At 62.0% G+C, this 57671-nt stretch carries 49 protein-coding genes and 3 tRNA genes (2 of these 52 cut by a window edge); 37 read left to right on the plus strand and 15 right to left on the minus strand.

Annotation, left to right across the window (positions count from 1 at the left end):
- Nucleotides 1-1124 carry the 5' portion of a cytochrome P450 gene (locus EKH55_RS04735; RefSeq protein WP_069460705.1) on the minus strand. Its footprint begins 115 nt before the window's first position, so only the first 1124 of its 1239 coding nucleotides appear in the window; the start codon lies at nt 1122-1124; its stop codon lies beyond the left edge, outside the window.
- A gap of 168 nt (nt 1125-1292) precedes the next feature.
- Between EKH55_RS04735 and EKH55_RS04740 the strand changes: the two genes are divergently transcribed.
- The 7 genes from EKH55_RS04740 (at nt 1293) to EKH55_RS04770 (ending at nt 12289) form a co-directional block, all read left to right on the plus strand.
- Nucleotides 1293-2147: an endonuclease/exonuclease/phosphatase family protein gene (locus EKH55_RS04740; RefSeq protein ID WP_069460706.1), complete on the plus strand. Its 855-nt coding sequence runs from the start codon at nt 1293-1295 to the stop codon at nt 2145-2147.
- Between the two features lie 132 nt (nt 2148-2279).
- On the plus strand, nt 2280-3839 hold the full coding sequence (locus tag EKH55_RS04745; protein ID WP_069460707.1) for a phospholipase D family protein: 1560 nt from the start codon (nt 2280-2282) through the stop codon (nt 3837-3839).
- A 312-nt stretch (nt 3840-4151) separates the two neighbouring features.
- The gene (gene clpP, locus EKH55_RS04750) at nt 4152-4784 is read left to right on the plus strand and encodes an ATP-dependent Clp endopeptidase proteolytic subunit ClpP (protein WP_069460708.1); all 633 of its coding nucleotides are present in this window, start codon (nt 4152-4154) and stop codon (nt 4782-4784) included.
- Between the two features lie 380 nt (nt 4785-5164).
- On the plus strand, nt 5165-6442 hold the full coding sequence (gene clpX / locus EKH55_RS04755) for an ATP-dependent Clp protease ATP-binding subunit ClpX (RefSeq protein WP_018239383.1): 1278 nt from the start codon (nt 5165-5167) through the stop codon (nt 6440-6442).
- 438 nt (nt 6443-6880) lie between these two features.
- Nucleotides 6881-9301: an endopeptidase La gene (gene lon, locus EKH55_RS04760; RefSeq protein WP_069460709.1), complete on the plus strand. Its 2421-nt coding sequence runs from the start codon at nt 6881-6883 to the stop codon at nt 9299-9301.
- Nucleotides 9302-9521: 220 nt separating this feature from the next.
- Nucleotides 9522-9794 (plus strand): DNA-binding protein HupB, encoded by a 273-nt coding sequence (gene hupB, locus EKH55_RS04765; protein WP_069460710.1) that lies wholly within the window; start codon nt 9522-9524, stop codon nt 9792-9794.
- 299 nt (nt 9795-10093) lie between these two features.
- The gene (locus EKH55_RS04770; RefSeq protein WP_069460711.1) at nt 10094-12289 is read left to right on the plus strand and encodes an esterase-like activity of phytase family protein; all 2196 of its coding nucleotides are present in this window, start codon (nt 10094-10096) and stop codon (nt 12287-12289) included.
- Between the two features lie 107 nt (nt 12290-12396).
- Here the strand turns inward: EKH55_RS04770 and EKH55_RS04775 are convergent, their stop codons facing one another.
- Together EKH55_RS04775 and EKH55_RS04780 are read right to left on the minus strand one after the other, a co-directional pair.
- Nucleotides 12397-12870, minus strand: a complete 474-nt coding sequence (locus EKH55_RS04775; protein ID WP_069460858.1) for a MarR family winged helix-turn-helix transcriptional regulator — start codon at nt 12868-12870, stop codon at nt 12397-12399.
- Between the two features lie 180 nt (nt 12871-13050).
- Nucleotides 13051-14874 (minus strand): HAMP domain-containing methyl-accepting chemotaxis protein, encoded by a 1824-nt coding sequence (locus EKH55_RS04780; protein ID WP_192803748.1) that lies wholly within the window; start codon nt 14872-14874, stop codon nt 13051-13053.
- A 248-nt stretch (nt 14875-15122) separates the two neighbouring features.
- On the opposite strand from EKH55_RS04780, the gene EKH55_RS04785 reads away from it, so the two are divergent.
- The 3 genes from EKH55_RS04785 (at nt 15123) to EKH55_RS04795 (ending at nt 20404) form a co-directional block, all read left to right on the plus strand.
- Nucleotides 15123-16409 (plus strand): metallophosphoesterase family protein, encoded by a 1287-nt coding sequence (locus tag EKH55_RS04785; RefSeq protein ID WP_069460713.1) that lies wholly within the window; start codon nt 15123-15125, stop codon nt 16407-16409.
- Nucleotides 16409-19870: an ATP-binding protein gene (locus tag EKH55_RS04790; protein ID WP_151611095.1), complete on the plus strand. Its 3462-nt coding sequence runs from the start codon at nt 16409-16411 to the stop codon at nt 19868-19870. The genes EKH55_RS04785 and EKH55_RS04790 overlap by 1 nt, the downstream gene beginning before the upstream one ends.
- Before the next feature lie 135 nt (nt 19871-20005).
- Nucleotides 20006-20404 carry a (R)-mandelonitrile lyase gene (locus EKH55_RS04795; RefSeq protein WP_069460715.1) on the plus strand — a complete coding sequence of 133 codons (399 nt, stop codon included), beginning with the start codon at nt 20006-20008 and terminating at the stop codon, nt 20402-20404.
- A 66-nt stretch (nt 20405-20470) separates the two neighbouring features.
- On the opposite strand, the gene EKH55_RS04800 is transcribed toward EKH55_RS04795, so the two are convergent.
- The 10 genes from EKH55_RS04800 to EKH55_RS29325 form a co-directional block, all read right to left on the minus strand.
- Nucleotides 20471-21139, minus strand: a complete 669-nt coding sequence (locus tag EKH55_RS04800) for a L,D-transpeptidase (RefSeq protein ID WP_069460716.1) — start codon at nt 21137-21139, stop codon at nt 20471-20473.
- Between the two features lie 28 nt (nt 21140-21167).
- Nucleotides 21168-22205 (minus strand): EscU/YscU/HrcU family type III secretion system export apparatus switch protein, encoded by a 1038-nt coding sequence (locus EKH55_RS04805; protein ID WP_151611096.1) that lies wholly within the window; start codon nt 22203-22205, stop codon nt 21168-21170.
- Nucleotides 22202-23053 (minus strand): tetratricopeptide repeat protein, encoded by an 852-nt coding sequence (locus EKH55_RS04810; protein ID WP_151611097.1) that lies wholly within the window; start codon nt 23051-23053, stop codon nt 22202-22204. Before EKH55_RS04810 ends, EKH55_RS04805 begins: the two co-directional genes overlap by 4 nt.
- Complete coding sequence (locus EKH55_RS04815; protein ID WP_225190719.1) at nt 23050-23460, minus strand: hypothetical protein; 411 nt, start codon at nt 23458-23460, stop codon at nt 23050-23052. Before EKH55_RS04815 ends, EKH55_RS04810 begins: the two co-directional genes overlap by 4 nt.
- Nucleotides 23461-23482: 22 nt before the next feature.
- Nucleotides 23483-24826 (minus strand): type II and III secretion system protein family protein, encoded by a 1344-nt coding sequence (locus EKH55_RS04820; RefSeq protein WP_151611098.1) that lies wholly within the window; start codon nt 24824-24826, stop codon nt 23483-23485.
- A 79-nt stretch (nt 24827-24905) separates the two neighbouring features.
- A complete protein-coding gene (gene sctV, locus EKH55_RS04825) occupies nt 24906-27053 on the minus strand; it encodes a type III secretion system export apparatus subunit SctV (RefSeq protein ID WP_151611099.1) in 2148 nt (715 codons plus the stop codon).
- Nucleotides 27050-27274 carry a hypothetical protein gene (locus tag EKH55_RS04830; RefSeq protein ID WP_225190716.1) on the minus strand — a complete coding sequence of 75 codons (225 nt, stop codon included), beginning with the start codon at nt 27272-27274 and terminating at the stop codon, nt 27050-27052. Before EKH55_RS04830 ends, sctV begins: the two co-directional genes overlap by 4 nt.
- Before the next feature lie 107 nt (nt 27275-27381).
- Nucleotides 27382-27759 carry a hypothetical protein gene (locus EKH55_RS04835; protein ID WP_069460723.1) on the minus strand — a complete coding sequence of 126 codons (378 nt, stop codon included), beginning with the start codon at nt 27757-27759 and terminating at the stop codon, nt 27382-27384.
- A gap of 23 nt (nt 27760-27782) precedes the next feature.
- On the minus strand, nt 27783-28691 hold the full coding sequence (locus EKH55_RS04840; protein WP_069460724.1) for a SctD/MshK family protein: 909 nt from the start codon (nt 28689-28691) through the stop codon (nt 27783-27785).
- A 126-nt stretch (nt 28692-28817) separates the two neighbouring features.
- On the minus strand, nt 28818-28979 hold the full coding sequence (locus tag EKH55_RS29325; protein WP_165614753.1) for a hypothetical protein: 162 nt from the start codon (nt 28977-28979) through the stop codon (nt 28818-28820).
- A gap of 402 nt (nt 28980-29381) precedes the next feature.
- On the opposite strand from EKH55_RS29325, the gene EKH55_RS04845 reads away from it, so the two are divergent.
- The 13 genes from EKH55_RS04845 (at nt 29382) to EKH55_RS29670 (ending at nt 41978) form a co-directional block, all read left to right on the plus strand.
- Complete coding sequence (locus EKH55_RS04845) at nt 29382-30002, plus strand: type III secretion protein (RefSeq protein WP_246231777.1); 621 nt, start codon at nt 29382-29384, stop codon at nt 30000-30002.
- Complete coding sequence (locus EKH55_RS04850; RefSeq protein ID WP_069460726.1) at nt 29999-30184, plus strand: hypothetical protein; 186 nt, start codon at nt 29999-30001, stop codon at nt 30182-30184. Before EKH55_RS04845 ends, EKH55_RS04850 begins: the two co-directional genes overlap by 4 nt.
- Before the next feature lie 22 nt (nt 30185-30206).
- Nucleotides 30207-30638 (plus strand): hypothetical protein, encoded by a 432-nt coding sequence (locus EKH55_RS04855; protein WP_069460727.1) that lies wholly within the window; start codon nt 30207-30209, stop codon nt 30636-30638.
- Complete coding sequence (gene sctJ / locus EKH55_RS04860; protein WP_151611102.1) at nt 30635-31435, plus strand: type III secretion system inner membrane ring lipoprotein SctJ; 801 nt, start codon at nt 30635-30637, stop codon at nt 31433-31435. The genes EKH55_RS04855 and sctJ overlap by 4 nt, the downstream gene beginning before the upstream one ends.
- Complete coding sequence (locus tag EKH55_RS04865; RefSeq protein WP_069460729.1) at nt 31432-32130, plus strand: SctK family type III secretion system sorting platform protein; 699 nt, start codon at nt 31432-31434, stop codon at nt 32128-32130. Before sctJ ends, EKH55_RS04865 begins: the two co-directional genes overlap by 4 nt.
- The gene (gene sctL / locus EKH55_RS04870; protein WP_069460730.1) at nt 32111-32716 is read left to right on the plus strand and encodes a type III secretion system stator protein SctL; all 606 of its coding nucleotides are present in this window, start codon (nt 32111-32113) and stop codon (nt 32714-32716) included. Before EKH55_RS04865 ends, sctL begins: the two co-directional genes overlap by 20 nt.
- Nucleotides 32713-34059 carry a FliI/YscN family ATPase gene (locus EKH55_RS04875; RefSeq protein WP_069460731.1) on the plus strand — a complete coding sequence of 449 codons (1347 nt, stop codon included), beginning with the start codon at nt 32713-32715 and terminating at the stop codon, nt 34057-34059. The genes sctL and EKH55_RS04875 overlap by 4 nt, the downstream gene beginning before the upstream one ends.
- A complete protein-coding gene (locus EKH55_RS04880; RefSeq protein WP_069460732.1) occupies nt 34056-34544 on the plus strand; it encodes a YscO family type III secretion system apparatus protein in 489 nt (162 codons plus the stop codon). Before EKH55_RS04875 ends, EKH55_RS04880 begins: the two co-directional genes overlap by 4 nt.
- A 4-nt stretch (nt 34545-34548) precedes the next feature.
- Nucleotides 34549-35601 carry a type III secretion system cytoplasmic ring protein SctQ gene (gene sctQ, locus EKH55_RS04885; RefSeq protein WP_069460733.1) on the plus strand — a complete coding sequence of 351 codons (1053 nt, stop codon included), beginning with the start codon at nt 34549-34551 and terminating at the stop codon, nt 35599-35601.
- Nucleotides 35594-36244, plus strand: coding sequence for a type III secretion system export apparatus subunit SctR (gene sctR, locus EKH55_RS04890; protein WP_083265429.1), 651 nt, complete (start codon nt 35594-35596; stop codon nt 36242-36244). Before sctQ ends, sctR begins: the two co-directional genes overlap by 8 nt.
- 5 nt (nt 36245-36249) lie before the next feature.
- The gene (locus tag EKH55_RS04895; RefSeq protein ID WP_069460735.1) at nt 36250-36519 is read left to right on the plus strand and encodes an EscS/YscS/HrcS family type III secretion system export apparatus protein; all 270 of its coding nucleotides are present in this window, start codon (nt 36250-36252) and stop codon (nt 36517-36519) included.
- Between the two features lie 34 nt (nt 36520-36553).
- A complete protein-coding gene (gene sctT, locus EKH55_RS04900) occupies nt 36554-37348 on the plus strand; it encodes a type III secretion system export apparatus subunit SctT (RefSeq protein WP_069460736.1) in 795 nt (264 codons plus the stop codon).
- 190 nt (nt 37349-37538) lie between these two features.
- A complete protein-coding gene (locus EKH55_RS29670) occupies nt 37539-41978 on the plus strand; it encodes a LysM peptidoglycan-binding domain-containing protein (RefSeq protein ID WP_246231780.1) in 4440 nt (1479 codons plus the stop codon).
- A gap of 251 nt (nt 41979-42229) precedes the next feature.
- On the opposite strand, the gene EKH55_RS04910 is transcribed toward EKH55_RS29670, so the two are convergent.
- Both EKH55_RS04910 and EKH55_RS04915 read right to left on the minus strand, forming a co-directional pair.
- A complete protein-coding gene (locus EKH55_RS04910; protein WP_246231782.1) occupies nt 42230-45601 on the minus strand; it encodes a hypothetical protein in 3372 nt (1123 codons plus the stop codon).
- 719 nt (nt 45602-46320) lie between these two features.
- Nucleotides 46321-46396, minus strand: a tRNA-Val gene (locus EKH55_RS04915).
- Between the two features lie 634 nt (nt 46397-47030).
- On the opposite strand from EKH55_RS04915, the gene EKH55_RS04920 reads away from it, so the two are divergent.
- From EKH55_RS04920 to EKH55_RS04985, 14 genes are all read left to right on the plus strand, one after another.
- Nucleotides 47031-47107, plus strand: a tRNA-Asp gene (locus EKH55_RS04920).
- 70 nt (nt 47108-47177) lie between these two features.
- Nucleotides 47178-47254 (plus strand) — tRNA-Asp (locus tag EKH55_RS04925).
- A gap of 299 nt (nt 47255-47553) precedes the next feature.
- A complete protein-coding gene (locus EKH55_RS04930) occupies nt 47554-47919 on the plus strand; it encodes an NADH-quinone oxidoreductase subunit A (RefSeq protein WP_069460740.1) in 366 nt (121 codons plus the stop codon).
- Complete coding sequence (locus EKH55_RS04935) at nt 47910-48488, plus strand: NuoB/complex I 20 kDa subunit family protein (protein WP_003531828.1); 579 nt, start codon at nt 47910-47912, stop codon at nt 48486-48488. The genes EKH55_RS04930 and EKH55_RS04935 overlap by 10 nt, the downstream gene beginning before the upstream one ends.
- Nucleotides 48489-48508: 20 nt before the next feature.
- Nucleotides 48509-49114, plus strand: a complete 606-nt coding sequence (locus tag EKH55_RS04940) for an NADH-quinone oxidoreductase subunit C (protein WP_069460741.1) — start codon at nt 48509-48511, stop codon at nt 49112-49114.
- 55 nt (nt 49115-49169) lie between these two features.
- On the plus strand, nt 49170-50360 hold the full coding sequence (locus EKH55_RS04945) for an NADH-quinone oxidoreductase subunit D (protein ID WP_069460742.1): 1191 nt from the start codon (nt 49170-49172) through the stop codon (nt 50358-50360).
- A complete protein-coding gene (locus tag EKH55_RS04950) occupies nt 50360-50611 on the plus strand; it encodes a hypothetical protein (protein WP_069460743.1) in 252 nt (83 codons plus the stop codon). Before EKH55_RS04945 ends, EKH55_RS04950 begins: the two co-directional genes overlap by 1 nt.
- A 16-nt stretch (nt 50612-50627) precedes the next feature.
- Nucleotides 50628-51449, plus strand: coding sequence for an NADH-quinone oxidoreductase subunit NuoE (gene nuoE / locus EKH55_RS04955; RefSeq protein ID WP_069460744.1), 822 nt, complete (start codon nt 50628-50630; stop codon nt 51447-51449).
- 12 nt (nt 51450-51461) lie between these two features.
- On the plus strand, nt 51462-52766 hold the full coding sequence (nuoF, locus tag EKH55_RS04960; protein ID WP_069460745.1) for an NADH-quinone oxidoreductase subunit NuoF: 1305 nt from the start codon (nt 51462-51464) through the stop codon (nt 52764-52766).
- A 5-nt stretch (nt 52767-52771) separates the two neighbouring features.
- A complete protein-coding gene (locus tag EKH55_RS04965; RefSeq protein ID WP_151611104.1) occupies nt 52772-53482 on the plus strand; it encodes an NADH:ubiquinone oxidoreductase in 711 nt (236 codons plus the stop codon).
- 115 nt (nt 53483-53597) lie between these two features.
- Nucleotides 53598-55679: an NADH-quinone oxidoreductase subunit NuoG gene (gene nuoG / locus EKH55_RS04970; protein ID WP_151611946.1), complete on the plus strand. Its 2082-nt coding sequence runs from the start codon at nt 53598-53600 to the stop codon at nt 55677-55679.
- 20 nt (nt 55680-55699) lie between these two features.
- Nucleotides 55700-56743 carry an NADH-quinone oxidoreductase subunit NuoH gene (gene nuoH / locus EKH55_RS04975; protein WP_069460748.1) on the plus strand — a complete coding sequence of 348 codons (1044 nt, stop codon included), beginning with the start codon at nt 55700-55702 and terminating at the stop codon, nt 56741-56743.
- 63 nt (nt 56744-56806) lie between these two features.
- A complete protein-coding gene (gene nuoI / locus EKH55_RS04980; protein WP_069460749.1) occupies nt 56807-57298 on the plus strand; it encodes an NADH-quinone oxidoreductase subunit NuoI in 492 nt (163 codons plus the stop codon).
- 145 nt (nt 57299-57443) lie between these two features.
- On the plus strand, nt 57444-57671 hold the beginning of the coding sequence (locus EKH55_RS04985; RefSeq protein WP_069460859.1) for an NADH-quinone oxidoreductase subunit J. Its footprint extends 387 nt past the window's final position; 228 of the gene's 615 nt are visible here — the first part of the coding sequence; it begins with the start codon at nt 57444-57446; its stop codon lies beyond the right edge, outside the window.

A 57671-nucleotide genomic window follows, 5' to 3' on the forward strand; every position in this document is an offset into this window, starting at 1 on the left:
TTGAGTTCCAGCCGGGCGAGCGGCGCACCGATGCAGAAGTGCAGGCCCGCGCCGAAGGAGACGTTGGCGCCTTCATCGCGGTCGGGCTTGAACGTGTCGGGTGCGGAGAATTTGCGCGGGTCGACGTTCGCAGCGCCGAGCATCAGCCCGATCCTGTCGCCCTTCTTCAGCGCAATGCCGTCCTCGAGCTCGATGTCGCAGAGCGCATAACGCTGAAAGATGTGCAGGGGGGCTGCGAAACGCAGGCACTCCTCGACGGTGCGCTGCGTCGTTTCCTCACTAACGAAAAGCTCGGTGGCGGAAAGGCCGGACTTGAGGATGGTGCGCACGGCGTTGCCGATCTGGTGCACCGTCGCCTCGTGGCCTGCATTCAGAAGCAGGACGGTCGTCGAGACCAATTCGGCCTCGGAGAGTCGCTCGCCGTCCTTCTCGGAGGTGATCATATGGGTGAGCAGATCGTCCGCCGGCGCTGCACGTTTCCCGGCGATGATGCCCTTGAGGTATTCGGCGAATTCCGCGGAAGCACGGTTGGCGTCAAGCTCCGTCTCGACGCTCGGATTGAACACATACATCTTTACCATCCGGTGCGACCAGTCGAGCAGCCGAGGGGCCGCCTCGAAGGGGATCCCGAGCATTCGTGCGATGATGGTGACTGGGATCGTTTCCGCATAGGTCTTCAGCAGTTCGACCTCGCCATCCTTTTCGAATGTGTCGATGACCGCATGCGAGAGCGCTTCGATCTCCGGTCTCAGCTGCTCGATCTGACGGGAAACGAAGGCGCGGTTGACCAGCGTTCGCAGTCGGGTATGCGCCGGCGGTTCCAATTCGAGCAGCGAATGCGCCTCCAGCGCATCGAAATCCTTGAGATGCGGCTTCGGCTCGGCAAGGCCGAGTTCCTCGCGCGTCGCGACATGAAGGATCTGGCGGCCGAAGCGGCGGTCGCGCAGCAGCGCGTTCACCTGCTCGTAGCCCGCAAAGCACCACTGCCGCGGCTCCTCCCAGAAAAAGGCGGGGCATTCCGCATGGAGCGCGGCATAGGCGGGAAGCGGATTGCGGTAGAAATCGGGATCGCGAACGTCGAGGCGAACGCGCCGGGCGGCGCCGTCTATGGAGATTGGTGTCATGATTTCGTCTCTTGATGCATGTCATAGATCTCTATTGCGCCGGACGACGTTGCCGCAAGAGCAATCGGCGAGCAGCGTTGGTAGAAGCGAGGCGGGCACAAAGTCGACTTTTTTGGGTGGCACTGACCAACTTATTTGCGCATGATGCGGCAGCAAGCAAGGAACGCCATGGCGAGATCGCAAGGTACACTGTCCGCGGGGATCATGGCAGCGATCCGCAAGCGGCGGCCGACCGTCGTCAATCGCGACGCGGCGGTGAGCCGCGGCGACATCGTAATTGCATCCTACAACATCCATAAATGCGTCGGCATCGACGGCCGCTTCGATCCGACGCGGACCGCCCAGGTCATCGCCGAACTTGGAGCGGATATCGTGGCCCTGCAGGAGGCCGATCAGAGATTCGGCGAACGCGCCGGCCTACTCGATCTCGATCACCTGCGTCGGGAAGCACATCTCGTTTCGGTGCCGATCTCTCCATTTTCTGAAAAAGGCCATGGCTGGCATGGCAATGTCCTTTTGCTCAGGGAAGGGGCCGTTTCCGCTGTGCGGCAGCTGAACCTCCCCGGCGTCGAGCCGCGCGGCGCGCTCGTCGTCGATCTTGACCTCCAGGTCGGACCGTTGAGGGTGATCGCCGCCCATCTCGGCCTGCTCCGCCACTCCCGTGCGCGACAGGCCGAAACGATCATGCAGGTCGCCGCCGACGGCGGCGATCGGCCGACCCTCCTGATCGGCGATCTCAACGAGTGGCGGATGGGCAAGCGCTCGTCCTTACGATTCCTGCACCCCCTCTTCGACCCCTCCCACGGGACCGTCGCAAGCTTTCCGTCGCGTTTCCCGCTCTTTCCGCTCGACCGGGTCCTCGGCAACCCCCACCAACTCGTGACCTCCGTGGCGGTGCACGACACGCCGCTTGCGCGGGTGGCCTCCGATCACCTGCCGGTCAAGGCATCCATCGACCTGAAGGCCGCCATCAAGGACGAGGACGGACGCCACGCGGGGCTCCTCGGCGTGGAGCCCGTGTAAAGAATGCCACCACGTCTGTGCGCAGATCGGAGAGGGTTCAGGGGTAAACTCGCGGGATGGAGTCCCATGGTGGCACTTGCATGTCTCCTTCGATCAAGGTCGATTAATGGAGACATGTGGTAGGCGGCAGGCATGTTGTCGTGGATTGCGCTCTTCCTCACCGTCCTTTTCGCGCTGCTCGCGGCGGCGACAGTCTACGTGTACGGTGTGTTCGGCCGTCGCCCCCATGCGCTGCCTTCCTTTGCCCTGCCGATTGCCGGCGAGGAGACGGAAATCGACAGGGGCGTTGCCTCGCTCATGTCCGACGGCTTGCCTCAAAGCGCGATAGCCCTGGTGTCTGACAATATCGAAGCCTTTGTCGTACGGGCCCATTCGGCCCGCCGGGCCGGGCGCAGCCTCGACCTGCAATATTATTACTGGAAGGACGATCTGACCGGTCTCCTGCTGACGCGCGAGATCATCGAGGCGGCGGATCGTGGTGTGCGCGTTCGCCTGCTGCTCGACGATATCAATGCCGGGATCCATGACCGCCTCTGCATCTCGCTCGACGCTCACCCGAATGTCGAGGTACGCCTCTTCAATCCGAGCCGCGCAAGGGTTGACCGCTTCCGTCGCGGCTTCGAAATGGCGGTTCGTGCATTCAGCGCGACGCGGCGGATGCATAACAAGCTGTGGCTAGCGGATGGGCGCCTGGCGATTTCCGGCGGCCGAAACATCGGCGACGCCTATTTCGACGCGGCGGAACTCTCCAATTTCCGCGATCTGGATGTCTGGATGACGGGGGCAGTGGTCGACCAGGTGACGGAAATGTTCGACCAATACTGGAACAGCTCTTCCGTTCTGCCGATCGCAGCGCTGAGAACGCCGCGCAAAGCTTATCTGCCGGCGCTCCGCGAGACGCTCGAAGCGCTGGCGCGCACCGCTGGCGCCCGCTTCTACCTGGAAAAGGTCGACAATGCGGAGGCCGGTCCGGGTCTCTATTGCGGCAGTCGAACTCTCCACCGCTGCGAAGGCGTTCGCGTGGCCTTCGATCCGCCGGAAAAGGCGCTGATGCAGAAGCGGCAGAATTGGCTCCTGCGGGAGCTCTTTCCGCTGATAAAGGCGGCCGAGCGCGACCTGCGCATCATATCGCCCTACTTCATTCCGGGTGCTGAGGGTACGCGCGAACTGACTGCGCTCGCGGCGAAGGGCGTGAAGGTGGCGGTCCTGACCAATTCGCTTGCGGCGACCGATGTAGCGGCCGTTCATGGCGGATACATGAAATACCGCATTGGCGTGCTTCGCGGCGGCGCCGATATTTACGAACTCAAGGCGTCCGGCGATTTTCTCGACCATCACCGCATGTCGCTGTTCGGCGCGCGCAATGCGAGCCTCCACACCAAGGCGTTTCTCGTCGACGGCTTGACGGGCTATGTGGGCTCGATGAATTTCGACCCGCGATCCGCGTCCCTCAACACGGAGATGGGGGTCATCTTCTCGGACCGGGCGCTTGCCGCCGAACTAGAAACGATCTTCGACGAAGAGACATCGCCGGAGCGCAGCTACAGGCTGCTTCTGGAAGGCGGACGGCCCGTTTGGCGCGACCGCACGAATGGTGTGGCTCGGCTGCTCAGGCACGAGCCCGAGGCATCCCTGTTCCGCCGGCTCATCGCGGGCGCGATCCGTTATCTGCCGTTGGAATCACAGCTTTGAGGTGCGCCATGCTCTGGCCGTTGATCGCCCCTGCTGCCGGTCGAATTTACGGGTCGTTTACCGCACAATCGCGAATGCCTGTGCGCAAGGCGCCAATGGATGCGCGTGCCGAGGCAGCCGTTGGAAAAATGTTCTATCGGCAGGGGCGCGCGGCCAATGAAAAGCTTTGGGCCCGGCAGCCGCGACCTTTAAGCTTATCGAGCGCTCGCGACTTGAAGTGAAGGGCATTGACACTCTATGTAAGGGGCCGAGGCTTATCCGATGATTCCCGGTCCGCGAAGGGATTGCGGGCCCGACTGATGAAGGTTCGATATGAGAAATCCAGTTGATACGGCCATGGCGCTGGTGCCGATGGTTGTCGAGCAGACCAACCGCGGCGAACGGTCGTATGACATCTATTCGCGGCTGCTCAAGGAGCGCATCATTTTCCTGACGGGCCCGGTCGAAGATCACATGGCGACGCTTGTCTGCGCGCAGTTACTTTTCCTCGAGGCGGAAAACCCGAAGAAGGAGATCGCGCTCTACATCAATTCACCCGGGGGCGTCGTGACGGCCGGCATGGCCATTTATGACACTATGCAGTTCATCAAGCCGGCGGTTTCTACACTCTGCATCGGTCAGGCGGCGTCGATGGGTTCGCTGCTCTTGGCCGCTGGCCACAAGGACATGCGCTTCGCGACGCCGAACTCGCGCATCATGGTTCACCAGCCGTCGGGCGGCTTTCAGGGGCAGGCCTCCGACATCGAGCGGCATGCGCGCGACATCCTCAAGATGAAGCGCAGACTGAACGAAGTTTATGTCAGGCATTGCGGTCGTACCTATGAAGAGGTGGAACAGACTCTTGACCGCGATCATTTCATGAGTGCCGACGAGGCTTTAGACTGGGGTTTGATCGACAAGGTGATCACGTCTCGAGAAGCCGCCGAAGGCGGCGAAACGGCTTGAAGTCGAAATTTTGGTCCGCACAGATGCGATTGTGACGCATTTGTAACGGCGAAGGGCTTTATCGGTAGGGTAAAGCCGCTAATATGAGCCGAAATGCTGTGCTGCTTCATGTCCCTCGACCCGATTAAAGGGCGAAAGACATGCGGCAATCGAAGGTGCTACATCGGCCTTTGCGTGTTTGATAAGACGCGCGAGCGCTGCAGGTTTCTAGGTGCAGCGTTATGAGTGGGGAGACTCGTTGCAGCCGAAGGTCGGGCAGTTTGCCTGAACGGTGTGTACTCCCCGGGGACGTCGTGCGGGCGATGAGGGCTCGCGCAAGGCGATTTGAGTAGTCCGTGATATCTTTCCGAAGGTGTCCGGCGTGCTGGAAGGAAGTGAAAATGAGCAAGGTCAGCGGTAGCAACGGCGGTGACTCGAAAAATACCCTCTATTGTTCGTTTTGCGGCAAGAGCCAGCATGAAGTTCGCAAACTGATTGCCGGACCCACCGTATTCATCTGCGATGAATGCGTGGAACTCTGCATGGACATCATCCGCGAAGAGAACAAGACCTCGATGGTCAAGTCTCGCGATGGCGTGCCGACCCCCCAGGAGATCATCAAGGTCCTCGACGAGTATGTCATCGGCCAGCAGCAGGCCAAGCGGATCCTGTCGGTTGCCGTGCACAACCATTACAAGCGCCTTGCGCATGCTGCCAAGAGCAGCGACGTCGAGTTGGCAAAGTCGAACATCATGCTCGTCGGGCCGACCGGTTGCGGCAAGACCTATCTGGCGCAGACGCTGGCCCGGATCATCGACGTTCCCTTCACCATGGCCGACGCCACGACCCTGACCGAAGCCGGCTATGTCGGCGAGGACGTCGAGAACATCATCCTGAAGCTGCTCCAGGCTGCCGACTACAATGTCGAGCGCGCGCAGCGCGGCATCGTCTACATCGACGAGGTCGACAAGATCTCTCGCAAGTCTGACAACCCGTCGATCACCCGCGACGTCTCGGGCGAGGGCGTGCAGCAGGCGTTGCTCAAGATCATGGAAGGCACCGTTGCCTCGGTGCCGCCGCAGGGCGGCCGCAAGCACCCGCAGCAGGAATTCCTGCAGGTGGATACGACCAACATCCTCTTCATCTGCGGCGGTGCCTTTGCTGGTCTCGACAAGATCATTTCCGCCCGCGGTGAAAAGACCTCGATCGGCTTCGGGGCCACCGTTCGTGCGCCGGAAGACCGCCGCGTGGGCGAGGTCCTGCGTGACCTGGAGCCGGAAGATCTGGTCAAGTTCGGCCTCATTCCGGAATTCATCGGCCGTCTGCCGGTGCTGGCGACGCTTGAGGACCTCGACGAGGACGCTCTGATCCAGATCCTGTCGGAGCCGAAGAACGCGCTCGTGAAGCAGTACCAGCGGCTGTTCGAGATGGAAGACGTCGAACTGACCTTCCACGAGGACGCGCTCAGGGAAATCGCCCGGCGGGCGATCGTCCGCAAGACCGGCGCCCGCGGCCTGCGTTCAATCATGGAGAAGATCCTGCTCGACACCATGTTCGAGTTGCCGACGCTCGAGGGCGTTCGCGAGGTCGTCATTTCGGACGAGGTCGTCAAGGGCACGGCGCGGCCGCTCTACATCTATTCGGACCGCTCCGAGGAAAAGACCAACGTCTCGGCTTGACGGCGTTGCTCCCGTCACTGAAAAGCCCGCATGTGCGGGCTTCTTCACGAGATTCATGACCGAGCGCCAGGTTGGCCGAACCGGGGCCGAGATCACCCCGCGCCGAGGCCCATTTCTGATTTTTGGCGTGTTTTCTCCCCATTTTTGAACAATTTCGGGCGCAAAATCATTGTCGTCAAGCGAAACGATTATTGCTAAACCTCCACGACGACGCGATGATGTGACGATTCAATGAAGCCGGTTGCAGTGCACCGGTCCCCGTGTCGTAAGGTCCGCAACAGCATTTCAGCGTAGGGCGGAATTCTCATGGAAGCGAGATTGCACCTGGGCTTGAAAAGGCATCTTCCGCACTCCACTTTCACGTGGACAATGTGATGGCCGGGAGTGCTGCCAAGGCTCCCGGGAACGGGCCCGAAATCGGGACGGAAAGGAAATGACATGACGAACAAAACGTCTCCGGCGACTGAAAGCGCGACCTATCCGGTTCTGCCGCTGCGTGACATCGTGGTATTCCCGCACATGATCGTGCCGCTCTTCGTCGGTCGCGAAAAATCGATCCGCGCGCTCGAAGAAGTCATGGGTACCGACAAGCAGATCATGCTGGCGACCCAGATCAACGCGACGGACGACGACCCGGAACCTTCCGCGATCTACAAGGTGGGAACGGTCGCCAATGTCCTGCAACTGTTGAAACTACCCGACGGTACCGTGAAGGTCCTCGTCGAAGGGCGCGCGCGCGCTGAGATCGATCGCTATACGGAGCGCGACGATTTCTACGAAGCGGTGGCGCATGTGCTCCACGAACCGGAAGAAGATCCGGTCGAGATCGAGGCGCTGAGCCGCTCGGTCGTGTCGGAATTCGAAAGCTACGTGAAGCTGAACAAGAAGATTTCTCCGGAAGTCGTCGGCGTCGCAAGCCAGATCGACGACTACTCGAAGCTCGCCGACACGGTGGCCTCGCACCTCTCGATCAAGATTGTCGAGAAGCAGGAGATGCTGGAGACGACCAGCGTCAAGATGCGGCTCGAAAAGGCACTCGGCTTCATGGAAGGCGAGATCTCCGTGCTGCAGGTCGAGAAGCGCATCCGCTCGCGCGTCAAGCGCCAGATGGAGAAAACGCAGCGCGAATACTATCTCAACGAGCAGATGAAGGCGATCCAGAAGGAACTGGGCGACAGTGAGGACGGCCGCGACGAAATGGCCGAAATCGAAGAGCGCATCTCCAAGACCAAGCTTTCCAAGGAAGCGCGCGAGAAGGCTGACGCGGAGTTGAAGAAACTGCGCCAGATGAGCCCGATGTCCGCGGAAGCGACGGTCGTGCGAAACTATCTGGACTGGCTCTTGGGCCTGCCCTGGGGCAAGAAGTCCAAGATCAAGACCGACCTCAATCACGCCGAGAAGGTGCTAGACACCGATCATTTCGGTCTCGACAAGGTCAAGGAGCGCATCGTCGAATATCTGGCTGTGCAGGCCCGTTCCGCGAAGATCAAGGGCCCTATCCTGTGCCTTGTCGGCCCTCCGGGCGTCGGTAAGACCTCGCTTGCCAAGTCGATCGCCAAGGCCACCGGCCGCGAATATATCCGCATGGCCCTCGGCGGGGTGCGCGACGAAGCCGAAATTCGCGGTCACCGTCGGACTTATATTGGCTCCATGCCCGGCAAGGTCGTGCAGTCGATGAAGAAGGCCAAGAAGTCGAACCCGCTGTTCCTGCTCGACGAGATCGACAAGATGGGCCAGGACTTCCGCGGTGATCCGTCTTCGGCGCTGCTGGAAGTGCTCGATCCGGAACAGAACTCGACCTTCATGGATCACTATCTCGAGGTCGAATACGACCTGTCGAACGTGATGTTCATCACCACGGCGAACACGCTGAACATTCCGCCGCCGTTGATGGACCGCATGGAAGTCATCCGCATCGCCGGCTACACCGAAGAGGAAAAGCTGGAGATCGCCAAGCGGCACCTGCTGCCGAAGGCGATCCGCGATCACGCGCTGCAGCCTAACGAGTTCTCCGTCACGGATGGCGCACTGATGGCGGTTATCCAGACCTATACGCGGGAGGCGGGTGTCCGCAACTTTGAGCGCGAGCTGATGAAGCTTGCGCGCAAGGCGGTGACCGAGATCCTCAAGGGCAGGACCAATAAGGTCGAGGTGACGGCGGCAAACGTCCACGACTATCTTGGCGTGCCGCGCTATCGCCACGGCGAGGCCGAGCGCGACGATCAGGTCGGCGTGGTCACCGGTCTCGCCTGGACCGAGGTCGGCGGCGAGCTTTTGACGATCGAAGGCGTGATGATGCCGGGCAAGGGCCGCATGACGGTCACCGGCAACTTGCGTGAGGTCATGAAGGAATCGATTTCGGCGGCGGCATCCTATGTCCGCTCGCGCGCGATCGATTTCGGCATCGAGCCGCCGCTCTTCGACAAACGCGACATCCACGTCCATGTGCCGGAAGGCGCGACGCCGAAGGATGGTCCGTCGGCAGGTGTCGCTATGGCGACGGCAATCGTCTCGGTCATGACCGGCATCCCGATCTCCAAGGATGTGGCGATGACCGGCGAGATCACGCTGCGTGGTCGCGTCCTGCCAATCGGGGGCCTCAAGGAGAAGCTGTTGGCGGCTCTGCGCGGCGGCATCAAGAAGGTGTTGATCCCTGAAGAGAACGCCAAGGACCTCGCCGAGATCCCGGACAACGTGAAGAACAGCCTTGAAATCATCCCGGTGTCGCGGATGGGAGAGGTGCTTGAACACGCTCTGACCGGGCGCCCTGAGCCGATCGAATGGGATGCGTCGAACGAGGCAGCTTCGATTACTCCGGTCGATTCGCAAGACGAGGCGGGGGCGTCGATCGCCCACTGAAGACGTCGAAGCGGCACGGGAGTGTGTCCCGGGTGGCGCAGTTTGACCAAAAAATCAAAAAAGACCGGCATTTCGCCGGTCTTTTTTGTTGTAAAGCAGCCTGCAAGCCTTGCAATCCAAGGGATTAGGCGCAATTGGGAATGGCAAGACGTGGGTGATGCACATGCCGCCCCGGCTTAAGAACACAGTCGTTTCGAACCAGTATGAAAGGGGTGGAAACATGAACAAAAATGAGCTCGTGTCTGCTGTCGCCGAGAAGGCCGGTCTTTCCAAGGCCGATGCGTCTTCTGCAGTTGATGCAGTTTTTGAGACCATCCAGCGCGAACTGAAGAACGGCGGCGACATCCGCCTCGTCGGCTTCGGCAACTTCTCCGTGACTCGCCGCGAAGCCTCCAAGGGCCGCAACCCGTCCACAGGTGCGGAAGTTGACATCCCGGCTCGCAACGTGCCGAAGTTCACGGCCGGCAAGGGCCTCAAGGACGCTGTCAACTAATCGGGCGGTTCGGGTTCCGACGGAACCCGGCGACCGCCGGTGGGCATTCACGCTTGGTGGCTGCCGATTGCGGGCCCAGACAGGTTCATGTTCCCTTGCCGTTTGCGCCGCTTTGCGAAGCGCGTGCAGGCAGATCGATTTGAGGCCCGGCCCAGCCGGGCCTCTTTTCAACTTCCTCCGCTGTCATCGGACTGTAACAGCGCGGTTGCAATAACCTCCCATCCGGGGCGTCAGGCAACCGGCCGATTCCGGATGCCACAGCGGCGCGAATGCTCGAGCGCCGCGATAAGGAGGGACACATGAAAGCATTTTCCATCACCGCAGCATTGGCCGCAGCCCTTGCCGCATCCACGACATCCGCCGTTCAGGCCGAACAGGTCTTCAATCGCATCGCATCCTTTCCCGTTGCCGACAATCTCCCCGAGGGTGCCGAGCGGAAGGCGCCCACCTCGGCGGAAATCATCACGGCGAGCGAGGACGGCAACACCCTCATCTATTCCGACAGCCCCGGCAAGCGCATCGGCTTCATCGACATTGCCGATGCCAAGGCGCCGAAGGCCGGCGGCATCGTCGCCTTCGATGGTGAGCCGACATCCGTCGCGACAGCCGGCGCAAAAGTGCTCGTCGCCGTCAACACGCGCGAAAGCTTCACCAATCCCTCCGGCCTGCTTGCCGTGGTCGATGTCGCCACGAAGAAGGTGGATGCCACCTGCGATCTCGGCGGCCAGCCGGACTCGGTGGCGGTCAACAAGGACGGGACGCTCGCCGCGGTCGCGATCGAGAATGAGCGCGACGAGGAATTCAATGATGGCCAGATGCCGCAGATGCCGGCGGGCGATCTCGTGATCCTGTCGCTGAAGGACGGGGTTGCGGACTGCGCGACGATCAAACACGTGGCGCTGATCGGCCTCGCGGAGATTGCCGGTGATGATCCGGAACCGGAATTCGTCGCCTTCAACAGCAAGGACGAGATTGCGCTGACGCTGCAGGAGAACAATCATATCGTCATCCTCGACGGCAAGTCCGGCACGGTGAAGACGCATTTCTCCGCCGGAGCCGTCGATCTCAAGAACATCGACACCAAGCGTGACGGCGCAATCTCATTCACGGGTGAGCAGGCCGGCCGCAAGCGCGAGCCGGATGCGGTGAAGTGGCTCGACGACGAGCGGATCGTGGTGGCCAATGAGGGTGACTACGAGGGCGGCGCCCGCGGCTTCACGATCTTCGACACAACGGGCAAGGTGCTCTTTGAATCTGGCCCGAGCTTCGAATATGCGATCGCCTCGATCGGCCACTATCCGGAGAAGCGCTCGTCGGCCAAGGGTGTCGAACCGGAAGGCCTCGAAGCGGCGCATTTCGGCGACGACGACCTCTTCTTCGTGCTTTCGGAACGCGCTTCGATCGCCGGTGTCTACAAGGATACCGGGGCTGAGCCTGAACTTCTCCAACTTCTGCCGTCCGGCATCTCGCCCGAGGGCGTCATTGCCATACCGGGCCGCAATCTGCTGGCGACCGCCAACGAGCTCGACCTCATCGAGGATGGCGGCGCCCGGGCGCATGTCATGATTTACGAGCGCGGGGAAGGCGAAGCCGCCTATCCGCAGATACGCTCCGCGGAAAGGGACGGCCTGCCGATCGGCTTCAGTGCGCTCTCGGGCCTTGCCCCCGCCGCGGACAAGCCGGGCTTCCTGTACGCGGTCAATGATTCCTTCTACTCGTCGCAGCCGACGATCTTCACGATCGACGCCACGCAGAAGCCGGCGGTGATCACCGAAGCACGACCGATCACCCGGGACGGCGCACCCGCCCAGAAGCTCGATATCGAAGCCATCGCCAACGATGGAGAGGGCGGCTTCTGGCTTGCCTCCGAAGGCAATTCAGACAAGCATTACAGCCATGCGATTCTCCATGTGAACAAGAAGGGCGAGATCAAGCAGGAGATCGCGCTTCCGGAGGAACTGCGTGCCAATGAGATTCGCTTCGGCTTCGAAGGGATTGCGGCCCTCGGCAAAAGTGACGACCAGACGCTCTGGATGGCGGTCCAGCGCGAGTGGAAGGATGACGAAGAAGGCTTCGTCAAGCTCGTCTCCTATAAGCCGGCAACCAAGGAGTGGGGTGCCGTGCGCTACCCGCTCAACAAGTCCGAGGAAGGCTGGGTCGGTCTCTCGGAAATCGCCCTCCATGGCGAATACGCCTATGTCATCGAGCGCGACAATCTGATCGGCGAAGCGGCGAAGATCAAGAAGCTCTACCGTGTTCCCCTCGCCGACTTGAAGCCTGCGGCACTCGGCGGCGAATTGCCGGTGGTGAGGAAGGAAGAGGTGCGCGATCTCATTCCGGACTTGAAGGCGCTGAATGGCTATGTGGTCGACAAGGTCGAGGGTTTCGCGATCGATGCGGCCGGCAACGGCTATGTCGTGACGGACAATGATGGCGTCGACGACTCCTCGGGCGAAACCCTGTTCTTCTCCATCGGTGCCATCGACGCGATGTAAGCGTCAGCTCGGGAGAAACGAAAGAGGCCGGGACATGACGTCCCGGCCTCTTCCGATTCGTGAACGCACCTATGGCGCCATGCTCGGATTAAGCGAACATGCCGCGTTCACCGCGCGGCGGCGATCTCCTGATCCTCCGCCGCTTCCTTGCGCTTGCGGATCTCGTCGGTCTTCACGACGAGCTTGCTGACGATCTCGAAGAGTTGGTCGAGTTGATCGTCGTCGAGTGCTGAGAAGATTTCCTCAAGCAACTGCTTGCGCGGATGCTCCGCCGCCTCGAGCACGGCCCGGCCCGTATCGGTGATGGAAACGATCTTGGCGCGGCGGTCTTCCGGGTCGGGCTTGCGCATCACCAGCCGGTCGCGCTCCAGGCCGTCGATCGCCTCGGTGACGGTGCGCGGCGCGAAATTCAGGGCGCAGGCGATGTCGGTCGATCGGCAGGGCCCGAGTTTGCTCAGGAAGAACAGGAACTTGCTTCGGGCAAGCGAGACGCCTTCCTCCGTCATCGACTCGTTCACCAGACGATGAATGCGATGATAGAGCTCGAACAGCTTGTCGGAAACTTCGAATGTGTTCTTCATGACCATCATGGTTGTATGTTGAGGGGCCATGTCAAATGGCAGCAACCCTATTGATAGTGACAATCGCCATGCTTGTCGACAAAAACCCGGTAATTCTTAAGGAGAACACCGGCAGTTGCAAAAGCAACGGCCCCGCCTGCGGGGCCGTTGCCGATATGGGAGGTAAGCCGCTGCGGTCTGCTATGCGGCGGGACGCGACCCGTAGCCATGACCTGCGATTTCGGCCAGTGTGAAGCGGCCGATCAGGTCGTGCAGGCGGCTGGCCTCCTGCGCCAACGTTGCGCTCGCGGCATTGGCCTCTTCGACCATTGCGGCGTTCTGTTGCGTAACCTGGTCCATCTGATTGACGGCGGTGTTTACCTCCGAAAGCCCGGCGGACTGCTCCCGGGCCGAAACGGCGATGGCATCCATATGTTCGTTGATGGTTACGATGAAGCCTTCTATGGTGCGCAAGGCCTCGCCCGTTTCGCGCACGAGCCGGACGCCGCTTTCGACTTCGCTCGCCGAATTGCGGATCAGTTCCTTGATCTCCTTGGCGGCATTGGCCGAACGCTGTGCGAGCTCGCGCACCTCCTGCGCGACCACCGCGAAACCCTTGCCGGCTTCGCCGGCACGCGCGGCTTCGACGCCGGCATTGAGCGCCAGGAGGTTCGTCTGGAAGGCGATCTCGTCGATGACGCCGATGATATTCGAGATCTGGCTGGAGGAATGCTCAATGCGGCCCATGGCATCGATTGCTCCGGAAACGATCGCGCCGGACTTGTGAGCGCTCTCGTTCGCCTGGGCGGCGATCGTCCGGGCTTCGTTGGTGCGCTTGGAGGAGTTCGCGACGTTGACGGTGATCTCGTCGAGTGCGGCGGCCGTTTCTTCGAGCGACGCCGCCTGCTGTTCCGTGCGCCGCGAGAGGTCATCGGCGCTGTGGCTGACTTCACGCGCGCCGCCGTCGATGCTGCTTGAGCTGACTGAAACGGCCGCGAGCGTCTCGGCGAGCTGGGCGACCGCCTGGTTCAGGTCGTGCCTGAGCTGCTCGAAATCGGGCGCAAAGGGCTCGGTGAGCTGGAAGGCCAGATCGCCGGAGGCAAGCCGCTGCAAGCCGTTCGCAAGGCCGGCCGTGGCTTCTCGGAGGCGCTGCTGTGCCGCTGCCTCGGCGTCGCGGGTCGTCCTTTCGCGTTCGGCCTCGGCCTCGGCGCGCTGGATGCGGGCCTCTTCCTCGAGCTTCCGATTGGTGATCGCCGCCTGGCGGAAGACCTCGACAGCGCGCGCCATCTCGCCGATCTCGTCCTTGCGGGTGCCGTAGGGAATGCTGCTTGCCGCATCCCCCTCGGCAAGCTTCGCCATAGAGCGGGTGATGATCTGGATCGGGCGGGCGACGCCACGAACGGCATAGGCGATCGACCCGAGAACGATCGCTGCTGCAAGGCTGATAACGATGGAGTCGATCGTCATGATCAGCTTGTGGGTTGCGACGCTGGCGGCGACGGCAGCTTCGGCCCCGGCAAGGTTCTGATCGAGCAACTCGCTGATTGCCACATCCACCTTCTCGCCTTCCACCCGCATGTCGACCTTGAAGATATGCTGGGCCTTCATGTTCTGGAGGTCGTTCGACTGTTTCACCATTCCGTCGGCGACTACGAGATAGGCCTTGTAGGCCGCGTGCACCTTGTCGAGCGCGGCCCTGTCGGCATCCGACGTCACCAAGGCGGCATAGTCGCCGGCGAGCTTCTCGAAGCCGCTGACGGCCTCACCGATCGCTTTTTCTGCGCCCTTCTTTTCGAAGGGCGTGAGCGAGATCAGGTGCCGGGCAAAGACGGTTCGCGTGTCTGAGAGCTGTGTCTTGAGCGCACGCGCCAGCGAAACGCGCGGTAGCCAGCTCTTGGCGATTTCGCCGTTTCGCTCGTTCATCATGCGAACGCCGTTGATGGAGGCGGCGGCGAGTGTGGCGACGATCACCGCTACAAGGACAAACAGGGCGATCAGCGTATGCGATATCTTCAGTCGGGACATGTCTCACTCCGGAACGATCCGCGGACGGTGCAATGTGTCTTCCGCCGCTTGATCGTCATGACGGAGCGGAAGCCGAAGCAGGAATCATTCCGGTGCTGCCGATGCGGGCTGCGCATCCCGACGAAAGTACCGAGCAACGCGTTACGAAACCGCTAATTGGTCGCAACACGGGCATATGTTGTGCGTTTGGTGGCGGTCGCGTCCGGCTGCCATTGACGAGCGATGGGCGCCGAAGCCATGGTCCGGCCATGCCCTTCCGATTTGTTCACACCGCCGACCTCCATCTTGATTCGCCCTTGCGCAGTCTGGCTCTCCGCAATGCCGAGCTCGCCAATCTCGTGCGAAACGCAACGCGCAATGCGCTGACCCGGATCGTCGATCTCTGCCTCGCGGAGGCCGTGGACGCGCTGTTGATCGCGGGGGATCTTTACGATGGCACCCAGACCTCGATGAACACGGCGCTTTTTCTTGCCGGGGAACTTCGCCGTCTCGATGAGGCGGGCATCCGCACCTTCGTCATCAGGGGCAATCACGACGCGCAATCGCAAGTGACGCGCGAGCTCACCCTGCCGGCCTCGGCCCACATCTTTTCCGGACGCAGCAAGCCGGTGCTCGCCAAGACCCTCGAAGACGGCAGACCCGTGCACATCCACGGCATGAGCTTTGCCGATCCGCACGCAGCGGAGAGCCTGCTGCCGTACTTCCAGGCTCCGGTGGCCGGTGCCATCAACATAGGCATGCTGCACACCAGTCTTGCCGGCTCTGCGGGACATGATCCCTACGCCCCCTGCAGCCTCGCCGATCTTGAGCGGCATGGTTTCGATTACTGGGCCCTCGGCCATATCCACCAGCGGCAGGTGCACGGCCGGAACCCTTGCATCGTCATGCCCGGAATGCCGCAGGGCCGCGACATCAACGAGGCGGGCGTGAAGGGTGTCACGCTCGTCACGATTGATGAGGATGGCGACCCGTTCCTCGACGAACGGCCGATAGGCACGGCTGTTTTCGAGCGTCTCCGCGTCGACCTGACGGGCGTTGCCGACTGGCGCGCTATGCTGGCCGAAGCAGGGCGACAACTGTCGCTGCTGCGAAACGAAGTGCCGGCGGACAACCTTATCGTTCGGGTAGGCCTCAGCGGAACGACGCCGCTCGCCTGGCGCCTGCGGCGCGATGCCGATCTTGTGGAGGCGGAGATCGCCAATCTCGCCGCGGCGCTCGGCGGCTGCTGGATCGAGAAAATCGAAATCCTGTGCCGCGAAGGCCGAAACGATGAAGGCCGCGTCGGAGCGGATCCGGTGGGCGAGCTTGCGGCACTGGTCGAGGGCGACGTTCTGCCCGCCTTCAGCTTTCGTTCCGAAATGAAGTCCGTTGCCGAGGAGCTTCTGCAGCACCTGCCGGCCGAGTTGCGCTCCCTCCTGGCGGCGGACGAACAGAGACTCGAGGAACTGGTGCGCGATGCCGCGTTTGCGGGAAGTGCCGATGTTCTCTCGCACCTTCACGGACGTAGTGCAGGTGCGGGCGAGGGCATCGACTGATGCGGCTTAATCAGCTGCACCTCGTCCGGTACGGCAAGTTTACCGAGCGGAGCCTGGACCTCGGCGGCGCAAAGCCCGGCGAACCGGATTTTCACCTCGTATACGGACCGAACGAGGCGGGCAAATCCACGCTCTTTTCCGGCTTCCTCGATCTTCTCTTCGGCATCGACCGCAAGAGCCCCTACGGTTTCCTGCACCCGTACCAGACGATGCGGATCGGCGGTCTCGTCGAGGCCGGCGGCCGCAGCCACCATGCCTATCGGGTCAAGCGCAACGCCAACAGTCTTGTCGGCCCGGACGAACAGCCTCTGCCGGACAACATCTTTTCCGCCGCGCTCGGTGCGGTCGACCGCGAGACCTATCGCATGATGTTCTCGCTCGACGACGAGAGCATCGAAGAGGGCGGCGAAGCCATCCTGAAGAGCGAGGGCGAACTGGGGGCGCTTCTGTTTTCCGCAAGCTCCGGCTTGCCGGACAGCACCGCGGCGCTCTCGAATCTCAAAGGAGAGGCCGATGCTTTCTTCCGCCCCCAGGGGCGCAAGCATGGTCTGGCTGAGCTGAAGGCGGAGCTCGATGCGCTCAAGGCGGAGCGCAAAGCGATCGATGTGAATGCCCGCGACTATACCGCGCTACGCAAGGCGCTCGCAAAAGCGCGAGACCGGCACGAGGCAGCGGCGGAGACGCGCGCCGAACTGCGCGTCATCCGGGACCAGCTCCGTGCCAAACGCGACGCCCTGCCGCTTCTTGCGCGGCTTCGCACGGCTCGCGACGAGCTCGCATGCCGGGAGCCGTTGCCGGTGCCGCCGGCGGATTGGTGGCACGAGGTGCCGAAGCTGCGCAAACGCGAGGCCGAACTCGCCGCCAGGCTGCAGCAGTTGAACGAGGACCTGGAACGCCGTCGGCAGGAGCTCGAGGCGGTGCCGCGCGACGACCAGGCGCTTGCACTCTCGGAGCGGTTCGAGGCCCTTCGCGAGGCGGCGCTCGAGGCACGCTACCTGACAGCGGCCCGCGACATGCCCTCCCGTCGCGATGAACTGGCACGGACCGTTGCGGAAATCGACGCATGCCTGATCCGTCTTGGAGAGGCGGGCAATAGCGAGCCCGCATCGCTCCTGCTGCCGGCCGCGCACGCGGCGCGGCTCCAGGAACTGGTCCACCGCCACGCCAGCCTTTCGGAAAGGCTGACGGCAACGGGTAAAGAGGCTGAGAGTGCGAGGGTCGATCGGCAGGAAGCGGAGCGCGAGCTCGCCGACGTGAAGGGTAGTGCCGCGGATCCGGCCCCGCTTGCCGATCGCTTGCATGTCCTACGCCAGACCGACTGCCATCTGCGCCGGCAGACGGCGGCACTGGAAGCGGCACGGCTGGAGACGGCACTTGAAGACGTGTTGGACGCCCTGCGGCCTTTCGCCGGCAGCGCCGACGATTTGTCGGCCCTGACGATTCCGGCGCCCGGCGTGATCGAAGCATGGCGGGCGCAAGACGCGGCCCTGTCCGAGCGCCGGCTCCGGCTCGATGACAGGATCGCGGACGAGACCGAGCGGCAGGCCGGAGATGAGGCGCGCCTCGCCGCGCTCGGCGCCGATGGCGCCGTCGTCGACGATGCGGCGGCGGGCGAGCTGCGGAGACGGCGCGATCTTGCCTGGCAGGCCCACCGCAACGGTCTCGACGCTGCGACCGCCTTGGCTTTCGAGACCGCGTTGAAGGCAGACGACGCGGCCTGCGCGCTCCGCCTGGCGCAGGCGGAGCGGGTGGCCGCAATGCGTGGACTGACGCTTGCGATCGCTGAACGGCGTGCCCGCCTGCAAGCGTTGGAAACACAGAAAGAAGCGGTGACCGCGGAGCGGCAATGCCTGAGCGCAGCCGTGGCGTCTGCCGCAGAGGGGTGCGGCTTACCTAACGGCACCATGCTGCCGCAACTGGAGGCCTGGCTCTCGGCGCGCGCGACGGCCCTGGAGCTGCGCGCGGATTTGCGGTCCGCCCGGCAGGCGCATGACGGCGCCACCGAACAGGAGAATGCGGCGCTGTGTGGTTTGGGAACCGAACTGAAACGCTTCGGCGTGGCCGAAAACCTGCCCGAGCGGTTCGACGAGCTGCTTGCCTTCGCGGAACGGCTCCTCTCCGAGGCCCAGGCGGCCTCGGCCGCGCGCGGCGCTGCCATTGCCCGCTTCCGGCGGGCGTCCGAAGCCCTGGAAAGCCGGGAGGCCGCTTTCGCCGCGGCCCAAGCGGCGATCGGCGACTGGCAGCAAGAGTGGGCCGATGCACTGGCGGAGACCTGGCTAGCCCGGAGGCGCAAACGTCCGCTGCCGCACGAGATCGGTCCGGTGCTCGCCGCGCTCCAGGACTTCGACAAGCTTATGCAGAAGAAGGGTGAGCTCGATCATCGCATAGCCAGCATGCGCCGGGACCAAACCGCATTCGCCGAGGCGGTCGCGGATATCGCCGATGCCTTGGGGCATGTCGCCGACGGCGATGTGCTGGCACGTTTTGCCGGCGTCCGCGATCGGATCTCCGCGGCAAAGCGGGGGGAGGACCGGCGCCTTACGGCCTGCGGCGACATTGCCCGCCTGGAGGAGAGCCTCAGCGCGTTGCGCGACGAGGAGCGGCTCGATTACGCGACCAGAAAGGTGGTTCTCGACTTCTTCGGCTGTCCGTCGCTCGACGTGGCCGCCTTTTGCCTGGAGGCTGTGCGCGAGCAGGAGCGGCTCCGGCAAAGATGCGCCGAGCTGGAGGACGACCTGATGACGCGTCTCGCCGCACCCGCGGTTGGCGAAGCCGAGGCTCTGCTTGCGGCGCTCGACCGGGCCGAACTCGGTGTCGAACTGGCACGTCTGGACGAGGCGATCGATGCGGCTGACCGTGACGTCAGCGAGTTACATGCGGAGGTGCGCAGCAAGGAGCGGGCGCTGGCCGAGGTGGAGGGTGGCGACAGGGCTGCCGAATTGGAGCAGCGGCAGCGGACCCTTCTTCTGGAAATCGAGAGCAAGGCGATCGGCTATCTGCGGCTGCGGGCAGGCGTGGCGGCCGCCGAGCACGCCCTCCGGCTGTTCCGCGAGCGCCACCGCAGCGCCATGATGCAGCGCGCCTCGCGCACTTTCGCGCATATTAGCGGCGGCGAGTATTCCGGCCTCTCGACGCAAGCCGACAGGGGGCAGGAGTTTCTCATTGCCAATCCGTCTGACGGCGGATCGAAGCTCGCAGCCGACCTCTCGAAAGGCACCCGTTTCCAGCTCTACCTGGCGCTCCGCATCGCCGGCTACCACGAGGTCGCGGCGGCCCGCGAGACGCTGCCCTTCATCGCCGACGATATCATGGAGACCTTCGATGACAACCGCGCCGGCCGCGCCTTCGAATTGATGGCGGAGATGGCGCGGGTCGGCCAGGTGATCTACCTGACACACCACGAACATCTTTGCGACATTGCCCGCAAAGCCTGCCCGACGGTCGAGATTCATCGGCTGTGAGGGCAGGGCGGAGGCCGCAGCTTGGATGTGCCCGACCACCCCGCCCAAAAAGGGAGTTCCAAGTGCGGACGATTGGTCATAGCGTGCGGGAACGCAGGACGAAAATGCGCCATTGCACCCAGGAGGGAATTCCGGATGGAGATCTATGAATGTGGATCAAGGCCCTCGCTGCACGGCCCGGCCGAGTATTTTCGAGGAGCCGTGCGTCAGGACCCGGGGATCGAGGCGCCGGCACCCGCACGGGTCCGCATGGTAACGGTGACCTTCGAGCCCGGCGCGCGCACAGCATGGCACACGCATCCGCTCGGACAGACCCTGGTCGTCACCGCCGGCCGTGGCCTCGCACAAAGCTGGGGCGGGCCTCTGCGCGAGATCCGCGCCGGCGACGTCGTCTGGTTTCCGCCGGGCGAGAAACACTGGCACGGCGCCGCCGCCGAGACCGCGATGACCCACATCGCCATCCAGGAAGTGCTCGACGGCAAGGCGGTGGACTGGCTCGAGCATGTGACGGACGAGCAATATCGCGGAGGGTGAGCGGAGCGGCCACCCCATGTGTGCACTGGCAAATGGAGCATCTCGCTTCCACCACTTGCCAAGAAACTAGAGGACGACGACTTTGGCCCCGATCCTCACCCTTTCATAGAGGTCAATGACGTCCTCATTCGACATGCGAAAGCAGCCTGACGATGAGGCGCGGCCGACGCTTTCTGGCTCGTTCGAACCATGGATGCGATAGAGAGTGTTGCCGAGGTAGAGAGCCCGCGCACCGAGCGGATTGTCGGGCCCGCCTACCATATGAGCGGGCAGGTCTGGTCTTCGGGCGCGCATGCCTGCGGGTGGGCGCCAATCCGGCCAGGAACGCTTGGCGGTCACCATCTCAGTTCCATGCCAGCCATAGCCTTCACGGCCGACGCCCACGCTGTAGCGAATGGCCGTTCCGCCCGGCTCAATGTAATAGAGAGCATATGCGGTCGTGTCGATGACCACCGTGCCGGGAGCTTCCGCTGTGCCATAAGCCACCCTATGCCTCGGCACGAAGGCGGTTGTCTCGCGGTAAAGATATTTTTCGCGGTACTGTCGCGGCGGGTGGGCGGGCAGCGACATCAGAAACTCGATGTAGCCCCCTTCGATCCAGACCCGCTTGTTTTTCTTGTCCAACAACGGCGGCGAAGGCTGCTCGGCATACACGTGACCGGCCACCGCCAATGAAAGTGCGGTCAAGATCAGCGGACCCAAGACACGCCTCGCCAGTGTTCGCAAATCGGGCATGTGAAGCTCTCCATCGACATTGAGGCGCTCAAATCAAACCGTTGGCTACCAGGGCATTCGCTACCTGCTGGAAAAGACGGTCTGGAACCGGTGCCCCGATGGGCGTGTTTTCGAGATCGGCGGCCAGAGCCGCATCGACTGTCAACGGAATGCCCTTTTCCCTGGCCTGATCTCGCATCGATGACCCGGCCGCGCCGGCAGCACGGCAGACGATCAGCGGAACGGGTGTTTCGCCGCGGACATACCGGATCCCGACCACTCCCGACCGCGCGTCGCCGATCAACAGTACGGCATTGGCAAGACCGGTTTTGCTCATGCCGAGCAGGCGCGCGAGTTTGCGGCGCTCCTGCCTCATGAGCGGATCGCCTTCCGTATCCTTGTGCTCACGTTTACTCTCGGACTTCGTCATGCGCATTTCGCGCAGGAATAACCAGCGTTGCAGAAAGACATCGAAAGTGCCCATGACGATGAAGGCGGCGATTGCGATAAAGGCCGTGGTCTTGAGCATGGTGAGGGCGAGTGCGTGCAGGCACAGGAAGCCGCATGTCGGCGCTTGGAACAAGGCCTTGAGACCCGCATAGAAGACCACGGAAAAGGCAACCGAAAGCGCCAGGATCTTGAACAGAGCCTTGCCGAACTCGACGACGCTTTTCAGCGAGGTCAGGCGCTTCAAACCCGTCGCCGGATTGATGCGGCTGAAATCCGGTTCGACGGGTTTTCCGGAGAATACGAATCCTCTGGTGATCGCGACATTGGTGGCCAGAGCCGCGACGATCGTTATTCCGAGGATGGGCAGCACCGTGGTCCAGAGGGCGTCGACAGCGACAGTGCTCAGTCGGTACCAGACACTCGTGAACGGACGCTCGTAGATATGCGACGCCTCGTCGAGCAAGATGTCGATCTTCACCCGCAGACGCGGAGCGACATAGAAGAGATAAAGGGTGCAGAAGAGAATGACGATGCCCGAGACCATGTCCGGGCTGTGAAGGACCTGGCCTTTCTTGCGGGCATCCCGGATCTTCTTCTCAGAAGCCGGAAGGGATTTCTCTTCGCTTGTCTCGCTCATGTCACGTCATCTTTGGACGATGCCAAGAGGCCTATCTCCTGAGCGCGCTTGGCAGGATCCGAAATTGACCGCAATTTCGCAGCTTTCGCCAGAATTTGGTTCTTCTGCTTGGCCGACATGTCGGGCACGTCGAAGGCGCGTGCCTTCTCCGTCTCGCCGGCCATCGCGAGCACGATCAAATAATTGAGGAAGTGCCGTTTTTGCGCGAGCGGTGACCCGACCACGCTGCTCATATGGGTCACGGCCCGTGGTAGATCGTTCGAAAGTGCCTCGGCTAATGCCAGATTGGTTGTTGTGTCCAGATTGGCGGGTTGGAGCGACAGGGCTTTGGAAAAGGCCTCTTCTGCCCCCGCGCCATTGCCGCTGAAGACGAGGGCGGTTCCCAGTCGATTGTAGGCGACGACGGAGTTCAGCGCCTGCGCCGCCGGGGCGAGGGTCCGCGCGGCTGACTGGGCTTCGCCTTTGCGCAATTGCGCGGTACCCAGCCCGAGCAGCGCCTGCGCGTCGTTGGGGTTTATCTGCAGGGCCGTGCGGAAAGCCTCTTCCGCACCCTCCACATCGCCAGCCTTAAGGCGCGCATTGCCGACGCGCACGCGCAGCGACACGTCGCTCGGCGCATTGTCGGCGGCGCGCTCGAAAAGCGCGAGGGCCGTCGCACTTTCCCCTTTGGCCTCGATGCTCTCAGCAATGCTGAGCAACTTCGTCTGCTCGCTCGACGATTTCTCCATTTCTTTTTCGGCAGCCGTCGTCGTGCATGAGGAAAGTGCAAGCAATGCAATGAGAGCGGCAATGCTCCTCTTTTTGCCGACCCCATGCAAGCGGAATTGTAGGAAGGAACGTGGCGTCATTCTTCACCTGTAGTGTTTGTCACCGCGCGGCGCCTGCGGCCCTCCTCGCTGTATCCGTCGAGATAGTTCTTGGCGGCGCGCGCTACCGGAGCAGCCATTGCCGGACCCATCTGGCGGCCCTGGATGAGATCTCCCTGGTTCTGTGCCATGAACTGCAGATTGAGGTTGTTGGCGCAGCCGGACGGCAGGTAGAGCGGCTGATCGGCAGTGTCGGGGGTGATGCAGGCGTCGGGTACCAGAACCTGACTCTCCGCCTCGTCATAGCCCTTGCGTACGATGCCGGCTTTCGCCGGTGCCCCGCGCATCGAAACATAGCTGTAGTTCGGAGAATAGGGCTGTGGATGTGAACCACTGCAGGCGACCGCGGTGAGCGATAGGGCCACTGCCAGCACGAGACGGGCCTCCACCGCACCACTCCTTTCTGGACGATCATTCCACATAAAAGCCGTATCCTTTGTTGACGACGGGCTTGTTCTTGTTTCGCGGCGAGGTAATGGCACCGGAGGGACTGTCCAGCGGCGTTTTCATCTTTCGTTCGGAGGTTGGCGAGACCAGATACGGCGTGATCAGGATGACAAGTTCGGTCTCGTTGCGCTGGAACCGCTTGGACTTGAACAGTTCTCCGAGAATCGGGACGTCGCCGACGACAGGGGTCTTGTTCAGCGTCTGCGATTCCTGCCGCTGGAATAGACCTGCAATTGCAAAGGTCTGGCCGCTGCCGACCTCGACCGTCGTGTCAGCCCGGCGAATTCGCAAGGACGGCACCACAAGTCCGCCGATTGAAACCACACTGTCCTGGGAAACGCTGCTGACTTCCGGGCGCACCTGCAGCGCGATGCGGTTGTTTGGCAGGAGTGTCGGCGTGAACTGGAGCGAGACGCCGAACTGCTTGTATTCTATACCGATCTGGTCGTTACCGACTGGCACCGGCACCGGAATTTCACCTCCGGCGAGGAAGCTGGCGGTTTGGCCGGTGACGGCGGTTATGTTCGGCTCCGCCAAAATCGTCAATATTCCGTTCGCCTGGAGCGCGTCCAACAGCACGTTGACGTTCACATGATCGCCCCTGGCGCCAATAGAGATGCCGGTATCGTCCTCATTGCTGGCGCCTCCAGTCCGGACGATGCCGAAGGAGAATGAGCCGCTGTTGACGAAGACACTCCAATCGATGCCGAAGCGCGTCAGCTCGTTGCGGGCGACTTCGGCAAAGCGTACGCGAATATTGACCTGGTTGGTCCCGGCAATCGTCGTGTTGTTGAGCGCCGGCTTGTCCGGGGTGGAGTAGCTCTCGAGGACATTTTCCATGTCCATCGCTTCGCCAACATTGCGGGTCTGCCCGGTGCCGACATATTGACCGCCGAAAAGGCTTATGTCGACTTTAGTGGTTGGCTGTAGCGCTAGAGCCGATTGCTCCGCGGCGCGCGGGTTTCCGCTGACGCGGACCTGCACGGTGCCGCGTGTGCTTTGATCGGCGCTCAAGGCAATCAGATTCGTGTCGCCTATTTTCGTTGCGTAGATATAGACCACGCCCGGTGAGACGACGCGCACGTCGGCGATTGCCGTATCCGCGAGAAAAACCGACTCGACCGGTTCGTCGAAACGCAGGATCTGACCCTGTCCAACGGTGAGTTCGAGCACCTGGCCGTTGATGGCGTCGACCTTTACCTGCGCATTCACCGGCGGCGCGAGAACGCCGGACGAAAGCATCAACATCAGGATGAATGTAATCAGTTCCCCTGCGGCAATCGCGCGAAAACTTCGCAAGCTCAGCATTCCATTTCCTATTCGTTCCCCTCACCAGCGCCCCCGCGCAGGCAATACCCAACTATGTCTCCTGGCGGCCACCGTGAAGTCATGCGCGCACGCCTCCGAGCTCCGCCGCTCCGGTCGCCGGGAGCGCGATATAGCCAAGGCACTGCACGCTGAATTCCGAGGAGATTTCCTGGTAGGACAGAACCGCCACGTTGACATCGTGGCGGGCCAGAAGGTTTCGGACGTGCCGCCGGATGTCGATCGATGTCAGGATCGCGGTGCGAAGCTGAGTATCAGCCAATTCCTGCCGCTTTTTCATTTCGTCCAGGATCGGCGCTGCCCACTGCTCCGGAACGCCACCGGCCGGCCCGGTACCCTTCTCCACCGCGGTTCTCACTTCGTCCTCCAGAGGCCGCGTCAAGAGATAGGCGGAAACGATCCTGTTGCTGTCGGCGAAACGGAAGCAGATTTGCCGGGCGAGGCTCACTCGCACGCTGTCGGTCAGGGCCTGGACCCCCTGTATTTGCGCACCGCGCTCGGCAATAGCCTGGAGAATGATCCGCATGTTGGTGATCGGTACGTCCTCCTCGACCAGCCTTCGCAGCACTTCGGCAAGCTTCTGTGCTGAAACCGCCTCGAGAACTTCGCGGATTAGATCGCCATAGGCTTCTTCCAATCTGCCGAGCATGGCACGCACCTCCTGTGCGTCGATGAACTCCGGTGCATAGCGGCGCAACACGCGTTCGACGAGCGTGACGATGACGTCGGCCGCTTCGCAGTATCCGACGCCCGCCGCGTCCAATGCCGCCGCACGGGTTTTCTCGACCCAGACGAGCCTCAGTCCCAAGAGGTCCGGTTGCGTAACATAGGGGACCGCCATGATGTCGAGATCGACCGTTTCGTCCCAAACCATGACATGGCCGAGCGGCAACCCGGTCTCGAGGACCGGAACCCCTTCGAAAGCTATGCGAAGCCCGGTCCGTTCCTGCCGTGGATCCGTGTGGAGGCCGATCGCCGGAACGCGAATGCCGAGGTCGTCAAGGATCGCTGCCGCGGATGCTTCGGCCCGTTCGGCGAACAAGGCGGGCGGAAGCGCCTGGGCAAGCTCCTCTCCAAGCGACACCGTGATCCTGTGTGCCGCTCCGCCGAGCTTGCCGGAATTGGCGGGCAGGGTGCCTGCGATATGGTCGACGACGGGACCGCCGGAGGACACCAGCGACGGCGCCTCGCGCAGCACCGATGCCGGTCCTGCTGCAGTCTCCTCAGCGCCTCGCCGGCGTGCGGCGTAGGCGAGGAGGCCGGCCGCGGCGGCGAGAAACCAGAAGACGAGCAACGGAAAACCCGGAACCAGGCCAAATCCGAAGAGGATGGCCGCCGCAAGTGCAAGTGCGCGATCGCTCGCGCCGAGTTGACCGAGGATTTCCGAGCTCAAGTCCTGCGGACGGCTGCCGGACGGGACGCGTGTGACCACGGCACCGGCGGCCACCGCCATCATCAACGCCGGCATCTGTGCTATCAGGCCGTCGCCAACGGTTAGCAGTGAATAGGTATGTGCCGCTTCGCCGATGGTCAGCCCCCGTTGAAAAGATCCGATGGTTAGGCCACCGATGAGGTTGATCGCGATGATGATCAGGGCTGCGACCGCATCTCCTTTGACGAACTTCATGGCACCGTCCATGGCGCCGTAGAATTGACTCTCGCGCTCGAGTTCATCGCGCTTCCGGCGGGCTTCCTGCTGACCGATCTCGCCGCTACGGGCTTCATTGTCGATGCTCATCTGCTTGCCGGGCATAGCGTCGAGGGCAAAGCGCGCTCCGACCTCGGCCACGCGCTCGGCGCCCTTGGTGATCACCACGAACTGCGCGACCGTGATAATCAGGAAGACGACGAGACCTACGAGCACGTCACCCCCGACTACGAAATCTCCAAAGGCCGAGACTATCTGGCCCGCGTCGGCCTGAGTCAGGATAAGACGCGTTGTCGTGATCGAAAGGGCAAGGCGAAACAGCGTGCCGAGCAGAATGATTGATGGCAGAGACGAGAACTGCACCGGGCGCGACACATAGAACGTGCCGATGAGGATAAGCAGGCTGTAGAAGAAGTTGAAGCCGATCAGCGCGTCTACAAGATAGGTCGGCAGCGGGATGATCATCATCGTTATCGCGAGCATCACCAATGCCGCAACCACGACGTCCGACCGTCGAGCGGCGGCTCTGGCGAATTGGTTTACGGTGGCGATCGCGCTCATGTCGCCACCCTTGCCTGAAGATAGTCCCTGAACGCAGCACGCGCTTCATCTTCCCGGCCACGCAACCAATGTGCCTTGCTTCTCAAACGTGAAAGATCAGGATCGGCATCGCCGGAAATTTCATCGATGCGAGTGATGGCGGCGATTGCGCGCGTCGCCGCATCCGTAGCGATGAATGCTTCGGCCAAGGAATGCAGTATCGAGATATCTTCCGGGGCCATTCTTGCCGCAAGCAGCAGGAAGACAAGGCCGCGCTCATGGTGTCCGGCGCGACAGTAGAGCGAACCGAGCGCATGAAGAAATTCGACGCTGTCGGCGCGTTGCTGCGTCAAGTGGCTTGCGCCTGCATGAGGCGGCGCTGAAGATCGCGCCTGCTTTCGATTTCTTCGTTCAGCATCGATGCAGTGAGCTTCGCGATATCCTCGTCGAGGTCCAGGCCGGGCAAGACTTCCCGGACGACATAGTTCAGTATCTCCTGGGAGCGGGATAGATCGAAAAGGCCGGCACTCGAAAGCCTTGCCCCTTCCGCTGCCGCGCCCGCACGGGAGCCACTTGCCTGCCTCTTGTTCCTCGCCTGGCGGACTGATTGCAGGAGCGTGGCGTCGAAGGCCTGCGACTGTGCCTCGACAGCCGCATGCGGCCGCATGGAAACCGCGCTTGACTGAGCGCGGCTCCGATGGTCGTGTCGGCGGACCTCCAAGCTCATACCGTCGTCCTCTTCCTCAGTTGTCAGAAGCGAAGCGTGAATTCTTCTCCCTGCCGCGCTGCTGTCAGGCCGCCGTCGCGAATATCCTTGATGTACCAGCCGTCCTCGAGCGCGGCGCCCTTGTAGAGACGCGTTCCGTCGGCGCTGATCGCGTAGGGCGTTTCGCCGAACCAAATGGCTTGCAGATTGAATTTCGGCGAGGTATTCGCAACGGCCTCGCCCACGTTGCTCGTCAAAACGTAGCTGGTGCCGTAAGTCCGATCGAACCAGGTCTGGACATCGTTCCACGACTTGCGGCCCTCTTCATCGACCGCACCGGAGACGGAAAACCGCGTTCCGTCCGCCTGCAGTCGAAGGTCCGGCAATCCTGACTCCAACAGCTTTGCCGCAACGGCTAAGGACACATCCTCGGCCGAGGGCGGGGAGGGAGGTACGGCTCCGGTCGTTACACTTTCCTGATTGAAGCTCGCGACAGACAGCGGTCTTTCGGCGTCAGCCACTCCGGCCTGGACGGCCGCGATGGTGAGAAGCGAGAAAGCCACGACGCCGCCCAGCATCCAGGTCGTGCGCGCGGAGCCGTGGACCTTGTTGCCCGACGAAGCCCGCGCCGGTTCGGAAAGGCTAAGGCGCGCGCTCCCCAGCGAAACCGTCACGGGTGTCTTGACCTGGAGGCCATGGCCGACGGGAACCGCCGTATCGTCGACGACGACATCGGCTCCGATTGCCTCGATCATCACCTCGGAACCGGCGAGCTGCAGACGCACATGGTGCTCACTGACGTCGCGGTCGCTCAGCATGAGATCACAGTCCGCAGCGGAACCGACCAGATAGGATCCCCTGGCCAAGGGCAAAGAGACGCCGCTGTGAACGCCCTTGAGAACGTCGAGCGACAGATCCGTTACGGCATTCCTCAAGACCAAATTGGATTTCATCGAACTCTCACCTCGCTTGCCCTATAGCCAAGACAGTAACGCCACGTGCAAGGCGTGACCCGGTCCATTTCAAGTCTTTGCAACGGAGATGAGAGGGGCGGCGCCAAGCCGCCCCTCGGCCTGATGCTAGCCGTTCGGACGCTGCTTCGCTGCGTCGAGGGCGACCTTCTTTTCAGTCGTGACCTTCGTGATTTCAGCAGACTTTTCGATAGCCTTATCAAAGGCTTCCGTCATCGTCTTAATGGAATTGTCCGAAGTTTGCGTACCGCTTACACCGGAAACAGCCATTGTCTTCTCCTTGATAATTCGGCCGGGCCCGGAGTAGCGCCCCGGAGCCGGCATAGAGTTCTTATCGAGTCGACCACCCCTGCATCGGGGCCAGCAATGGTTAAAGTTCAAGTCGTGAAATGACAATTTACAAGGGCATCACATAATATTACAATATGTAATACTTTGTGAGTTTAATCGATTTGAGTGTGGCAGACAATGTCATGATATTGTCATGCAATCAAGATTTACAGTATAAATTCATGGTTTTTCAGGCGGCGCTTGTTTAGTGGTTCGCATTCCTAGTTTTTACTCCACCTGTGAGTTGCACGGACGGACATACTGTTATAGCTTTCGGCCGGACTGAGGCGGGCAGTCGGAACGTATTACATGAAGAGTGTCATGCTTGCGCGGAGATTCTGTATGTTTGCTGTTGCTATATTAGCGGCACCGATTCCGGCCATCGCCGGCGCGCCGCGCTGGTACGACAGCAGCTATAACTATGTCCTGATCAATCAGGATGTTCGGGACGCACTAAACGAGTTCGGTCGCAATGTCTCCATTCCGGTCGTTGTTTCTGACAGGATCCGGGGACAGGTCCGAGGTGACGTCCGCGCTGAGACCGCCAAGGGCTTCCTTGACGAGCTGACCCAGGCCAACGGGCTGATCTGGTACTTCGACGGCTCGATCCTGCACATCAATACCAGTGACGAGTTCTCGACGCAGATCATCAATATCGGCAGGGCAGACGGCCGGTCGGTCATAGACGAGATCGAGCGATTGGACCTTATGGACGAGCGCTTCTCGATTCGCACGACCGACAATGCTCCGGCACTTCGCGTTTCCGGACCGCCTCCATTCATTGCAATGGTCAAGCAGGTCGTCTCATCGGTACAGCCGCCTCCGAGAGCTCAGATGGACGATCCGCGCGTGCGGATCTTCCGCGGTGGCCAGCACAAGGAGGTGGCGGACGATCTGGTCGAGGGTGAGCGCAAGGGGACCAATTCCGAAACGAATGATGTTCAGCAGGAGGGCAACAGATGACTGGATCGGTAGCCGCGACAACGCAGACACCCGCTCAGATGCAGAATGTAGATGCGTCACAGGCACAATTCGAAGAGGCGCTGCAGCAAGCCGTCGCAAGCGGCGGCAGTCAGCTGATCGGGCAGGAGATGATGAAAATCGCTCAGGAAGTGCTGAACGAAGCCTTGTCCGACGAGGAATGACTTAGCAACAGGAGACGCAACCATGACGGTTGTCCCGCCAGTTGAGAATACGACAGTCGCAATATCTCCACCCGCGCAGGACTCGAACTCGATCACTTCGCAAGACCTGTTCGAACATTCGGCGCTGAACGCCCAGAGCCTGCCGCACGGCGCGAGCCCGGTCGATCTCGGCCGAACGATCGTCGACAACCTCAAGGGCTTCGTCGAGCGTGCTGGGGCATTCGCGAGTGGCTCCGAGCTTCTGGCCGGTCCTGGCCAAACGCCGACCTCACAGTCATTTGCGCCTGGTGCGGTCGCCGCGCAAGCAGATGTCACGCGTACATCGGACAGCGAGGCGGGTCGGCTGGTGGAGGCGTTGGGAAAGATTTTCGATCACGCCATCGAAACCCAGATGATCGTCCGCGGCCCCACGCAATTCACCAGCGCGACAATGACGCTTACCAAAGGTCAATGAAGATCTCGTGGCGTTTCTCACCTATCTGGCGTGTACTGCTGCTCGGGCTCATGGTTCTGATGCTTGAGGCCTGCAGCGTCGATCTTTACACCAATCTTGAGGAGCGCGAGGCGAACGAGATGGTCGCGACGCTGCTGTCGAATGGCATAGCCGCAAGTCGCGTCGTGCAGAAGGACGGCAAGCTCACCGTAACGGTTGACGAGGATCAGTTCTCGCAGGCCGTCGCCGTGCTCAACACTGCCGGGTTGCCGAAAGAGAAATTCGCCACCCTCGGCACCGTGTTCAAGCAGGAAGGCCTCGTTGCCTCGCCGGTGCAGGAGCGCGCGCAGATGATCTACGCGCTGAGTGAGGAGCTCTCCCGGACGGTTTCCGAGATCGACGGCGTCCTCTCTGCGCGCGTCCACGTCGTCCTTCCGGACAATGACCCGCTGCAGCGTAATGCGATACCGGCTTCAGCCTCGGTTTTCATTCGCCATGAAGCTGATCTCGACGTCAACCCGCTGATTCCGCGGATAAAGACGCTGGTCGCCAACAGCATATCCGGCCTAACCTACGAAAAAGTCTCGGCGGTGCCGGTAGCGAGCCAGCGGACGAGCGAGCCGGCCCCAGGCGCAGAACTCACCTCCTTCCTTGGTATTTGGATGCTGCCAGCGAGCGTCGCCAAGGCCAAACTCATCTTTGGCTGTCTGGCAGGTGCTCTGCTGGCCGCGATGGTAAGCCTCGGCTATCTTGCGTGGCGCAAGCAGAGCAAGCGGCGAAAGATCTATCCTCTGCAGCCATATGGTCCGGCAAAGTGACGGAGCGCTCAGCGGCAAACGGCGCGACGGGCGCCGAAGCGGAGAGCATCTGGGAAACCTTCCGCAGTTCCCCGGCTCGCCTCATCCACCCGCGCCATATTGTCATCGCCTATGATGAGGCGATCACAATCGAGGCAGCCGTCAGGCTGCAGCAGTCCGATCGGGTGCAAAGACCACTGTTGCGGCTGCTAATGGAGAAATTCGAGCTTCCGGATGTCGGCTCCTGTCCCTCCCCGGAAGAAGACGACCTCAAGCTCCTGGCACTGGCACCGTCGGCTGTAGTGCAGCACAGCTATCTGGCGGGGGCGGTATTTTGGGGTCATGTGCTTGCCGGCGAAATACGAAGTCGCGAAGTCGCCGTGATGAAAGAGCGCATCGGCGAGCGCGCTTTCCGGATCGCGGTCGAAAATCGCGATCTTGCCGCCGGGCATGAGCCTCCTGGCGACCTCGACTCCTTGATCAAGGCAATCGAGGACGACGGCCGCAAATGCTGGGCTGGGTGGCAGGCCTCACTACCGGGTGCCTTGGCGGCGTGGCTTCGTCTGATGGGCGAGGCGGACGAGGCCGAAATTCGTTTCTCGGTGGCAGCCGATATTGCAACGGGCGTGGCGATCGTTCGGCGCCTCTTGTGCGACGAAAACACCGAGTTGTCGGCATCACGGGCGGGGAGGGCTGATGAACGAACTCCCCACTAGGCCGACGACGAAGATTCTCCGAAAGACAGAAGGCGATCACTGGCTCGAAGGGTTCGCATTTCTCGAGGCGGCAAAAACTGAAGCGGATAAGCAGCTCGCGCAGGTGCGCCAGGTTGTCGAAGCGAGCAGGAAGCAGGGCTACGAGGCCGGCAGACTGGAAGGAGAGCGTCAGGCGGCCGCCCTACTCATGAAAACGACTGCCGATGTCAACACCTATGTCGCCGGGCTCGACCGGCAGATCGCCGAACTCAGCCTCGCGATCGTCGAGAAACTGCTTGGCCGTTTCGATCAGGCGGAGCTGGTCGCCAAGCTTGCGCTGCAGGCGCTGCAATCGTTCCAGCATGAGCGCGAGGTGACGATAACCGTATCCCCCGCCCTGCTTGAGCGCGTAGCTGAACTCATCGAGCGGCACAACAAGGATGCAGCGCTCAAGATCTCGGTTCTCCCTGACCCCCGCATCGACGGCAGCAAGTGCGTTCTCGCCAATGCCGTGGCTGTTGTCGATGCTGGACTCGACACGCAACTTTCCGTCATTCGCGACGCCTTGGTCGGTGTTCAGACTGATGCTTCGGGCTCTGCCGCATGATCGAGCAAGCGCTTTCGGATCCTGGCGAGCTCATTCAGCGCCTACGCAGGCGGGCGCTAGCGCCAGACACGCGACCGGTGCACGGACGCGTCCGCAGGATCACGGGAATCATCGTTCATGCGACCGCCCCGATGGTCCGCATCGGTGAGCTTTGCCATCTCCGGGATCCGGTCTCCGGCGCAACGGTCCCAGCGGAGGTCGTCGGTTTCGAAGGCGAGGAGGCGGTGCTGACGCCCATCGGTGAACTTGAAGGCATGTCCACGCGAGCAGAAGTCATCGCCACCGGCAAGACGTTGCAGATTCCTGTTGGCGAGGGCCTCCTTGGTCGAGTCCTCAATCCCTTGGGAGAAGTCCTCGACGACGTTGACGATCGTACCGCTCCGCTTGTTACGGGCAAGTATTACCCGACACATCGGCCGCCGCCCAATGCGCTGCGGCGCGATCTGATCACCGAGCCTCTGCAACTCGGTGTCCGTGCGATCGACGGATTGCTCACCATAGCTCGCGGCCAGCGCGTGGGCATTTTCGGAGAGCCTGGCGTCGGCAAGTCGTCGCTCTTGTCTACCATTGTTCGCGGCACGAAAGCGGATGTCGTCGTAATTGGACTTGTCGGCGAACGCGGCCGCGAGGTGCGGGAGTTCATCGAGGGGCAGCTCGGCGAAGAGGGTCGCAAGCGCTCGGTCGTGGTCGTTGCGACTTCCGATCGCCCGGCGATCGAGCGTGTGAAGGCAGCCTACGGCGCGACCGCCATAGCCGAATACTTTCGCGATCAAGGTCAAGACGTGCTGCTTCTGATGGACAGCGTAACCCGTTTTGCCCGGGCGCAACGCGAGATTGGACTTGCGGCGGGCGAGCCGCCAACCCGCCGCGGCTATCCGCCCTCTCTTTTTGCCGCGCTGCCCCGTTTGTTGGAAAGGGCAGGGCCTGGACGAGGTGGTACGATCACGGCGCTCTACACGGTGCTGACCGAGGGTGACGGGACGCTTGACCCTGTCGCCGAGGAAACCAAAGCCATTCTCGACGGCCATATCATGCTGAGTTCCAGTTTGGCCGAGCGCAACTTCTTTCCCGCGATCGACGTGCTGAAGAGCCGCAGCCGCCTGATGGAAAGCGTCGCAGGCAAGGCACATCGGGAGAACGCCTCTCACATTCGTGCACTGCTTGCACGATACGAGGAAATCGAACTGCTGCTGCGGGTAGGGGAGTACGAGCGCGGCGTTGATGCTTTGTCGGACGAAGCGATCGAAAAACGCGAGGCAATCGAAGCCTTCCTGAGGCAGGACAACAACGAGTTCGCGTCTTTGGAGACCACCGAGGAGCAGCTGAAGAGGATCGCATCGTGACCGGGAAATTCGATTTGCGCCGACTCGTCGAATTGCGGGCATTGAGAATGCGGCGCGCGGAAGTTGAGGCAGAGCGCCAGCATAGCCGCCACCGACAGGCTGCCCGTGCCGTCGAGGCAGCGAAACACGAGAGCCTTGCGCATGAGGCGGGGCGCAGACTGCAGGAGGAGGCTCTCTATTCGCAGTTCGTGCACGGCCCGCTCGATCAGCGCGATCTCGAGAGTTACCGCGGTGCCCTGGACGCCTTGGATCACCGTGCCCGCCGGCTGGAGGAGGAAATTCACGCGGCTCGACAGAGTGAATTGCGGGAGGCAAGGCGGAAGCGAGAGCTTGCGGCCGAGTATCGGGTCAAACAGAAGCTGCATGAGCGCGTCTCGCTGTTAGCCGAGGAAAAGCGCCGCCTGGATGCCAAGCGAGCAAACGTCCTTAGCGAGATCGACGAGGAGGATGCCGTTCGCGCAAACAACCGAAAGCGCTCCAGGTGACCGGATGAGGATGTCTGCAGAGGACCGCGCCCGGGCCGCGGATGTTCGCTCTGTTGCGGAGGACTCTTCCTGGCTGCCGGACATTGCCGCCGCGCATGTCGACGCGTTCAACGCGCTGGCAAGGATCCGCATTGCTTTTCGACTCCCGCTGGCGGCCGTGAACGTTTCCGTCCAACCTACGCAGGACAGCCGAGCTCTAACGGAGCCGGTCGAGCTGCCCTTTCTCATCGGCGCGTCGGCCGGGCGCCTCATGATTCCCTCGGGTGCCCTCGACGAGCTCGCACCAGCGCTCGGGGTTCGTGCGAAAATGGCGACGTTGACGCCCCTGCAGCGCAATATCCTCTTGGAGGAAGCCCTCTCCTTTTATCTTGACGCGTTGGAGAATCTTGTCGGTGAACCGCTGCGCCTCGGTTCGCACGACAGGGCAACGGGCTGCCCGATCGAGCTTTCATGGATGATCGAGCTCGGCGGCTTGCCCCACTATGCCCAACTTCACCTGAGCACCGGCGCGGCGTTCAAGATCGGCAGGGCCTTTGCTCGCCCCACAAGCCCTCTGAACAGGATTACAGCGGAACTGGTTCAACCCATCCGGCTCTGCGCCGGAACACAGCAATTAAGCGCCGGCGAGTTGGAAAGTCTGCAGGTCGGCGACATCGTTATGTGTCAGCAGTCTCAAACGAACGAACCCTTTGCCCTTATCTCAAATCACATGATCGCCTCCCTGCGCCGGAGCGATGCAGGCTACGTGCTGATCTCCGGCTGGCGAAACCTGAAAACAAGTTGGGAACATTCCTTCATGGCAAAACAGGAAACGTCGTCCGACGAGCTCGGACCGCTCGCGGACCTGCCGGTACAACTCGTATTCGAGATCGGACGGGCGGAGTTTCCGCTCAAGGAAGTGGCCAAAATGGGGGAGGGAACGGTGCTTCATGCAAGCCCGAACCTTTCCAGCCCTGTCAACATCATGGCGAATGGTCGCCTGGTCGGGAAGGGCGAGCTGATCAGGATCGGCGAAGGTCTCGGCGTACGCATTGTACGGCTTTCGACCGATGGGTGAGACGACCAATCTCATACCGATCATCATCATTGTATCGACGATCGGCCTCATTCCGCTCGCCGTGGTGACGATGACAGGATTCTTGAAAATCTCCATCGTCCTGTTCCTGATCCGAAACGCGCTTGGCATCCAGCAATCGCCGCCAAATCTCGTGCTTTACGGCGTCGCGCTGATCCTCACAGTGTACGTGACGACGCCTCTGGTCGGCGAGATGTACCGCACGCTCTCCAGCGAGCAGATCGACGTCCAATCAATGGATAGCATGATGCGGGCAGCCGATTCGCTGCGCGTACCGCTGCAGGCGCACCTCACCCGCTACACGGACGAGAACGAGCGCCAGTTCTTCATGCAGGCAACCGAACGCATCTGGTCAGAAAAGGCCAGGGCGCAGGTGAAGACCGATAGCCTTCTCATCCTCGTGCCGGCCTTTGTCAGTTCGGAGCTGACCCGCGCCTTCGAGATCGGCTTCCTGCTCTATCTTCCGTTTCTGGTCATCGATCTCATCGTCTCGACCGTGCTGATGGCGATGGGCATGATGATGGTTTCTCCGACGCTGATCTCGATTCCGCTGAAGATCTTCCTCTTCGTCGCCGTCAACGGCTGGTCACGACTGATGCACGGTCTGATCCTGAGCTACGGATAAGGCCGATGGATCAAACTGCCTTCCTCGCTCAAATGCAGAAAGCGCTACTGACCGTCCTGTTCGCGTCGGCCCCGGCACTCGCGATCGCCATCGTCATCGGGGTCAGTGTCGGCCTGATACAGGCTTTGACGCAGATCCAGGACCAAACCCTCCCACAGGCCGTCAAGCTCGTCGCCGTCATGTTGGCCTTGATCGTTCTCGGGCCGGTGCTCGCGGTGCAGGTCGCCAATTTCGCCAGCAACACGCTCGATATCTTTCCGGCTTTGACGCGGTAGGTGGCGTGTGGATCCTATTGCCACCACATCTGCGATGCTCGATGCCATCTATCCGGTGCTCGCGGGCGCAGCCATCGCCATGGCGCGGGCGCTGGGGATGATCGTCGTCACGCCGGCCTTCGTCCGGCTCGGGCTCACCGGACTAATCCGCTCGGGGGTGGCGATCGCCATCGCTCTGCCGCTGATACCGAGCTTCACGGCGACGCTCGCGGAGGGGCAAAGCCTCTCGACCCTGACGATGACCGGCCTGATCCTGAAGGAAATCATTCTCGGCCTCATCATCGGCGTGGTGCTCGGCATACCCTTCTGGGCGGCCGAAGTCGCCGGCGATCTCGTCGACCTGCAGCGAGGCTCGACGTCGGCGCAGCTCGTCGATCCGCTGCAGGTGACGGAAACCAGCATCGCTGGAACCTTCTTCGTCCTGACGCTGGTCGCCCTGTTCTTCCAGTCGGGCGGCTTTTCCCTGCTCGCCGATACCTATTACAGAAGCTATGAGATCTGGCCGGTCACCAGCTTCTCGCCGAACCTCGGTTCCGGCGCAGCCGAGGCCGTGCTCGCCATTCTGGACCGGGTCATGCAAATCGGCGTTCTGCTGATCGCGCCGATCGTGCTCGCTCTGCTCATTGCCGATCTGATGCTTGCCTACCTCTCACGCATGTCGCCGCAGCTTCACGTCTTCGATCTGTCGCTGGCGATCAAGAACCTGCTCTTTGCGATCCTGATCGTGCTCTACATTAACTATCTCATGCAATACATGGTTGCGGAGTTCGCCATCCTGAAGGAAGCGCCGGCGATGCTGCGCGGCCTCGCTGGCACTGCGCCTCGATAACTGCCCTCACGCGGGGCGCAAGAAATCCAATCCCTGTCATCAAACCGTTAAGCAGGCCCGCCATAGTGGCCCGCGCGCGCTCGCGAGCAACTCACTAGTGTCTTGATTTCCGAGACAATTCTTCGTTTGCCGCGCCTTTTCGCCGAATGTGCATCCTCGCATGCCGCATGGAGCCAAGGAGATCCCGCCCATGTCCTATCGCATCGATATCGAGGGCAAGAACCGCTATGACGCAAATGGCGGTCGCGCCACCGCCGTTTCCGAAGAGCTGCGGCGGTTCTTCGTCGAGCAGATCAACCAAGCCGTGCGCGAGCGAGCCGAGGCAGGAGGGCCGAAGACGATCGATCCTCTTACGGAGAAGGCGATCGTCGTCGAGAAGGGAGACAGTCTATGGGAGATCGCCCAGGAGAATCATGTCAGCCTCGACGATCTCATGGCCGCCAACCGGATCAAGATGACGGCGAAGTCGGCGGCGGTCGACCCCAATGACGTGGTGATCGTGCCGTTCGCCTCGCCGGAACTCGTTGCGCAAGGCCCCGTCGACGACAAGGGCGTGCCCAAGGGAGAGGCCGCCTTCATCGAGGATCTTTATGGCCGCGGCAACAAGCTCGCCTATGCCGACGAGCCTTCGAAAATCGACTTTGCCGCCGAAGGCGAGGACATGCAGCGCGACGTCGGGGCCTATCTGGACAACCTGCCGAAGGCGGAGCGACGGGCCGCAGCCTTGAGGATGATGAGCAGCGACTGGCTGGATGCAGGCCCCGCCGGCAACGCCGTCAAGGCAGCGATCGAGGAACGCGGCCTGACGGTTGGCTCTTCGACGACGCCTTCGCCGCCACAGCTGGAAAAGCCCCTGAGTGAGGCGGAAACGCTCCGGCAGGACCTCGCTACCCGCTATTTGGGCGGCCCCGGCTACAAGGGCGAGATCCAGCGCACACCGGAAGAGACCTATGGCGTACCCACCGAGAAACTGGCCGAGACGATGGCGGATGGCAATCCGCTGGAGCGGGCGGCCTACACGAGTATGTATGGCGGCGCCGACCCCGTGACCGGCGAGAACCGCCGCCCGCTGTGGGAGGAATTGGGCATCAGCCGCGACGAGCTTCGCCGGACCGTGGTGGAGCGGCCCTGGGAAATCGCGTCACACCATCTAGGGCGGCCGATCACTCAAGAGCAGTACAACCAGCTCCAGTCGATCGACGGTCCGCTCGGGCATTTGCTCAACATGGGAGTCGATCCGGAAACCGCCCTATCCATCCAGGCGACCTGGAGCGCCCATTTTCACGGCGGATATGACCCGATCAGCCAGTCGCAACTCAAGCCCGTCTGGGAACGCTGGGGGCTGGAATCGGCTGACGAACTGACGACCTTGTTCGAGGACAGCCCCGCCGCGACCATCAAGCTGGAGGAACTGATCGGCGGCGTCGACCCGGTCACCGGCAAGACCGAGGCGGCTCCCTGGGGCGACAAGTCGGCAGCAGCCTATGGCGCGGCGCAGCTCCGTGAAGCCCAGGAGATACTCGAAATCCAGGTGCTGCCGACGATGAAGGACGTCGCCCCGAGGGAGGATGCCGAGCTTTTCGCGCTGGGCTTCACCACACCGAGCGGCACCAAGCAGATCGAATACGTCAATCCGCTGCAATATGCGCAGTCACCCAGCTTCCGTAACGGGCTCCAGCTCAGGGACGGCAACATCATCGTTTCCAACCTGATGGACCCGATGGGTGGCGTGGGCCTGTTCGGGCTTGTCAAGGGTTACCCGCCGCAGATGGCGCAGAACCTCGACCAGCGGCTCGTGCCTGGCACCAACGAGAAGGTGAAATATCAGGCGCATGGTCTGTTCCAGGTCTTCCCCGAAAACGGTGAGGTCGTGCTGTTGTCCAAGATCCAGCGGCTGCCGAAAGCGCCAAAGGGGCGGCCCGACCCCGATTCCCAATTTGCCAAGGTCATGGGGCGTTGGAGTGAGGCTGGAGGCGGCGTCACCTTCTTCGTCGGCAAGGGCGACGAGACCGAAGGAAGCCGGGGCCGCACCCCCAAGATCGCCGGCGTCAACTGGGCGAATGCGCCCGATGGCACGATCGAGCGCTTCGCCACCGCGCTGGCCGCGCCGTTCAGTCCGAGCGAACGCCGTTCGATGGGCGTGCAGTTCCAGATGGGACGCAACGGGAATGGCGAGTGGGTGCCGAGCGGCATCGGCGCAGTCACCGAATGGAGCACCAGCCGCTACCAGTTCTGGCCGATGGTCACTTGGGATCCGGACGGCGGCGGGCTGACGGGCGGCAGCGTCTTCGGCGGCACCGGCTGGACGCTCGGCCAGTTCGGTCTCCATCATGATCCGAGCCGGCCCACTACGCGGCTTGACCTGCTGGGCGTTGGCAGCGCCGGGGGCTCCGCCAGCGTGACGTATTCAGACCCCTCGGTCTTCGGCGTGGATCTCGGCGGCATGCACGGGAAAGCGGGGCGTGCGGCCGGGCTGGGTTTCACGCACGGCGACGGCAGCAATGTCGCCGTTTCGGTCGATGTCGTCGATGGCGATGTCGACGCCGCCGAGCGCCAGGCGAAATCCTATCACGACCGAATTGCGCGCGGCGAGATAACGCCCCTCGACCTGCCCGCGGGCGTGCGTGTGACCTCGACCGCACAGGAAGCAACGTCGTTCCGGGCGATGGGTTTTGCCTGGCTGGTCAACGTCGGCGGGGGCAAGGGCGGTGGCCTCAATGTCACGACCGAAGTCGGCCGCACTGGCGAGAAAAGCTGGACGGTCTCGCGCTATGACGAGCCGATCCGCGACTGGTCGTGGAACGTGGGCATCTACGGTGTCGGCCCGGGCGGTCACCATTGGGATGCGCACATGCGCGGCGAGACGCTCGAGATCACAGCGCCGGCCGGCGCTGACGGCAAGCCCGCGCTGCAGGGAGAGGCGCGTCAGGCGCTCGACCGCTATCTCACCGAAGGCCTGCTGCCCGGTGCCTTGACCACCGAAGGCCGGTTCCAGGGCGACACTGCCGAGACCTACCGCAGTGTGCGCGACAATTTTCTGGCGTCCGGAGGCGCCCTGTCCGAAGCGCAAACCACCTATGACAAGGACCGCACCGAGGAAGCCCGCAACGCCCTCGACCGGGCCAAGACCGAGTACAGCGATCGCCGGGCGGATCTGAACGACTTCCTTCGCCGCCAGCTCAAGCCCGGCGACGAGCTGATGCCGGGGATCAGGATCGCTTCGACGAGCCGGCGCGACACCGAGGGCAATCGTCCATCCTTCGTCATCCCGATGGAGGCCAAGACGATCACCCGCGGTGAGACCCGGACCGAGGACAATACCTATTTCAGCTATGAGCTTTCCCGCCGTCCGCTCTTCGGGGACGACTACTCGAACCAGCACGCCGGACGCACAGGCGCGGATGCAGATCTGTTCCAGCTTTCCAGTACCGGCACGGTCCGTTCGGGAGGCGGCTATCTGAGCCACTGGTTGCCGCGCGAGACGATCGAGCAGCTCGACAACCGGTCGGCCTATCGCCCGCTCTGGGAAGCCTCGGGCCGTGGCGAGACGGAGATCGCTGGCACAATATCGGTCAATTTCACCGACGCCCAGATCGTCCAGCTCGGGCGCTCGCTGGGCGAAGGGCCGCAGGGTGGCGCGCTTTGGCAATCGATGGCGAACCGCGCATCCGGGGTGTTCGCCGACGATTTCCTGGCGCGCAATCCCGAATATATCAACAACAACACCGATCTGCTGGGCCTCAGCCGCGCCGCCGACAGCGCCGCCGAGGCGCGCGGCCTCAAGGACACCGACAGCTTCTATGACCGGCTGACCAGCAACGAGGACCAGGGATCACGTGAACGCCTTGCGGAGAAGTTTGCCGGCGTGACCTCGCCCGAGGCCTTCGTCGCGCTCAGCAAGGAGGAGCAGGAGGTCTTCATCGAGGTGGTCGCGAAATCCGCATCCGCCGACCATTCCGCCTATGAGACGACGGCGCTGATCGCGGCTATCCCCTCCGAAGACCGTCGATCGGACCTGTTTCGCCATCTCGTCGAGGGAATCGCGGAAACGAACCAGCCGCTCGCCGGCAATGTGAACGGCGGACGACGGCTCGACGATAATCGCGACTTGGGCCCGAATGATCGGGGTGCAGACCGCGTCAGCTATTTCGACGACCCGACGATGGAGTTCGTGCGCTTCCTGCAGCAGGACGTGAGCGACCGGGGTATCCGGGAGATGTTCCTGCAGCAAACCGGATTCCGCGCAGCCCTGCCCTCCGAGATCGAGAGCAGGCGCGGCAAATCCGTCCACGATCTCACTCGGGAAGTGTCGCAGAAATATACGATCGAGAAGACCATCTATTTCCCCGGCGGGCCGTCGCCGAGCGACTATGTCGCGCTCACCCATGACGAGGCAAGGGACGTGGTTGGCATCATCGCAGCGGTCGGCGAACAGCAGGGCAGCGATGGCGCCTGGCAGTTCATGAAGGACAATGGCGTCGACCCAGCTGAGGTCTTCCTGAAGCTCGACCAGGATGACGGCCACGACCAGATCCTGCGTCAGGCGTTGATCGACGTGCTGCGGCCGGGAAGTCTGGGCGAAGGCAAGGCTGCGGTGGAGCTGCTCGACCATCAGCAGGGGCTGATCTAGGGTCAGGACCCTAGTCCAGATGCGAAAGCGTACCGGCGCTGCGGACACAAACGTTCGAACGAGCGCTACGACAGCGGCCAGGTCCACACACACTTGCCGACAAGATCAGGAACGGCGATGCCGCTCCTGCGTCGGTAAAACAGATCGACGTGGTCCTCGCAGGATCGGCAATTGGCCCGGCCTCAAAGCGCGTCGTGTTTGATCGAATTCGTACAACGCGTTTCAGTTCCTCCTGCTACGCATCGACCGGATCAACCGGTGGGCAGCGTATAGTCATATTCGCGGGCCCAGCGTTGGAAATCTTCGACCGTATCGATCTGGTGGCGTTGAATTCGGGTATCGCCCGCCGCCGGGTACTGGCTGCCTGGGGGAATATAAACGCCGCGTCCCTGCGGCATCCATGGGGTGGCTTGCCCGCCGGTTATTTCATCCGGATCGTTCTTCAGTGGAAACTCTCCTTTATCGTTCGGCTTTACCTGCAGGGCGTAATCGATCATCCTGTCGCGCTCATCCACATCGAGCTCATAGAGATAGTCGATCATCTGGCTCGGCGAGACGCCCTGCGCTTTGGCGAGCGTTGGGTTTAGCGCTAGGTAGGGAACGCCATTTTCATCGCAATTGGCGAGGCTTTCCGGCTTTTCGACACTTGGCGCGGCACCTCTGAGATAGGCGCCGAGCGGGCCTTCCAGGCGATTTGCGTCCTGGACATGCCGATACTGGCTAATGCCGGTGACGAGCCCGGCCGTCAGCAGGAACCCGATGGTCACGACGGGTCCGGCCGCAACGGCACCAGGCATTGCCGCATAGATGCTGGCCGCCGTGCCGGGGAGCCAGGCAGCGGCCATCGGCAGGTCGCCCTTGCTCAGTTCATGACCAACCTGCAGCACCGAGAGGGCAACGCCAGTGCCATTATAGATGCGTGGCAGCCACTCCCAGCCGCGTAATCCCGCAATCTGCGAGAAACCGGCCCGGCCGGTTTTCCACGCGCGCGCACCATCGACGGCAAGGGCCAGATCCTTGGCTGTGCCGCCCGCGAAATACCACCCCCAGGCCTGATCCATAGGCACATCGGACTGGGTGAGAGTCGCGGTTCCCCACAGGTTGAGCAGGGCAGAGCCGGTGTTGACGAAAGGTATGGAAGGGGTATGGGCATTGAGCCCGGTGCGGGCCTCGATCGTCTGGATAGGATAGGTCTTGAGCCAGAGGTCCCGGGCAATGCCCGTCAGTCCGGAAAGGCGCCCGGCTGTGCCGCTCTGCGCGCTGAGGCGATTTTGCAGCGCATCGAGGCGCCGGTCCATCGCGTCGAAACGCGTATCGGCCGAGGGCTGTATGGGAGAAATGCCCGGGATCAGTCCGCCGCCACCCTGCGTCTGGAATTTGAAAACTTCCAGCAGGACGTCGCGTCCGGTACGGGAGAGGAAGCCGGCGTTCGGAGCCGGACGCACATCCGGCTGGGCTTGATCCGCGCTGCTGAAGCGATCTAGCAGTGCAAGCGTCAAAGCCGGGTTCTCGTAGAGAACGGTCTTGGGGTCCTCCAGCGAATGGAGTTGCGTCGCCATCTCGGCATAGGGATCGTCTGCCGGCAATTTGCCGAGTTCCTCAACGAGCCGGTTGAGATCTTCCGCAGGCACATCCTTCATCCTGTCGAGCGCAGCATCCTGCGCCACACGCTGCGATGCCAGCGCCGCGCTCGGGCTCGACTGGGTCAGCAGCGGGATCGAATTGATCTCCGCATCTTTCCCTTCGCCGGTGACGATTTCCTGATCGACCTCATCCTTCAGAGAATTACGCGCATCCTGCAGATACCGAGCGCCTTCCAGCCCCTGTAATTCGGGAGGCATCTCCTGCGTCGATGCCAGCGTCAGGACGATCGCTTCACCATAGTGGTCGGTCTTTTCCACCAGGGATTTTTCCGATTCCAGTAGCGAGTTCACGCCATCCGCATGGGAAAACGTGCTGGATTCTCCGATATTCTGCCGCCCGATCTCGGAGACGTAGACGATCTTTTCGTAAAAATCCTTTCCAGTGGACTCCGCAGTCTCCTGAAGCTTTTCGACCCCCATTCCTGCCTGCCGGAGAATACTGGAGGCTTCCGTCTCGTATTTGTTGCCTGCACCAACGACGCTCGGGTCCATCAACTGGCGCGAAACCTCCTGCGCAAGTGCCGGGCTGTGGCCACTGGCGATCGCTTCTCTCAGGCCACGTCCGATCTGGATCGCCAGGCTTTCGGACGACTGGCGGGATTTTTCTCCGGTTGAATGGATCGCCCGCACGATCGACGAGGCGAGTTCCTGGATCGCTTCTTCGCCCTTCGACGTGTGCATCCGGTCCGCGAGGATCGTCAGCTTGGTCATGGCATCCTGAACCCGGAGGTCATCGGCCATGATCGCGCCCATGCCGTGGTCGACCTGGTTGCGGAAAAGATCGAATACCGCGGAATCGACGGTGGACTGCGACCCCTCGACGCGCTGGACGGCAAGATCGATATCGATGCCCTCGGTCTGGGCAACGAGCTCCGCCAGTTCCGGGATGGAATTCGGTGAATCGAGAGCGGCATCCAGGTCATTTGCGACGTCGTTGACTGCCCTGACGGACCGCCTAACAAGGATCTCGTCGGCTGCGACGTTGACGGTCGATATATAGGGATCATTTTCCAGGGGCGTTTCCCGGTTCGGTGTTGCCGCCGCCAGGATCTGGGCGACATTCTGCACCGCCTGGGTCTGGATCAGCTTTTCATTTGCTCCCTTGCCGCCATTTGTCTTGACGGCTTCCTGGGACAGGGCGTCCATCAGCCCCACCATGGCATGCTGCACGTTCTGCCACTCAGCAGATGCGTCCCGCTGTCTCGATGCGGTCGGAGTGCCTTCCGCCTCGGCCATCAGCTCGCGCAGATTTGCGGTTCTCTTCCTACCCGTGGTCTGATCGGTGAACTCGACCTTCCGTCCGAAGATGTCATTGATCTGCTCACGCGCCCCGGTTTTTGCCTCGTTGATGATCGCTTCGAAACCCGGATGCCCATCTCCGACCGGCGCGATCGCGGCCGCATGGGCGTCGAGCGCTTCGTTCATGGCGGTCTCGTCGAGCGCGTTTGCGAGCCCTTCTTCCAGCAGGCCCGGTGTTAGAAATTCCGCAGCCTCGCGCCGTTTTTCCGCGGCGGTCTGCCGGACTGAAGGCGCCTCGATGGCCATGAGCTTGCGCACATGGGGAGGGACATCGGCCTGGTTTGTGGTCATCTCTTCATAGGAGGCCTGCGCCGAGACGGCTTCGTCCGTCGTTTTGATGGCGGCTTTCACGTTGTTGAAGAGCCTCTGGTCCAGAACTGTGAGTGTGTCGCCTTCTACGATCAGATCTGGGTTGTCCCGCAAATCCGGATTCATCAGTTGCAGCTGATCGAGACTGTAGCCATGACCCTCACCGATCTCGATGACGGTATCACCGCACTTGATCTTGTGGATGACAACGCCGCCTGGCGTCTGCGTGTCCCGCGGCCTGTTGTCGTCCCGGGTTGGTCGAGAATTTTGTGCTCTGCCGAGTGCAGCCTGGAAGTTGTCTTCTGCGGATTGGCTTGACGAACGCGAAAACTGCTGGCGAGCCAGACGTTGAAGGTTGATCGGGTGGGTCAAAGGGGACCTCCTGTCCTTGGGCGGGCGGGAATTTCCATGCTGTCCTGATCGGGGAGCCGGTAAGCATTGTGACACCGAGATGACGACTTTAGGGCACAACCCACAGTATCAGCAACCCCCATATCTTGCGGGTAAGTCTGGTGAACAATCTATAATCATCGAAGCGATAGACCCGCGTATTGCCAGCAAGCTCCGCCTGCCGGACAATGCACCTTCTGCCAACCAGAACGGGAAGTCTGCTCCAGAGAACATTGCGGCACCGGGGTTCGTCTCCAAGGCGTCTTCGCTGATGGCGGAACTCCTGGGCGGAAGGATTCCGAGGGAAGGCAGGTTGTCGAAGAAGCAGGATGCCCGGTATAACGGATCCTGAGCCGAGAGGAGGCGTCGGGGGGTCCCTGAATTTGATCGGCGCCTGGAGGATTGGAACCGATCGGGCGTCTTGCGCAGTCGGAGGAGGTTCTTCTGCCCTTTTGACGATGGTAAGGGTCGTGCATTCCCGTCGTTGAATAGTTCCCTAGAAGCGAAATGGAGAACGGTTCTGGACGCAAAACGCTACACGTTTGCCCGACACATAGGACGTGGCTTTGTTGATCAGAAGCTAATACCGAACGCCGAAAAGTACCCGAATGCTACTGGCTGCTACCGTGCCTGCAGTGCATTTTTGCGTGCCGTCACAGAGCCAACGAAAGCATGAAGATACTGCGGTCGAAAATGGGGAATGGTGGGCGATGAGAGACTCGAACTCCCGACATCCTCGGTGTAAACGAGGCGCTCTACCAACTGAGCTAATCGCCCTCGCGTTCTCGGATCCGTGTCCGCCGCGTCGGTGGGCGTGATCTATGCGCAACCGGGAAAAACCGCAAGAGGATTTCGGCTCTTTTTTCTTTTTTTTTGGTGGGACGTTCCGAATCTGGGCGGCGGTCCCTTCCTCCTCCGTCATCCTCGGCCTTGAGCTGCCTTGAACCGAGGATCCAGTTACAAGCCCTTGAACGCGGAATGCACCGCCGAGCGGCTGGTCTGTAGAGCCGCGGTCACGCACGCTGTACTGTGCGGCAGAGGCTGGGCCTGGCAAGATGAAACTTGGAGAGGGGCTGACGTAAGACCGAGCATGACGCACGGGGAGGGGGACGAGCGGCCGAAGATGACGTGGGGAAGGGGCTTCCGCATGTTTGCGGTCGCTGCAGAGCGTGCCGAGGTCGGCGAAGCCCTGGACCCGGACTAGCGGCACCTCAACAGGTGCTCCAGCGGACCGCCTGCGGCTCGCTTCTGGGAGCGAATTACGACCCCTGTGGATCAAAATTCGGCCCGTCACGGATTTGTCTTCAAACACGCTTGACACCCCAATGCGAACCGCTTAGTTAGCCGCTCATCAAGACGGCCGGGCCGCCTTGAGCGGGGTGCGCAAGCGCTCCGGTGAGTACAAGAGGATGCGGGTGTAGCTCAGTCGGTTAGAGTGCCGGCCTGTCACGCCGGAGGTCGCGGGTTCGAGCCCCGTCACTCGCGCCACTCCTGAAACTGGTTCTCGGCATTCTCAAAATGTGCCGATGATGAGATAATGGCCATCAGGCCACGATGCGCGGGTGTAGCTCAGTCGGTTAGAGTGCCGGCCTGTCACGCCGGAGGTCGCGGGTTCGAGCCCCGTCACTCGCGCCATTTCTCCATCATTCCCACTTCGGCCCCCCCCCCCCTCATCTGTTGCGCTGCGGCAATCTGTCCCGGCCTGCGGACTGTGATGCTTCGGCCCGTCACCGTGCCTCGGGGCTCGCCTGCGTCAACGGTGAGACAAAGCGCTGCAAAGCTGTGCCGCGAACCGGTTTAAATCCCCGTTCGAGGCTTGCGCCCAGGCGCATGCTGCGCTAACCACTCTGGCGTTGCAACATGATTTTCGGCCTGCGGCTATATGTGTTCAAAGTGCGTCTCCCAGCGCGCTCCGCAGGCAGGGACGGATAAAAATGACTGAACTTCTCGGTTCCTATGTTCCGATCGCGATTTTCCTTGGAATCGCGCTTGTGATCGGCCTCGCTCTCCTTGTCGCTCCCTTTGCCGTCGCCTTCAAAGCGCCGGATTCGGAAAAGCTGTCGGCCTATGAGTGCGGCTTCAATGCGTTCGACGACGCCCGCATGAAGTTCGACATCCGCTTCTATCTCGTGTCGATCCTCTTCATCATCTTCGATCTCGAGGTCGCGTTCCTCTTTCCCTGGGCGGTCTCTTTCAAGGAGGTGGGCTGGTTCGGCTTCTGGTCGATGATGGCCTTCCTCCTGGTCCTGACGGTCGGCTTTATCTATGAATGGAAGAAGGGAGCGCTGGAATGGAACTAGCATCCGGCACCACGCTCGTTGCGCCGCAGCCGAAGGGAATTCTCGACCCCGCGACCGGCAAGCCGATCGGCAGCAATGACGCGTTCTTTGGTGAGATCAACAACGAGCTGGCCGATAAGGGTTTCCTCGTAACCTCGACCGACGAACTGATCAACTGGGCGCGCACCGGTTCGCTGATGTGGATGACCTTCGGTCTCGCCTGTTGCGCCGTTGAGATGATGCAGATGTCGATGCCGCGTTACGACGCCGAGCGCTTCGGCTTTGCGCCGCGCGCGTCGCCGCGTCAGTCGGACGTCATGATCGTCGCCGGCACGCTCACCAACAAGATGGCGCCGGCTCTGCGCAAGGTCTACGACCAGATGCCCGAGCCGCGTTACGTCATCTCCATGGGCTCCTGTGCCAATGGCGGCGGTTACTATCATTATTCCTATTCGGTCGTGCGCGGCTGTGATCGCGTCGTGCCCGTCGACATCTACGTGCCAGGCTGTCCTCCCACGGCAGAAGCGCTGCTCTACGGCGTGCTTCTGCTGCAGAAGAAGATCCGCCGCACCGGTACGATCGAGCGCTAAGGGCAGGGGGTCTAGCAATCATGAGTGAAGCCCTTAACGAGCTTGCGTCCTATCTTCGCGAGACGCGTGGCGCGCTGATCGCCGATTCGGTGATCGAATACGGCGAGCTGACGCTGACGGCCGAGGCCGAGAACCTGATCGCGCTGCTGACCTTCCTGCGCGACGACGTGCAGTGCGGTTTCGTCAGTTTTATCGACATCTGCGGCGTCGACTATCCGCAGCGACCGGAGCGCTTCGACGTCGTCTACCATCTTCTGTCGCCGCGTCAGAACCTTCGCGTTCGCGTCAAGGTAGCGACGGCCGAGGACGAGCCGGTTCCCTCCGCGACGGCCGTCTATCCAGGCGCCGACTGGTTCGAGCGCGAAGCCTATGACATGTACGGCATCCTCTTCACCGGCCATCCGGATCTCAGGCGCATCCTGACCGATTATGGTTTCGAGGGCTATCCGTTGCGCAAGGACTTCCCGCTGACGGGTTTTGTCCAGGTGCGTTATGACGACGAGGTCAAGCGGGTGGTCTACGAGCCCGTCGAGCTGAGGCAGGAATTCCGCAATTTCGATTTTCTTTCGCCCTGGGAAGGCACGGATTATGTCTTGCCCGGCGACGAGAAGGCGAAGGCACGGTGAAATAAGTCGGCCCGGGGCGATCCCGATGGGGCGCCTTCGGCCTGGAGCAATCGGTATGACCGAACATAACGTCCGCAACTTCAACATCAACTTCGGTCCGCAGCATCCGGCCGCCCACGGCGTCCTTCGCCTGGTGCTGGAGCTCGACGGCGAAATCGTCGAGCGTGTCGACCCGCATATCGGCCTCCTGCACCGCGGCACCGAAAAGCTGATCGAGGCCAAGACCTACCTGCAGGCCGTGCCCTATTTCGATCGGCTCGACTACGTCGCGCCGATGAACCAGGAACACGCCTTCGCGCTGGCCGTCGAAAGGCTGACCGGTACGGAAGTGCCGATCCGCGGGCAGCTCATCCGCGTGCTCTATTCGGAAATCGGCCGCATCCTGTCGCACCTCCTCAACGTCACGACCCAGGCGATGGACGTCGGAGCGCTGACGCCGCCGCTCTGGGGCTTCGAGGAGCGCGAGAAGCTGATGGTCTTCTACGAGCGGGCGAGCGGCGCGCGCATGCACTCCGCCTATTTCCGGCCCGGTGGCGTTCACCAGGACCTTCCGCACCAGCTCGTCGAGGATATCGGCAACTGGATCGATCCATTCCTAAAGACCGTCGACGACATCGATGAGCTCCTGACCGGCAACCGTATTTTCAAGCAGCGCAACGTCGATATCGGCGTCGTGAAGCTGGAGGATGCCTGGGCCTGGGGCTTCTCCGGCGTGATGGTGCGCGGCTCGGGCGCCGCCTGGGATCTGCGGCGCGCGCAGCCCTACGAATGCTATTCGGATCTCGAATTCGACATTCCGATCGGCAAGAACGGCGACTGCTTCGACCGCTATCTCATCCGCATGATCGAGATGCGCCAGTCGGCCCGCATCATGCGTCAGTGCGTGGACCGTCTGCTCGGCGATGCGAAAATCGGCCCGGTTTCTTCGTTCGACGGCAAGATCGTGCCCCCGAAGCGCGGCGAGATGAAGCGTTCGATGGAAGCGCTGATTCACCACTTCAAGCTCTACACCGAAGGCTACCACGTGCCGGCCGGCGACGTTTACGCTGCGGTCGAGGCGCCGAAGGGCGAATTCGGCGTCTATCTGGTCTCGGACGGCACCAACAAGCCCTACCGCTGCAAGATCCGCGCGCCGGGCTATGCGCATCTCCAGGCCATGGATTTCCTCTGTCGCGGGCACCAGCTCGCGGACGTCTCGGCCGTGCTGGGCTCCATCGATATCGTGTTCGGCGAGGTGGACCGCTGATGCGCCTGGCGCTCTTTGCCGCACTCGGATGTCTCGCGCTCGCGACGACCGCCTTCGCTGAGGAGGTCGGCAGCGCGAGCGGTTCGGGACTGCGCGGCGGTTCCATGGCCGTGCTTCTCGAAAAGGGTTACGAGATCAGGGCCGCCGTCGCCAACGGCACACGCTATATCGTGTTTCTGCAGAAAGACCAGTCAGCCTATGCCTGCGAATTCGTCTCGCTGACGAGATCGCGGTGCGGTTCGATCAACTGATAAGGTGTCCACTAGAATGTCCGTTCGTCGACTAGCCGAAGACACAGTCCAGCCAGCGACCTTTGCATTCAGCAAGGAAAACGCCGCCTGGGCCAAGGCAACGATCAAAAAATATCCGAAGGGCCGCGAACAGTCGGCAGTCATCCCCTTGCTGATGCGCGCCCAGGAGCAGGACGGCTGGGTGACCAGGGCCGCCATCGAGTCGATCGCCGACATGCTCGGCATGGCCTATATCCGCGTCCTCGAAGTGGCGACCTTCTATACCCAGTTCCAGTTGAAGCCCGTCGGAACGCGCGCGCATGTGCAGGTCTGCGGCACGACGCCCTGCATGCTGCGCGGCGCGGAAGATCTGATCAAAATCTGCAAGAAGAAGATTGCCTCCGAGCCGTTTACCCTCAACGAGGGCGGTACGCTCTCCTGGGAGGAGGTCGAATGCCAGGGCGCCTGCGTCAACGCGCCGATGGTGATGATCTTCAAGGATAGCTACGAAGACCTGACGCCCGAGCGGCTCGAGGAAATCATCGATTCCTTCGACGCGGGCAGGGGCGCCGAGGTCCAGCCCGGACCTCAGATCGACCGGATCTTTTCTGCGCCGATCGGCGGTCCGACGACCTTGCAGCCGCTTCCGGAAGAGAAGAAGGCCGGCCGTGTACGCAAGGCCCCGGACGAAGAGGCAATCAGCGTACCGCCGGCGAATGCAGCCAAGCCGAAGCCTGCCTCCGAGATTACCAATCCGGCGCTGAAGACCCCGGCGACCGCCAAAAAGGCGGCGGCGAAGATCGCGAAGACCGAGGGCGAGTCCACGGTCGACAAATCCAAGCCTCAGAAGAAGCGGTAAAGAGGTCTACCCATGCTCAGAGATGAAGATCGCATCTTTACCAATATCTACGGCCTCAAGGACAAGTCGCTGAAGGGCGCGATGGCCCGCGGTCATTGGGACGGGACCAAGGAGCTCCTGGAGAAGGGGCGTGACTGGATCATCAACGAGGTGAAGGCCTCCGGTCTGCGTGGCCGCGGCGGCGCGGGCTTCCCGACGGGTCTCAAGTGGTCCTTCATGCCGAAGGAAAGCGACGGCCGTCCGCACTATCTCGTCGTCAATGCCGACGAGTCCGAACCCGGCACCTGCAAGGACCGCGACATCATGCGCCACGATCCGCACACGCTGATCGAGGGTTGCGTGGTTGCGAGCTTCGCCATGGGTGCACACGCAGCCTATATCTACGTGCGCGGCGAGTTCATCCGCGAGCGCGAAGCACTGCAGGCGGCAATCGACGAGTGCTATGAATACGGCCTCATCGGCAAGAACAACAAACTCGGCTACGACATTGACATCTTTGTCCATCACGGTGCCGGCGCCTATATCTGTGGCGAGGAGACGGCACTGCTCGAAAGCCTTGAGGGCAAGAAGGGCCAGCCGCGCCTGAAGCCGCCGTTCCCGGCGAACATGGGTCTCTATGGCTGCCCGACGACGGTCAACAACGTCGAGTCGATCGCCGTCACGCCCACCATCCTGCGCCGTGGCGCCGGCTGGTATACGAGCTTCGGACGCCCGAACAACCACGGCACCAAGCTCTACTCGGTTTCGGGTCACGTGAACCGCCCCTGCACGGTCGAGGACGCGATGTCGATCCCGTTCCACGAACTGATCGACAAGCATTGCGGCGGCATCCGCGGCGGCTGGGATAACCTGCTGGCCGTCATCCCCGGCGGCTCGTCCGTTCCCTGCGTGCCCGGCGCGCAGATGAAGGACGCAATCATGGACTATGACGGCCTGCGCGAACTCGGCTCCGGCCTCGGCACCGCGGCCGTCATCGTCATGGACAAGTCGACCGACATCATCAAGGCGATCTGGCGGCTCTCCGCCTTCTACAAGCATGAGAGCTGCGGCCAATGCACGCCGTGCCGCGAGGGCACGGGCTGGATGATGCGCGTCATGGAACGAATGGTTCAGGGCCGCGCGCAGAAGCGTGAAATCGACATGCTCTTCGACGTCACGAAGCAGGTCGAGGGCCACACGATCTGTGCGCTTGGCGATGCGGCCGCCTGGCCGATCCAGGGCCTCATCAAACATTTCCGTCCGGAGATGGAAAAGCGGATCGACGAATACACGCGCAATGCGACGTCGCACGGCGCGGTTTTGGAAGCGGCGGAGTAAGAGCGATGGCCGGGGAACGCAAGGAAGCACAGGGCAGGGATACGGCAACGGTTATTCCATTCGCGCGGTCCATGGGTGCCGACCCGGCTGATCCGTTCGGCATGTCCGAATGGATGAAGAGCATGACGCAGATGCCGCTGAATCCGCTGATGACGCATCCGGCGGCAGCGGTTGCCGCCGCCACGGCTCTGGGGTTCGGCCTTTCCAGCCATATTGCCGGAATGATGTTCGGCGCGATGCAGGGCGCTGCGAGCGCGTTTCAAGGCGGCGCCCGCGGGCGTGAGCCCATGCACGCCGCAGAGCCGGGTGCCGCGGCGCCGGCCGAGCCCACACAAGAGCGGACGACCACATCTGTAATTACCTCGCCCGAGCCTGCCAAGGCGCCGCCGGTGCCCGCTACGGCGCCGAAATTGCCCGCCGAAGCAAAAGCGTCGCCAGCCGCAGCGGTTCCCGCTGCCGCGCGAAAGCCGAAGGCGCCCAAGAAGCAGGCCACACCGGCGCCGAAAAGCAGAGCCGGAGACGATCTCAAGCGCATTTCGGGGCTCGGCCCGAAGCTGGAGCAGGTGCTGAACGGCAAGGGTATTCGCCGGCTAGCCGACATCGCGGCCCTGAGCGCGGAAGATGCGGCGCGACTCGACGCCGAAATCGGCCTGGATGGCCGCATCGCGCGCGACGACTGGGTCGGCCAGGCGAAGGCACTGATGCAGGGAAAATGAGGCGTTGGCCGCTCGGTTTTCGCCGTAAGCGGCAGGGTCGTGACGGACAGGCCGTCAAGAAATTGTCCGCCGCCATGGAAGGGCAGGCGGACGGAAGACAGGATTGAGTACGAAGATGGCAAAGCTGAAAGTCGACGGAAAAGAGATCGAGGTCCCGGATCATTTCACGCTGCTTCAGGCGTGCGAAGAGGCCGGCGCCGAGGTTCCGCGCTTCTGTTTCCATGAGCGGCTTTCGGTTGCCGGCAACTGCCGCATGTGTCTCATCGAGGTAAAGGGCGGACCGCCGAAACCGGCGGCATCCTGCGCGATGGGCGTGCGCGACCTGCGCCCCGGTCCGAACGGCGAGGTGCCGGAGGTCTTCACGACGACGCCGATGGTCAAGAAGGCACGCGAAGGCGTGATGGAGTTCCTGCTGATCAACCATCCGCTCGATTGTCCGATCTGCGACCAGGGCGGCGAGTGCGACCTGCAGGACCAGGCGATGGCCTTCGGCATCGACAATTCGCGCTACCACGAGAACAAGCGCGCCGTTGAGGACAAATATATCGGTCCGCTCGTCAAGACGGTGATGAACCGCTGCATTCACTGCACCCGCTGCGTCCGTTTCACGACGGAGGTTGCTGGTATCGCGGAACTCGGCCTCATCGGCCGCGGCGAAGATGCGGAGATCACCACCTATCTCGAGCAGGCGATGACCTCCGAGCTGCAGGGCAACGTCGTCGATCTTTGTCCGGTCGGCGCGCTGACCTCGAAGCCCTTTGCCTTCACCGCGCGTCCGTGGGAGCTCAACAAGACCGAATCGATCGACGTCATGGACGCGCTCGGCTCGGCAATCCGCGTGGATACGCGCGGTCGGGAAGTCATGCGCATCATGCCGCGCGTAAACGAGGACATCAACGAGGAGTGGATCTCCGACAAGACCCGCTTCATCTGGGATGGCTTGCGGACGCAACGCCTCGACCGGCCCTATGTCAAAATTGACGGTCGCCTGCAGCCGGCAAGCTGGGGCGAGGCCTTCGACGCCATCAAGGCCGCGGTTGCCAGGACGTCGGGCGAGAAGATCGGTGCCATTGCCGGCGATCTCGCCGCCGTCGAAGAAATGTACGCGCTGAAGGAGCTTATCGCCTCGCTCGGCTCGGAGAACCTTGACTGCCGTCAGGACGGCGCGGCGCTCGATCCGTCGCTCGGCCGCGCAAGCTATCTCTTCAATCCGACGATCCAGGGCATCGAAAGCGCCGACGCGCTTCTCATCATCGGCTCCAATCCGCGCTTCGAAGCTTCGGTTCTCAATGTCCGCATTCGCAAGCGCCATCGCATGGGCAATTTCCCGATCGCCGTCATTGGCGAACCGGGTGAACTGCGCTACGAATACGACTATCTCGGCGCCGGCACCGACACGCTTGCCGATCTCCTCTCGGGCAAGGCGAAGTTCTTCACGGCGCTGAAGAGGGCCGAGCGGCCGCTGATCATTGTGGGCCAGGGGGCACTTGCTGGAGAGGGCGGAGCCGCCGTTCTTGCCAATGCCGCCAAGCTTGCCGTCGCGGTTGGCGCGGTCAGCGATGCGTGGAACGGTTTCGCGGTCCTCCATACGGCAGCCTCGCGCGTCGGTGGCTTGGACCTCGGTTTCGTGCCAGGCCGGGGCGGCATGTCGGCAGCCGAAATGATAACGGGCGCCGAAGTCTTGTTCCTGCTTGGTGCGGACGAGATAGATCTCTCCACGCGCAAAGGCGGCTTCACCGTCTATATCGGTTCCCACGGCGACAATGGCGCGCACGCCGCCGACGTCATCCTTCCGGGCGCGGCCTACACGGAAAAGTCGGGGATCTGGGTCAACACCGAAGGCCGGGTGCAGATGGGCAATCGCGCCGGTTTCGCGCCGGGCGATGCTCGCGAAGACTGGGCGATCATCCGCGCGCTCTCGGATGTGCTAGGCCGCAAGCTGCCCTTCGATTCGCTTGGCGCACTGCGCGCAGCGCTCTATGTGGCCTATCCGCATTTCGCGGAGATCGACGGCATTGCCGTCGCCGGCAGCGACGAAATTGCCGCACTCGCGCAAAAAGCCGGTGAGATGGCGAAATCCGCGTTTGCGTCTCCAGTCAAAGACTTCTATTTGACGAACCCGATAGCGCGCGCATCCGCCGTCATGGCCGAATGCTCGGCTTTGGCGCGCAACAATTTCAAAGCTGCCGCGGAATGAGCGCGAGGGAATAGAGCATCATGGACGCTTTCATTTCGACCTATGTCTGGCCCGCGGCCATCATCATCGGCCAGTCGCTCCTGCTCCTGGTCGCGCTGCTGGTCTTCATCGCCTACGTCCTGCTCGCGGACCGCAAGATCTGGGCCGCCGTGCAGCTTCGCCGCGGCCCGAACGTCGTCGGTCCCTGGGGACTGTTCCAATCCTTCGCCGATCTTCTGAAGTTCGTCTTCAAGGAGCCGATCATTCCGGCCGGCGCCAACAAGGCGATCTTCCTGCTGGCGCCGCTCGTCTCGGTGACGTTGGCGCTTGCCGCCTGGGCCGTCATTCCGCTCAATGCGGGCTGGGTAATCGCGGACATCAATGTCGGCATCCTCTTCGTCTTCGCCATATCTTCTCTCGAGGTTTATGGCATCATCATGGGCGGCTGGGCCTCGAACTCGAAATATCCCTTCCTGGGCGCGCTGCGCTCGGCCGCGCAGATGGTGTCCTATGAGGTCTCGATCGGCTTCGTCATCATCACCGTTCTGCTCACCGTCGGCTCGCTCAACCTGACGGACATCGTCATCTCGCAGACCGACGGCCTTGGAACGATGATCGGCCTGCCGGCCTCCTTCCTCGATTGGAACTGGCTGTCGCTGTTCCCGATGTTCGTCGTGTTCTTCATTTCGGCGCTCGCCGAGACGAACCGTCCGCCCTTCGACCTGCCCGAAGCCGAGTCCGAGCTCGTCGCCGGCTTCATGGTCGAATACGGCTCGACCCCGTACATGATGTTCATGCTCGGCGAATACGCGGCCATCTGCCTGATGTGCGCGCTGACGACGATCCTGTTCCTCGGTGGCTGGCTGCCCCCGGTTGACATCTGGCTTCTGAACTGGGTTCCGGGCATCGTCTGGTTCGTGCTGAAGGCCTCGTTCGTCTTCTTCATGTTCGCGATGGTGAAGGCCTTCGTGCCGCGCTACCGCTACGACCAGCTGATGCGCCTCGGCTGGAAAGTCTTCCTGCCGCTGTCGCTCGCCATGGTGGTCATCGTCGCATTCGTTCTGAAGCTGACGGGGTGGGCGTAATGGCCGACCGAGCTTCGCTGCATACCGCCGGCGCCTCCCGGGCCGGCAAGTTTGGAGGTTAAGATGGCCGGTCTCTCCCAAGCGGTCAATTCGCTATTCCTCAAGGAATTCGTCGCGGCGTTCATGCTGTCCATGCGCTATTTCTTCCGGCCGAAGGCGACGGTGAACTACCCTTTCGAAAAGGGTCCGGTCAGTCCGCGCTTCCGCGGCGAACATGCATTGCGCCGCTATCCGAACGGCGAGGAACGCTGCATCGCCTGCAAGCTGTGCGAGGCGATCTGTCCCGCCCAGGCCATCACCATCGAGGCGGGTCCGCGCCGTAACGACGGGACGCGCCGCACGGTGCGTTACGACATTGACATGGTGAAGTGCATCTATTGCGGCTTCTGCCAGGAGGCTTGCCCGGTCGATGCGATCGTCGAAGGACCGAACTTCGAATTCGCCACCGAGACGCGCGAGGAACTCTACTACGACAAGGAAAAGCTCCTCGCCAATGGCGACCGGTGGGAGCGGGAAATCGCGCACAACATCGCAATGGACTCGCCCTATCGCTGAGGCCGTCCGCATAACGAAGTATACGTCGCTCCTTGAAGCGACGCGTGCATAACGGGTTTGGGCAATGGCCGGACGCAGGTCCGGCTTTGCCTCATGGAGTGAGGGCGGAGCCTTCACGCCGAGCAAGACGAAAAAGGCACCGATCATGGGTCTGCAGGTTCTTTTTTTCTATCTCTTCGCCTTCATCGCAGTGGCGTCGGCATTCATGGTCATTGCGGCCAAGAATCCGGTCTATTCGGTTCTGTTCCTGATCCTGACCTTCTTCAACGCGGCAGGTCTCTTCCTGCTGACCGGCGCCGAGTTCCTGGCGATGATCCTGCTGGTGGTCTATGTTGGCGCGGTCGCGGTGCTCTTCCTCTTCGTGGTGATGATG

The sequence above is a fragment of the Sinorhizobium alkalisoli genome, from assembly GCF_008932245.1.
GTDB classification, from domain to species: domain Bacteria; phylum Pseudomonadota; class Alphaproteobacteria; order Rhizobiales; family Rhizobiaceae; genus Sinorhizobium; species Sinorhizobium alkalisoli.

Bases quoted from the DNA above. Each gene is read 5' to 3' on its own strand.
- EKH55_RS04840 (WP_069460724.1), bottom strand. From the start codon at position 28,691: ATGAAATCCAATTTGGTCTTGAGGAATGCCGTAACGGATCTGTCGCTC.
- nuoG (WP_151611946.1), top strand. From the start codon at position 53,598: ATGGCAAAGCTGAAAGTCGACGGAAAAGAGATCGAGGTCCCGGATCAT.
- nuoE (WP_069460744.1), top strand. From the start codon at position 50,628: ATGTCCGTTCGTCGACTAGCCGAAGACACAGTCCAGCCAGCGACCTTT.
- EKH55_RS29325 (WP_165614753.1), bottom strand. From the start codon at position 28,979: ATGGCTGTTTCCGGTGTAAGCGGTACGCAAACTTCGGACAATTCCATT.
- sctL (WP_069460730.1), top strand. From the start codon at position 32,111: ATGAACGAACTCCCCACTAGGCCGACGACGAAGATTCTCCGAAAGACA.
- EKH55_RS04800 (WP_069460716.1), bottom strand. From the start codon at position 21,139: ATGCCCGATTTGCGAACACTGGCGAGGCGTGTCTTGGGTCCGCTGATC.
- EKH55_RS04830 (WP_225190716.1), bottom strand. From the start codon at position 27,274: ATGGCCCCGGAAGATATCTCGATACTGCATTCCTTGGCCGAAGCATTC.
- EKH55_RS04805 (WP_151611096.1), bottom strand. From the start codon at position 22,205: ATGAGCGAGACAAGCGAAGAGAAATCCCTTCCGGCTTCTGAGAAGAAG.
- clpX (WP_018239383.1), top strand. From the start codon at position 5,165: ATGAGCAAGGTCAGCGGTAGCAACGGCGGTGACTCGAAAAATACCCTC.
- EKH55_RS04780 (WP_192803748.1), bottom strand. From the start codon at position 14,874: ATGTCCCGACTGAAGATATCGCATACGCTGATCGCCCTGTTTGTCCTT.
- EKH55_RS04850 (WP_069460726.1), top strand. From the start codon at position 29,999: ATGACTGGATCGGTAGCCGCGACAACGCAGACACCCGCTCAGATGCAG.
- EKH55_RS04770 (WP_069460711.1), top strand. From the start codon at position 10,094: ATGAAAGCATTTTCCATCACCGCAGCATTGGCCGCAGCCCTTGCCGCA.
- sctT (WP_069460736.1), top strand. From the start codon at position 36,554: ATGCTCGATGCCATCTATCCGGTGCTCGCGGGCGCAGCCATCGCCATG.
- EKH55_RS04740 (WP_069460706.1), top strand. From the start codon at position 1,293: ATGGCGAGATCGCAAGGTACACTGTCCGCGGGGATCATGGCAGCGATC.
- EKH55_RS04950 (WP_069460743.1), top strand. From the start codon at position 50,360: ATGCGCCTGGCGCTCTTTGCCGCACTCGGATGTCTCGCGCTCGCGACG.
- EKH55_RS04820 (WP_151611098.1), bottom strand. From the start codon at position 24,826: ATGCTGAGCTTGCGAAGTTTTCGCGCGATTGCCGCAGGGGAACTGATT.
- sctR (WP_083265429.1), top strand. From the start codon at position 35,594: ATGGGTGAGACGACCAATCTCATACCGATCATCATCATTGTATCGACG.
- nuoH (WP_069460748.1), top strand. From the start codon at position 55,700: ATGGACGCTTTCATTTCGACCTATGTCTGGCCCGCGGCCATCATCATC.
- EKH55_RS04745 (WP_069460707.1), top strand. From the start codon at position 2,280: ATGTTGTCGTGGATTGCGCTCTTCCTCACCGTCCTTTTCGCGCTGCTC.
- EKH55_RS04965 (WP_151611104.1), top strand. From the start codon at position 52,772: ATGGCCGGGGAACGCAAGGAAGCACAGGGCAGGGATACGGCAACGGTT.
- EKH55_RS04810 (WP_151611097.1), bottom strand. From the start codon at position 23,053: ATGACGCCACGTTCCTTCCTACAATTCCGCTTGCATGGGGTCGGCAAA.
- hupB (WP_069460710.1), top strand. From the start codon at position 9,522: ATGAACAAAAATGAGCTCGTGTCTGCTGTCGCCGAGAAGGCCGGTCTT.
- EKH55_RS04940 (WP_069460741.1), top strand. From the start codon at position 48,509: ATGAGTGAAGCCCTTAACGAGCTTGCGTCCTATCTTCGCGAGACGCGT.
- EKH55_RS04895 (WP_069460735.1), top strand. From the start codon at position 36,250: ATGGATCAAACTGCCTTCCTCGCTCAAATGCAGAAAGCGCTACTGACC.
- EKH55_RS04930 (WP_069460740.1), top strand. From the start codon at position 47,554: ATGACTGAACTTCTCGGTTCCTATGTTCCGATCGCGATTTTCCTTGGA.
- EKH55_RS04875 (WP_069460731.1), top strand. From the start codon at position 32,713: ATGATCGAGCAAGCGCTTTCGGATCCTGGCGAGCTCATTCAGCGCCTA.
- sctQ (WP_069460733.1), top strand. From the start codon at position 34,549: ATGAGGATGTCTGCAGAGGACCGCGCCCGGGCCGCGGATGTTCGCTCT.
- lon (WP_069460709.1), top strand. From the start codon at position 6,881: ATGACGAACAAAACGTCTCCGGCGACTGAAAGCGCGACCTATCCGGTT.
- EKH55_RS29670 (WP_246231780.1), top strand. From the start codon at position 37,539: ATGTCCTATCGCATCGATATCGAGGGCAAGAACCGCTATGACGCAAAT.
- EKH55_RS04935 (WP_003531828.1), top strand. From the start codon at position 47,910: ATGGAACTAGCATCCGGCACCACGCTCGTTGCGCCGCAGCCGAAGGGA.
- EKH55_RS04855 (WP_069460727.1), top strand. From the start codon at position 30,207: ATGACGGTTGTCCCGCCAGTTGAGAATACGACAGTCGCAATATCTCCA.
- sctV (WP_151611099.1), bottom strand. From the start codon at position 27,053: ATGAGCGCGATCGCCACCGTAAACCAATTCGCCAGAGCCGCCGCTCGA.
- EKH55_RS04785 (WP_069460713.1), top strand. From the start codon at position 15,123: ATGCCCTTCCGATTTGTTCACACCGCCGACCTCCATCTTGATTCGCCC.
- sctJ (WP_151611102.1), top strand. From the start codon at position 30,635: ATGAAGATCTCGTGGCGTTTCTCACCTATCTGGCGTGTACTGCTGCTC.
- EKH55_RS04790 (WP_151611095.1), top strand. From the start codon at position 16,409: ATGCGGCTTAATCAGCTGCACCTCGTCCGGTACGGCAAGTTTACCGAG.
- EKH55_RS04795 (WP_069460715.1), top strand. From the start codon at position 20,006: ATGGAGATCTATGAATGTGGATCAAGGCCCTCGCTGCACGGCCCGGCC.
- EKH55_RS04835 (WP_069460723.1), bottom strand. From the start codon at position 27,759: ATGAGCTTGGAGGTCCGCCGACACGACCATCGGAGCCGCGCTCAGTCA.
- EKH55_RS04845 (WP_246231777.1), top strand. From the start codon at position 29,382: ATGTTTGCTGTTGCTATATTAGCGGCACCGATTCCGGCCATCGCCGGC.
- nuoI (WP_069460749.1), top strand. From the start codon at position 56,807: ATGGCCGGTCTCTCCCAAGCGGTCAATTCGCTATTCCTCAAGGAATTC.
- nuoF (WP_069460745.1), top strand. From the start codon at position 51,462: ATGCTCAGAGATGAAGATCGCATCTTTACCAATATCTACGGCCTCAAG.
- EKH55_RS04945 (WP_069460742.1), top strand. From the start codon at position 49,170: ATGACCGAACATAACGTCCGCAACTTCAACATCAACTTCGGTCCGCAG.
- clpP (WP_069460708.1), top strand. From the start codon at position 4,152: ATGAGAAATCCAGTTGATACGGCCATGGCGCTGGTGCCGATGGTTGTC.
- EKH55_RS04775 (WP_069460858.1), bottom strand. From the start codon at position 12,870: ATGAAGAACACATTCGAAGTTTCCGACAAGCTGTTCGAGCTCTATCAT.